The organism is Pontibacter aydingkolensis (assembly GCF_019443125.1).
Classification (GTDB): Bacteria; Bacteroidota; Bacteroidia; order Cytophagales; family Hymenobacteraceae; genus Pontibacter; species Pontibacter aydingkolensis.
The window spans coordinates 1-57671 of the sequence record NZ_JAHYXK010000019.1 but is presented as its reverse complement, the minus strand read 5'-3'; the positions used below and the strand labels follow the sequence as shown (position 1 = coordinate 57671).

Below are 57671 nucleotides of genomic sequence, written 5' to 3'. Positions count from 1 at the left end.
AACACTGATCCAGTCATCCAGACAAAAGGGGCTGTTAATTACCTCAAAAACCACTCAGCAAACTTACCCGTTACACTGCACCCCATTGCGGCAGCAACTGTGGATACAGCAGGTAAGGATCTTACGGAGATGATAGATCTTCACCAGGCTGGCGCAGTAGCTTTCTCGGATGGTATAAAACCGATACAGGGAGCTGATGTTATACTTAAAGCCTTACAGTATGTACAGCTGTTTAACGGTTTGCTGATGAACAAGCCTGAAAATGTACGCTTATCAGAGCATGGGCAAATGCACGAAGGAATTACCAGCACCCAACTTGGTATGAAAGGTATACCATCGTTGTCAGAAGAGGTTGCCGTAACCCGCGATCTGCAGTTGCTTGGCTATGCAGGCGGTAAAATGCATTTCTCTTTGGTTTCTACTGCTGCAGCCATAGAGGCCATTAGAAATGCCAAGGCGCAAGGGCTGCAGGTTACTTGTGATGTGGCCAGCTATCAGATTAGTTTTATAGACGAGACCATCGGCCTGTTCGATACAAACTACAAAGTGGCACCACCTTTCAGGAGCCAATCCGATGTAGAAGCTATAAAGCAGGGACTGGCAGATGGCACTATAGATGCACTGGTATCGGCGCACCTGCCACACGATACAGAAGCAAAAAAGCTGGAGTTTGATTTGGCAGACTTCGGTATCATAAACCTTGAAACAGCTTTTGCAGCAGCCAATACTGCCTTGGCAGGGGTGCTGGCAACAGAGCAGCTGATAGACAAGTTTGTAACAGGCCCACGCGCCATACTCGGCCATAATACACCAAAAGTAGAAGAAGGAGAGGTGGCTAATTTAACGTTGTTCCAGCCAAATGCGACCTGGGTACCAACGGAAACCGATACTTTATCTAAAAGTAAAAATTCACCTTTCTATGGCAAAGAGTTAAAAGGTAGGGTAGTAGGCATAGTTCATAAGGGGCAGATAGTGCTCCATTAGTCATTTTTAATATATTTATACTTATATTTAAATGCTGTTAGAGTAAAGCAGCAGAAAGCCATTATGTTCAATCAGACTATAATAAGAGTAGGTGTGCGCTATGGCGTGTTGTGTGGGGTAGTGTGTTTTGTGCTGGTAATGGTTTTATATTTTGCCGGAACAAACCCATTTGGCGATATGGGCCGCATCACATACCTGCCTATACCTATCTTTATTTTTCTAGCAATACGTTATTTCAAGCTTTTCCATGAAGGTGAGATTGGTTTTGGGCGTGGTTTTAGAGTTGGGCTTTCAGTATCTTTTTACACAGCTTTAAGTGCTGCTATGCTAGTGTTTTTGTTTGTAAGCTTTGCCGGGCCAGAAATTCTGCAGAACCACATTGCCGAAATGAAGATGCTACTGGAAGAAACAAGAGAAGAGCAGATTAAGCTGATAGGTAAGGAGAATTTTGAGACAGGGTATAAGGCAATCGATACGTTAACACCAAGTATGTTAGCTGCTGATGATTTTTTGAGGAGGATTCTGGTGGGTGGGGTATTCTCGTTAGTAGCGGCAGTTTTCTTCCGTAAATAATTTATACATAACTAACACTAACCTTTATGATCGAAACTCAACCACAAGCCTCTGTTACCTCTGTAGCCGTAAAATATGGCTTTCTTACTGCTTTAGTAGGAGTAGTGTACTCTCTTATTATTATGGTTACAGACTTAGGTGACAACCGCATTCTGAGCAGTCTGGCATACCTTATACTTATCGCAGGTATCGTACTTGCTATGAAGCAGTACAAGTCTGAAAACCACGGCTACATGTCTTATGGGCAAGGGCTGGGTATAGGTTCAATCGTATCTATTCTTTTTGGTCTGTTGTCAGGATTATTTACCTGGATCTATACTGAGTTTGTAGATACAGAGTATATGAGCCGTATGATGGAGAAACAGCGTGAGCAGATGATACAACAAGGCTTATCAGACGAGCAGATTGATGCAGGCATGAAAATGGCAGAGAACTTTCAGGGACCCGTTACTATGATTCTTGGTGCAGCCGTTATAACTTTGATCTTAGGATTTATACTGTCGCTGATTATTTCTGCCATTATGAAAAACAGCAGACCGGAGTTTGAATAAAAATGCAATACCCTTATGATATCTCGGTAGTAGTTCCTCTTTTTAACGAAGAGGAATCGTTACCTGAACTCGTGCGCTGGATCAAACGTGTGATGCATGCGCACGAGTTTTCTTATGAAGTTATACTTGTTGACGATGGTAGCACCGACCACTCCTGGGAGGTGATCAACCAGTTGGGTGCGGAGGATAATGCTGTAAAAGGCATTAGCTTTAATCGCAACTATGGTAAGTCTGCTGCCTTGAACGAGGGCTTTAAGCGCTGCTCCGGCGAAGTGGTTATTACTATGGATGCCGACCTGCAGGATAGTCCCGAGGAAATACCGGCCCTGTACGACATGATCAAAAACCAGAAGTATGACCTGGTTAGCGGTTGGAAAAAGAAACGCTTCGACCCACTCAGTAAAACAATACCTACCAAGTTATTTAATGCCGCTACCCGAAAGCTTTCTGGGATACAGCTGCACGATTTTAACTGCGGCCTTAAAGCCTACAGGCAACTGGTTGTTAAAACCATAGAAGTACATGGCGAGATGCACCGCTACATTCCTGTTATTGCCAAATGGAATGGCTTTACCAAAATAGCAGAGAAGCCTGTACAGCACCAGGAACGTAAGTATGGTGTAACTAAGTTTGGCCTGGAGCGCTTTGTATACGGTTTCCTGGACCTGCTTTCTATTACATTTGTCAGCCGCTTTAAAAAACGCCCAATGCACTTCTTCGGTACCATGGGTACTTTAATGTTTGTAGTTGGTTTAGGCATTACAGTATGGCTGATTGCCCAGAAACTTTTCGGGTTATATACTAACGGACGTGCACGCGACATAGTGGACCAGCCGCTATTCTTTCTGGCATTGGTGGCTGTTATACTTGGTGTACAGCTGTTTCTGGCTGGTTTCCTTGCTGAGATGATATCCCTTGGTTCTAACAAGCGGAATGAGTACCTGATCCGGGATAAAGTAGGAGCCTTAAAGAAATAATGGCCAGTAAGGTAGTTATCGTTGGCCCGGCGCACCCGTTGCGCGGCGGAGGTATGGCTACCTTTAACGAACGCCTGGCACTTGCCTTTCAAGAGGCTGGTGATGATGTAGAGATTGTTACGTTTAGTTTACAATACCCCACTTTCCTGTTTCCGGGCAAAAGCCAGTATTCTGACGAGCCTGCACCGGAGGGTTTAAGTATAAAAGTACTTATTAACTCTATTAACCCTATCAGCTGGTGGAAAACCGGCCAATACATACAAAAGCAAAAGCCTGATCTTGTTGTTTTCCGGTATTGGTTGCCGTTTATGGGGCCATGCTTGGGTACCATTGCCCGCATTATCCGCAGAAACAAGTATAGCCGCATATTGGCCATTACCGATAATGTAGTGCCCCATGAAAAACGTCCCGGCGATATTCCTTTCACAAAGTATTTCCTGAAAGCTTGCCACGGGTTCATAACCATGTCGCGTTCGGTGCAGCAGGATTTGGAGCAATTCGAACCAAAGAAGCCGAGTGTATACTTGCCGCACCCGCTCTATGATAATTTTGGAGCCGCAGAGACTAAAGAAGAAGCCTGTGAAGCGCTTGGCTTAGACTCTAAGTACAATTACATTCTTTTCTTCGGTTTTATCAGGGCTTATAAAGGCTTGGACATACTACTGAAGGCGCTGGACGATGGACAGTTAAAATTTCTCCCGAACCTAAGGTTGATTGTAGCAGGAGAGTTCTACGAGGATGCCACTCCTTACCAACAACTGATTGCGGAACTGAACCTGCAGGAAAAGCTAGTGCTCAGAACGGATTTTATCCCTAACTCCGAAGTACGCCATTACTTCTGTGCTGCCGACCTGGTGGTGCAGCCCTACAAGCACGCCACACAGAGTGGTGTTACGCAAGTAGCCTACCATTTTGATAAGCCAATGGTGGTAACCAAGGTTGGAGGATTAGCAGAACTTGTCCCTGATAGAGAAGTAGGATACGTAACCGCGCCTGAGCCTAAAGCCATTGCCGATGCCATATTTCGGTTTTATACTTCCGGAGATGCGCCTGTACTTATCCAAAACATCACAAAGTATAAAAAGCGCTTTAGCTGGCAGCGATTTGTGCAAGCTATCTGGGAACTTGCCGAGAAAGTATAGTTTATACTTAGTGGCCAAAGTATAAACTATACCGGGACAGCCTTCATATAATAACAACTCATTCAGCCTGTATATAAAGATGGTGAGGACGCACTGTAAATAATTAAGAAGCATTGCTTGTTATAACATTAAACTCTCTTATATTAGGCTTTTAATACAGCCGCTTTAACTACTATCTACTTTCTATCATCTGCTTATGCGACAGGGTTTACTACTCTATCTATACCTTTTTATTGCCTTTTTTCTCCCTTCTGCTCTCATAGCTCAGGTTGCAACTCCTGATACAAGCTTTGTGCAGCATAGCGTGGCAAATGCTGTTCAAACTTACAGAAGCACCATAGGCGCACATGCACTTCTTTATAATGGTACTGAATATTATGTACCTGCCAAGTCATACGCAGAAGGACATCAATTCTTTCAGGAGAAAACATTTCAGAATGGCAGTGTGCTCTATGATGGAGCCTGGTTTGAAGAGATACCTATACTCTACGATATTCTGATTGATGAACTTGTTACTTTGCATCCGGGTAGTAGCTACTCTCAGAAACTGGTAAAGCAGAAAGTAAATTCCTTTAAGTTAAGAGGCCATACTTTTGTACGTTTTGATGCAGATAGTGCTGCCGGTACTCAAATGCAACCCGGCTTTTACGACATGCTCTACAACGGCAGCATAAAAGTTTTTGCCCGCCGTGAGAAGAACTATCAGGAACGGCTTTCTGCTGACGGCAGGGAAGGAAAGTATACTATAGAAGATAAATTCTATTTATGGAAGGATGGTACTTATCAGCAGGTTGGCTCTAAAAGCTCTGTTTTAAAAGTACTAAACGACGAGAAAAAGAACCTGAGCAAATTTGCCAGAGCGAACAAACTCAAATTCAGGAGCCGGCGCGAAGAAGCTATTCTGAAAATTGCCCAACAGTACGATGCTCTAAAGAATTAATGTACTGCGGATATCAGCTACTTTCAATTCCATTATTTTCCAGTCTGCCGCTTAATCAACCATATGGCCAACCTTTACCGAAATCTTATTCTTCTCATCCTGCTGCTTTCCTGCTCTGTAGCCGCCAGCTCTGCGCAGATTGCCAATGATCCCCTCGTTACAGGGAATTATAACAATATGCCGTTTCAGAGCTTCGTTCAGGAGCTGGAAACTAAAGTGCCCTATACTTTTTACTTTGATCCAGCTTCCGTAGACACTGTGCTCATAAACCTGCAGGCCGAAGCAAAGCCATTGAGCCAGGTGCTTACGCAGGCACTGCAAGGTACCGGGCTGCATTTTGCCATTTACGGGGAGCAGAAACAGGTATTTATTACAAAAAAGCGTCCTATCTTAACGAGTTTGCCTGCTGGATTCTACAAAGGGAACAGTACAAACCCTAGTCCGGATCAGTTTACTGCAGAGCCATTTATAACCCGTGAAGAACCACAAAAAAAAGCTGCTTCAGAGATCAAGTTATATGAAATTGGTACACAGGGCAGTAGCAAAACAGGTAAGGCAAACCTGGCAGGTACGCTGCGCGATGCCAGAACAGGGGAGGCTATTATAGGTGCCTATATTTATATCGACTCTCCAACTGTAGGAACAGCATCTGACCAATACGGGTATTATTCTCTTACCTTACCTACCGGGAGGCACGAGTTAAAGATACGTGGTGTAGGTTTAAAGAACTCCAGGCGCCAGATCATACTTAACGGAGACGGTAAGCTTGATATTGAAGTAAAAGAAGATGTTAGATCGCTGAAAGAGGTACTGGTAGAAGCAGAGAAAGACCGTAATGTTTCCGGGTTGCAGATGGGCATGGAACGCCTCGACATCAGAACTATAAAGCAGGTGCCAACTGCCTTCGGCGAAACCGACATTCTGAGAGTGGTGCTAACATTGCCGGGTGTAAAATCAGTGGGAGAGGGTAGTACAGGCATGAACGTGCGCGGCGGCTCTACAGACCAGAACCTTATCCTGCTTAACGATGCCACCATCTATAACCCATCGCACTTATTTGGCTTTTTCTCTGCTTTTAACCCTGATGTTTTAAAGTCGGTAGAGTTGTATAAAAGTGCTATACCTGCCCGATATGGCGGACGCTTGTCGTCGGTATTAGAAGTATCGACTCGGGAAGGTAACAAGAAGCAGTTTGCCGGTTCTGGCGGCATAGGCCTGCTTACCAGCAGACTCACCCTCGAAGGCCCCATTGTAAAAGATAAAACCTCTTTTCTGATCGGTGGCCGAACCACTTACTCGGACTGGGTACTAAAGCAGTTGCCAAACGATTCGTTTAAAAACAGCGAGGCATCATTTTATGATGTAAATGCCCACATCAGCCACGAAGTAAACGAGAAAAACAGTTTATACTTTACTGGTTACCTGAGCAAGGATAGATTCAAACTGGCCGCAGATACGCTGTACAGATTTAAAAACCAGAACGCCAGCCTAAAATGGAAACATGTTTTCCATAACAAATTATACGGTGTTCTTACGGGCACTCACAGCCATTACAGTTACGATATATCTAACGAAGGAAATGCTGTAAATGCCGCAACGTTGGCTTTTGGCATTGATCAAACAGGCATACAGGCAGATTTTAACTACTTTCCAAACTCAAAGCATACAGTAGATTTCGGGGCCAGTTCTATACTTTATAACGTATCGCCTGGAAGTTTAACACCCCATAGCAGTGAGTCATTGATAACTGAGGATAAGTTGCAGCAGGAGCGAGCAGTTGAAAGTGCCGTGTTTATCTCAGACCGTATAGATTTGAGTCCGCGGCTCTCAGTATCTGCAGGCCTTCGTTACTCGGTATTTAATGCTTTAGGTGCACGAGATGTGTTTACCTATTTGCCTGGTGTGCCTAAAACGGAAAGCACCATCATGGATACCGTGTCTTTCGGTGCCGGCAAAACAATTGCTACATACCATGGCCCTGAGTTCAGGCTTTCGGCAAGGTATGGCTTAGGCGATAATTCATCTGTCAAAATCAGCTACAACAGGCTGCGCCAGTACGTGCACATGCTCTCTAACACAGCGTCTATGTCGCCTACCGATACCTGGAAACTTAGCGACAGCAATATAAAGCCGCAGGTAGGAGACCAGGTGGCACTAGGGTATTACAGAAACTTCAGGGCCAACACCATCGAGTTCTCGGGAGAGATTTACTATAAATGGATGCAGGATTTCCTGGATTATAGAAGCGGTGCCTCTATCATTATGAACCACCACATTGAAACCGATGTGGCCAATGCTGAAGGAAAGGCATATGGTGTGGAGCTGATGCTGAAGAAAGCAACCGGTAAGCTTAACGGCTGGGTAAGCTATACTTACTCCCGCACGCTGGTTAGGGTAAACGACCCAACCACGTCTGAGATCATAAACAGGGGCGAATACTATCCGGGCAATTTTGATAAGCCTCATGATTTTACACTTATCAGTAACTACCGCTTTAGCCAGCGCTTTAGCACCTCCCTTAACTTTACATACAATACCGGACGGCCAATTACCCTGCCGCTGGCCAAGTACTATGACGGAGGCACCCAGCGTATTCTGTACTCAGACAGAAACCAGTACCGCATACCCGATTATTACCGCGTAGATTTTGCCATGAATATTGAAGGCAACCACAAGATCAAAAAGCTTGCACACAGTTCCTGGACCCTGGCAGTGTATAACCTGACAGGGCGAAAGAATCCTTATTCCATTTATTTTAAATCAGAGCACGGTAGAATCAGAGGATATAAGATGTCGATATTCGGGCAGCCTATACCTACTGTAACCTATAATTTTAAGTTTTAAGCATATGAAGATCAAGAATTGGAGAGTTACCCTTGGTTGGTTTTTGATGCTGTTGGTTAGCAGCTGTGTAGAGCCTTATTCTCCTAAAGTGATGGAGGCTCCAAACAGCTTTCTGGTAGTAAATGGCTTTATTAATAGCAATGGCCCTACAACCATACAGTTACTCCGCACGCAGAACCTGTCCGATGAAAGTACGCCCCCTGCAGAGACAGGTGCAGTAGTTAAAATTGAGGCAGAAAACGGAGAAAACTACAGGCTGCAGGATATTGGTGGTGGAAATTATACCATCGGCAGTTTAACTCTTAACCCAGCAGTTAAATACAGGCTGTTTATCAAAACCAGGGATAACAAAGAGTATGTATCTGACTTTATCGAAGTAAAACAGACACCTGCCATCGACGAAGTTACCTGGAAGGCGGTAGACAATGAAGTACAGTTTTTTGTAAGTACCCATGATCCGAAAAATGATACCCGCTATTACAGATGGGAGTTTGAAGATACCTGGCACTTCAGACCTGCATTTCCAACCATATTTAAGTATGAGAACGGTGCTATACGTATCCGCGATGACCGGGATGAGGAGATCAGTAATTGCTGGAGAACAGAACGGTCTACTACCATAGAGCTCAGTAACTCTGCGAGGTTGAGCAAAGATGTGATCAGCAACTATAAATTACTTGCTTTGCCCTATAACTCAGAAAGAGTAGCCATAAAGTATAGCCTGCTGGTAAAGCAGTATGCGCTTTCCCGTCAGGCTTATGAGTACTGGGAAATACTAAAGAAGAACACAGAGAGCATTGGTACACTGTTCGACCCGTTACCTTCACAACTAACAAGTAACATACGCTGTACCACCAACCCGGAGGAGCCAGTTATAGGATTTTTATCAGCCTCTACGATGCAGGAAAAACGGATTTTCCTGGAAAGCAAAGATCTTCCGAGAGAATGGCGTCTGTTTAACCCTACCTGTATCGCTGATACGATGCTCCTGTCGCAGGGTAATATTGTTGACTACTTTAAGGGTGGATACAACATGCCTGTAAGCGAAGTATATCCTCCTAGTGGCGGTATGTTCCCGATAGGGTATGTGTACGCCTCCAGGGCGTGTGTAGACTGCACTGTAAGGGGCACAAATGTAAAGCCTGATTACTGGGAATAATGCGGAATATAAACTATCAAACCAAAGTGTTAAAGAACCAATATACTTTCTTACGATCTTTAAACATGGCTAAAGCTTATCTGCAGGCTATACTTTGTTTTATACTTTGTATCGGCAGTGCAGGGCAGGCCACTGCTCAAACCGATGCTTTTAAAAGTATAGAACAGAATTTTGACCTGCACAGGAAGAATACATTACAGGAAAAAATGTTTCTTCACCTCGACAGGCCGGTTTATGCCTGCGGAGAAACCATGTGGTTTAAACTATACAATGTAGATGCAACGCTTCACCAACTTCTGGACATCAGTAAAATAGCCTATATCGAAGTGTTAGATGTAGCCCAAAAGCCAGTATTGCAAACAAAATTTGCCTTGAAAGGAGGTACAGGCAATGGCTCTTTTGCAATACCCGCTACACTTAATTCAGGTAATTATACGGTAAGGGCTTATACTAACTTAATGAAGAACTATGGCCCTGAGCTTTTCTTCGAACAGCCGGTAACTATCGTTAACACTTTTAAAAGCCTGGACCAGGAAGCAGCACCTAAACCAACTACTTATGCTATTCAGTTTTTCCCGGAAGGCGGAAACATGGTGGCCGGAGTTACTAACACAGTAGCCTTCAAAACTGTAGATCAAACTACAGGTAAGGGCGTAGATTTTTCGGGTGAACTACATGACCAGCATGGTAATAAAGTTGCTGCTTTTAAACCGTATAAGTTTGGTGCGGGGCATTTTACCTTTGTTCCGGCCCAGGGGGAGAAATATACAGCTACCCTTAAACTGGCAGATAACCGAAGCGTTGTACAACCACTTCCAAAAGTCTACGATCAGGGCTATGCATTACACTTAGAGCACACAGGTAACGGGCAAATAAAGATAACTGTTAACCAGCCCGGAAAACAGGCCGAGCAACTATACCTGCTTGGCCACACCAGGCGTATGATAGCAGTGTCGGAAGCAGCAACTCTAAATCAGGGAGCGGCTGTTTTTCTGGTTGATGAGAAAGTGCTGGCAGATGGCATTACTCATTTTACAGTTTTTAACGCTCAAAAGCAGCCAATCTGTGAAAGATTATACTTTAAGCGCCCGAGCCAGCCTTTACAGTTCGAAATTAAAGCAGACAAGCAACAGTATGGCACCCGTGAAAAAATTAACCTCGAAATAGTGGGTAAGACTAAAACAGGGGATGTTGCACCTGCATTTTTATCCATGGCGGTATACCAACTGGATTCGCTGCAGACAGGCCTTACCAATAATATAGAAAGCTACCTGAGGCTTACATCAGATCTTAAAGGAGAGATTGAGAACCCCGACTACTATTTTACCGGAGTGGGTGCCGCAGATACCCAAGCCATGGATAACCTGATGCTCACACATGGCTGGAGCCGCTTTAAGTGGGAGGATATCTTAGACAAAGAACCTGTTGCCTACCAATATGTGCCTGAGTATAATGGGCATTTAATAAACGGTAAGGTTACTCATGTTTCCAATGGTGCACCAGCTCCGGGTATTACTACCTATCTGTCTTCGCCGGGCAAACATATTCGCTTACAAAATGGTGTAAGCGATGCAAATGGTTTGGTGCGGTTTGAATTAAAGGACTTTTTTGGGCAGAAGGATATAATAGTGCAGAGCAACTTTGCAAAGGACAGCACCTACCACTTCGAGATATTTAACCCTTTCTCAGATAAGTATAGCACAAACACACTTCCTGCTTTCGGGCTTTCTGAAAAGCTGCACCAGGATGTTACCCTGCGCCACGTGCAGACCCAAGTGCAACATGCCTACTTTGGTAATTACCATAACAGGTTCAGGCCGGCAGGCATAGACAGCACAGCCTTTTACGGCCTTCCATCAGACCAGTACCTGCTTGATGACTACAAGCGCTTTAAGGTAATGGAGGAAGTAATGCGTGAGTATGTGCCGGGGGTTCATGTGCGGAAGCGAAGAGGCAAGTTTCACTTTATGGTACTAGACAGGCCAAACAAGTCTATTTTTCAGGATAACCCGATGGTGCTGTTAGACGGAGTGCCAGTTTTTGATATTGATAAGATAATGGCATTTGACCCGCTTAAGGTAAATAAGTTGGATGTAACTACCAGCAGGTTTTTTAACGGCCCGCTGGTATTCGATGGCCTTGTGAGTTATACAACCTACCAGGGAGACCTGGCAGGGTTTGAACTGGACCCCCGCTCTCTGTTACAGTCTTATGAAGGTTTACAACGGGAAAGGGAATTTTACGCGCCCACTTATGAAACAGAAGAACAAAAACGAAGCCGCCTTGCCGACTTCCGCAATCTGCTATACTGGGCACCGAATGTGAACACCACTGCAAAGGGTAAAGCCGGGTTACAGTTTTATACTTCTGACATAGCAGGTAAGTATATAATCATACTACAAGGCATCTCTAAAAAAGGAATACCAATATACAGCACGCATACTTTTGAAGTAAATTAGCTTTAACTTTAGTACGTCATAGCTTTGGCTTGAGAAGCAAACTTCAAATAAAACTGTGATCAAAAGTATAAAATACAGCAACCTTAGCCCTGCTGATGCTGATGAGTTGCAACAGTGCATTCATGCCGCATTTGGCCACGTACCTTTTGTGCAGAACCATACCTGGGCACAACCCGACTGGACTTTTATAAAGTATGAAAACGGTAGGGTGGCAACTTTCTATAATGTAGTGCTGCGCGATGTAAGTATAGATGGCAAAAAGTATAAAGTTGCCGGAGTAAACAATGTAATCACACCAGAAGAGTTCAGGGGGAGGGGCTTTGCATCTGAGATACTTAGAGCAACAGAGCAGTATCTTTTTAACGACTTAGGCTGCAAGTATGGCTTATTACTTTGTGCAGATGCCTTGTTGCCTTTCTATACCCGGCTTGGCTGGTACAAAGTACACCCCACGCTTTACTACGACCAACCTACTGGCAGACAACTATACGATTCTAATGTAATGCTGCTCTCATCAGAAGAGCAGCCATTTATAAAGCCTGAGTCTATAGACCTGAACGGCTTGCCCTGGTAGCTATCTTTACTTTAAAATCGGTTATATGTCGGTTTAATGCAGCGTTATGTCTGCTATCATATTAGCTTTTAGTAGAATTGTTTTCTTTTGTTGCCTGATACACATTAGCTACAAAATAAACCTATGAAGAAAGATAGTATACTTGTGCTGGGCGCGGCTGGCAATATCGGGGGTAAAATAGCCAACGAGTTACTGGCAACCGGCGCCACAGTGGCAGTAGCAGGCCGGAGCCGCGCGCGATTGCAACAGTTTGAAGGTAGGGCCACCATACTGGAAGGCGACTTCGGAGACGATACTTTTCTGCAGCAGGCCTTTGCTAACACTACCAGCCTCTTCTTAACCGTGCCTGACGAGCACCTGGCAAACCCAGTGGCTACTGCAGCACGTTTGGGTAAATTGTTAAAAGACAGCCCGGTTACACACATTGTAAATATCAGCAATAGTGTAGTATGTAAATCGGGGGTACCCACAAGGCTGGTTGCTTTGGAACAGGAACTGAACAAATTGGAAGGAGTGCACATCAAGCACCTGCGCTGCGCAAACTTTTTCGAGAACCTGAACTGGGGGCTGCACACACCTTATGCACCTGATTTGTTACTGCCCTATATCTCGTCTTACGAAGTGGCGGGTGTGGCTGCCCAGCACCTGTTACACCAGTCGTTTAATGGTAAATCTATTGAAGTTTTATTGGGTCCACGGGATTATACGATGACGGAAATGGCCGCAGCAGCCGGTGAAAAGTATGAGCAGCTGCCATATACTTTAGGGAATGAGTTTTTCTTTAAGCCCTTTAACGAAGGAGATTTTGAAGTAGAGAAACGCACTGTGGCAAATACATCCAAGCTTACAGAAGCACGATTTACACTGGAGTACTTTTTACAGAACGACCTGGTAAGGCAAGCAGTAGAGCAGCATTAGTAAGGGCGGTAAACTGTTTTCTTCTTAATGCCATGCGGTGTCCATCTGTATATCGGGATGCAGGCGAGTAAAAAGCTTGCTGCCATACCTACCAATACGGATGCATCGAGAGGTGCTTTTATACCATAAGCGATAGACATGGCCACTGCAAAAAGGAAAAAAAGCATGCCAGTGCCAATAGCAGCCCAGCGTATTTTAATCCCGAACAAAAGCATCAGAGCAAAAGCTATCTGAAACACGGTTACTACCATCGCAAATTTGTCTGCCGTTTCCCGGGAGCCAAATGGCACAAGTGTTTGCATGTGCTCCACAAACCGGAGCCAGCTGCCCCAGGCTACATTCTTATCGCCGGGGTCGCCCCAGAATCCAAATCGGTCAGCCACTGCTGATAGTAGCGTTACAGCCAGTGCCAACCTCAAAAGCAAACTGGCATAGGGCAGATATTTGTCTTCGTTCATTTGCCGGTGTTTCGTTTTAGTTTCTTTACTTGCCAGGCACACCTAACGATAGGTATTGAACGATAAACTGAGAAATAAATATACTTTGGAGTGATTTTTCTAAGCTACAAGGTTTCTGAATTGCATTTTGCTGCAGCTATCGTTCATTTTACTGTTACAAAATATACCGCTAAAACATAGCAAAAGTATAATATTATAGAAGGTTGCAGCGTTTTGAATTTTGTTAACGAACTTAAACCAAAACAAAGCCATGAAAACAAAACCAGTGATTGCCGCCCTGTTATCCTGTTGCTGTATACTTGCCCTTAGCAGTTGCGATAAAGAAGATGTAAAGCTAACCAGAGAGCTGTACTTTGAGGCCGATATGGACGGAAAGTCTATGCTGCTACCTGAAGGAAAGGACGGCTATGAAAGCAAGGCGACTGTATACACCACAGCCAATACGCTAGGCTGCGTAGAATCCCAGAACATGCTGCTTACCAAGACTAATGACACCAAAAAGTCGCTGGAGATTTCTTTTGTAAAACAGCAAACTTCCTGCGCTTCCAGTTGCACGCAAAGCAAAGCCATGCTGCAGGAGGGAGCTTATGCTTACAGAAAAGAAACAACGTCATCTGACCAGATAACAGTAGATGGGGTAATAATCAGGTATACTGATATCTATGGTAAAGTATGGCGTACCGATCTTAGGTCAGCGGACCATAGCAACAATAGTTTTACAGTAACCAGCATAGAGGAGAACAAAATGGATAATAGATCGGAGATGCTGGTAACGGCTGAGTTTAACTGTACTTTGTATGATGCTGACGGTAACGAGATGACGATTACAAACGGGAAAATTGTAAGCCGAAGTATAGTTTGTAATTAAATCCTGTTTTAAATACAGAGGCCCTGCAGATCGTTACACTGCAGGGCCTCTGTATTTATACTACTTTATACTTACTACAGTAAATCTACTCCAGTGTAGTTAAATGGCGTAATCTGCTTAAGTTCGGCTTTAATCGCATCAGTTACATCCAGGGTATCTATAAAACTGTGGATAGACTGTTCTGTCATTTTTTCATTTTTGCGAGTCAAAGCTTTAAGGGCTTCATAGGGCTGTGGGTAAGCCTCGCGGCGCAGCACAGTTTGGATGCCTTCTGCCACAACGGCCCAGTTCTCTTCCAGGTGTTGGTTAAGGGCAGCGTGGTTAAGCTCCAGTTTGCCAATGCCACGCTCCAGCGACTTCAGGGCAATAATTATATGCGCCAGCGGAACGCCAACACTGCGCAGTACGGTAGAGTCGGTTAGGTCGCGCTGTAAACGGGAAACAGGCAATTTGGCCGACAGGTGCTCCAGAATGGCGTTGGCAATGCCCAGGTTACCCTCAGCGTTCTCAAAATCAATAGGGTTTACCTTGTGCGGCATAGCCGATGAGCCTACTTCTCCGGCCTTGATCTTCTGTTTAAAGTAGCCCATGGATACATATTGCCAGATGTCTCTTGAGAAGTCCAGCAGAATAGTGTTCAGGCGCTTTAATCCGTCAAAGTATGCTGCCAGGTTATCGTAGTGCTCTATCTGGGTAGTATACTGGCTACGCTTCAACCCCAGCGACTCCTGCACAAACCGGTTTCCGAACTCAGGCCAGTTTATACTTGGGTAAGCTATGTGGTGTGCGTTAAAATTACCGGTTGCGCCACCAAACTTAGCCGAGAACGGCACCTGGCGCAGTAAGTCCATCTGTGCCTCCAGACGCTCGGCAAATACCATAAACTCTTTTCCTAAACGGGTAGGAGAGGCTGGTTGGCCATGCGTGTGTGCCAGCATGGGTACGTCTTTCCAATCCTGGGCCAGTTCGCTCAGGCGCTGGTGCAACTGCTGGTAAGCCGGCTGCAGTATGCGCTCATCAGCCTCGCGCATCGATAGCGGAATAGCTGTATTGTTGATGTCCTGAGAGGTTAAGCCGAAATGTATGAACTCTTTATAGTCACCCAGGCTAAGTGCGTCAAACTTATTTTTTATGAAGTACTCAACTGCCTTTACGTCGTGGTTCGTGATTTTCTCCGTGTCCTTTATCTCCAGGGCGTCGGCTTCTGTAAAATTGTTGTAAATTTCGCGCAAAGCTGGGTAAAGGCCTTTGTCTATGCCCTGTAATTGGGGTAATGGCAGTTCACATAGCGCAATAAAGTACTCTATCTCTACAAGCACACGGTAACGTATCAGGCCAAACTCAGAAAAAAAGCCGGAAAGCTCAAAGGTGTTGCGGCGGTAGCGGCCGTCTACCGGCGATATAGCAGTAAGTGTTGTTAAGTTCATGATAGCGTAGGTTATCAGGCAAAGATAAACAGGTTTGCTAAAGTAAGCCAATAATGCAGCAGCGTAGTTTTAGTAGGATTACTTTTGTTAAAGTCTGGTGTTGTACGTATTTGTAAGTATAACTTGTTGATATACTGTGTGTTTGATATGTGTAGTTGCTGGGAATATTGTTTGCTGGCACAATGATTGCGCTTTAACCCCGGGTAATATAATCTTAACCTGTAAACTGCCGTATGATGCTTTAAAATAACAAGTGCAATATATAGTTACGTATAAGTGTTTATGAAGTAATTATTATTGCCCACTCATTTTTTTAGATACAAATCTTATTAGTTAATTCGCACCTGAATATTTTGGACCGACGATTGAAAAATAAAATACTCATTTGGGGTGGCAGCCTGCTGGCCTTTTTACTGGTGGTAATTGTAGTGCTGTTTATCTTCCGGAGCAGAGTTTTACAATATACCATTGAGCGTGTTATCACCAAAGTAGAAAACAAGTATCCTGCAGACCTGAATATAGGCAACGCCGAGTTTGTAGACTGGAATTCAGTTGTTTTAAACGACATCTCGTTTGTACCCCACGGCCTAGATACGCTTTTTACCACCGACAGCGTATATGCAACCGTTAGTTTCCGTTCTATTTTTAAAGGCCGCATTGTGTTTAAGCGCCTGGAGGTAAGCGACGGCTACCTGACCGCCCGCAAAAACGGGGATGTAAACAACTTTGATTTCCTGTTTAAAAAAAGTGAGACTGCCCAGCCTGTAGATACTACCAAAGGTCGCAACTATGGCACCTTGCTAAACAGGGTAATTGAGACCGCTTTCGATAACGTGCCCGACCAGGTAGACTTTAAAAACCTGAATGCTTCTTATAAGTCTCCTAACCGGATGATAGATGTACGGATGCCGTTTCTACGTATTGACGATGGGTATGTAGAATCGCAGGTGTCAATTCTGGCCGATTCTATCCAGAACAATTTGCGTGTTCGCGGCACCATAGATCCCGGAGATTATAACATTAATGCCAGCCTGTATGCCTTTGATGAAAAAGGTATTCGCCTGCCTTACGTGAAAAAGAAATTTGAAGGCGAGGTAGCCTTCGACACCCTGCACCTGAGCCTGACCAATAAGCGGTACAGGAATGAAAAGCTGACAGTAAGAGGCCGGGCCATGGTAAATAACCTTATACTTAACCATGCCAAGCTTAACGACGAGGATATACTAGTAAAGGAAAGCGCGATTGATTATGTAGTTACGCTGGGGCAAAATCTGTTTGAGGTAGATAGTGCCACAGAAGTACGCGTAAACAGTGCTAAGGCCAATATATATGCCGCTTACCAGAATAAACCGTCTAAGATTTATGACCTTGGAGTAAAAACAGAGTGGATGCCTGCCAATGATTTCTTCGGTTCACTGCCAGCCGGCCTTTTCGAAAACCTGGACGGTATAAAGGCATCTGGTGAGCTAAAGTATAAAATGAAGTTCCACGTGAACATGGATAGCCTGGATTATCTTGTTTTTAACTCAGACCTGGACGCTTCAAAAGACTTTAAAATACAACAGTGGGGTAACACCAACTTACAGAAGATAAACGGTTCGTTTGTACACACTGTTTATGAGTATGGCAAGCCTGTGCGTACATTTACTGTTGGCCCTTCTAACGCATTTTATGCACCTATCAACCAGATATCACGGCACCTGCGCAATGCTATACTTACAGCTGAGGATGCTGGTTATTATAGCCATAAAGGGTTCCATGAAGAAGCATTCAGGCAGGCGATTATCAAAAACCTGGAAGAAGGGGAGTTTGCCCGTGGCGGTAGCACCATTTCAATGCAGCTGGTAAAGAACGTGTTTCTGTCGCGTAAAAAAACAGTGGCCCGTAAAGTGGAGGAGGCAATCATTGTATGGATGATCGAGAACCTGGACCTGGTGTCGAAAAACCGTATGTTTGAAGTATACCTTAACATTATTGAGTGGGGGCCGGATGTTTATGGTGCCAAAGATGCCTCCAGGTTTTACTTTGGTAAAGAACCATCAGAGCTTAACCTGAATGAAGCCATCTTCCTGACCAGTATAATACCTAGCCCAAAACGTTACCGGTCTTCTTTTGACAGTTACGGCAACCTGCGCAGCCACAAAGGCTACTATTATAGGTTGATTGGCGGCATTATGCGGCGCAGAGGGTTAATAACACAGGAAGAATTTGAAAACCTTTACCCGAACGTGAAACTGTACGGGCGTGCCCGCGACCTGATCGTTACCGCCCCGGATGCAGCTGAGGAAGACACCACCGAATTTGAACTGGAAACAATTGATTTACTGGACTTCTAAAGTATAAAAATGCATTTGCAGCGACCCTGAAGTATATTCTGGAGCCGCTGCTTTATACTTTCAGCTATACTTATCGTCTGTGACTAAGCCCCAGGATACACCTAAAGGAATTGCCCTGATGCCAAGACCAGGTGCAAAAGCTTCGCGCTTTGGCTTAGACTGGTTTTTGCTGGCGCTGATCCTTGTAATTGTGCTGGCGTACCTGTGGCCACAACTGGGTGTGGATCGGGAGCCGGTGTCGCTGGGAGATTTGGCTGCTTATGGTGTGTCGGTTATCTTCTTTTTTTATGGTTTACGCCTGAGTCCAGAAAAGCTAAGAATTGGGCTGAGCAGCTGGCGCTTGCACATAGTAGTGCAACTCTGCACCTTTATACTTTTCCCGTTACTAGTGCTGCCATTCCATACTTTATTTGAGGGCAGCAGAAATGAACTGCTCTGGCTGGGCACTTTTTATTTGGCGGCTCTTCCATCAACAGTCTCCTCGTCGGTAGTGATGGTGTCTATTGCAGGGGGCAACATTCCGGCAGCTATCTTTAACGCCAGCATCTCGAGTCTTATCGGCATCTTTATCACCCCGCTCTGGATGGGTTTGTTTTTGCAGGCCAGCACCGAAAGCTTCGATATCTGGAGCATTATGGGCAAACTGGTGCTGCAAGTGCTGTTGCCGGTTATACTTGGCGTTGTACTGCACCGCTTCTGGGGCAACTTTGCCGAAAACAACAAAAGCAAAATGCGCCTTTTTGACCAGGTAATTATTCTGTTAATCGTTTATACTTCTTTCTGCGAGTCGTTTGCCCGCGATATGTTTAGTGGCTATAGTATAAGTACTCTGCTTATACTTGGCGTTACTATGCTGGCGCTTTTCTTTTTGGTGTACGGGCTTATATACTTTTTAAGCAAGCTGCTGGGCTTTAACCGCGACGACAGTGTAACTGCTATCTTCTGCGGCTCCAAAAAATCGCTGGTACATGGTACGGTTATGTCCAAGGTGCTTTTCCCGGACGCGAACGTAGTAGGCATTATACTTCTCCCCATCATGATTTACCACGCCCTGCAATTGCTGGCAGCCAGTATCATCTCGCAGCAAATGGCCCGAAAAGATGAGGAGAAGTCGGTATCTGTTAATGCGCGGTAAACCTATATCCTGAGCTTGGGCTGAGTCTCAAATTAGCCCTCCTTCGCTGGCGCGGGCTTGCAGCCCGTGCCCTATCTAAAGTATCTTTTTTGGCGGAATTGTCCCAAGGGAGGGGTTGTTTCATTCTCTTATTTTGCCCTCGCTCACGTCCCGCGAGCGAGGGCACTAAATATTTATGGCATGCAGAGCTTTAAGTAATTTATATTTCCTGTCCTAACACAGTATCAAGCAACTCAACTCCTGCAAATACCGCGGTAGCTTCCGCTTTATCTTCCACTTCTATATTTCGCAGCACTACAGATACAGTAGGCTCTTTGATAAGCAGTTTCAGGCTGCTCAACGTAAGGGTGCCTATTACATAGCTGCCATCCCTTCTGGTACAGGTTTCTTCTATACTTTTAAACAGGTCGAAGTATAACGACAGGTCATGACTGCCTGTGAGAAGTATACTTAACAACCTGTCCTCATTGGAAGCAACAGCATCTACTTGGTGCAGTTTTTTATATTCATATCGATAGTCATAGGTAAGCGCTGATAAGTCTGAGAGTACCGCAGAAGCCGTTGGGTAGGCACCTGCGCCTTTGCCAACAAAGAATTGCGTTTCGGCAAAGCTGGTGTGGGTAATAACGCCATTAAAAGCATCATCAACAGCGTAAAGCCTTGAGTCCGGACTCACAAACTTTGGAATCACAAAAAAGCTGATGGAATTGTCTGCATTCTTGATAGCCTGTGCTACCAGTTTTATCTTGTATCCTTTTTCACGGGCATACTGTAGTTCCGTATTCCCAATCCTGTCTATGCCAAGGGTAAATATATCCTCTGGGTTAAGCACTAGTCCGAAAGCGTGTGCGATCAACAGCAATAGTTTATACTTTGCGTCTGAGCCGCCTGTATCCAGGCTTGGATCGCTTTCGGCGTAGCCCTGCGCCTGGGCTTCTGCCAGGGCAATAGTATAGTCTAGGTTATCTGAGAAGATCCTGGAGAGTATGTAATTGCAGGAACCATTTACAATTCCTTCGACAGATGTCAGCAAGTCGGTGTCGTAATACTCTTCCAGGTTGCGTATAATGGGGATACTGGCACAACAGGCTGCTTCGTAAAGCAGGGGAGCATTGTATAAACGCTGTAACTCAAGTAGCTCATTAAAGTGCTCCGCGATCATCTTTTTGTTAGCAGATACCACAGCCTTTCCTTTCTTCAGCGCTTCAGACACAATCTCAAAAGCAGCATCTGCATCGTCAATCAGTTCTACCACCACATTTATACTTGGGTCATCCAGAATGTCGTATTTGTTTAAGGTAAAGTTTTCAGCGGGTATAGGTCTGGCTTTGCCTGCCTGCTTTACACATATTTTTTTTATCGTGGTTTTCAGACCAGGCGTTTTGTGCAGCACCTCAAACAAACCATACCCTACGCAGCCGAAGCCAAATAAACCTATGTTCAGTTCTTTTCTTTTCATCTGTATACTTTCTAAAATTAGGCGGATACTTTTTGTTTTTGGGTGCGCTGCAGTACTGCTGTGATGCCTATTTGCAGGTCTTCCAGAATTTTTTGGGTGGGATTGTTGGAGCGGGTATAATCAAATCCTTTGTTAACGCCTGGTGCCTCCTGCACAAAGGTGGAGGTCTGGAAAATAGGCACGGCAATGGCGCCTGTCTGCGGGTCTACCGGAATGCTGTGGAGAATGCTGGTTGCTTCTTTCATTTTACGCTGGATATTAATGGTTAAAAAATACACGAAACCACTTATCCAGAGTTTTTACCGGAAGCGCATAAAAAAGCTCTTCCGATAAGTCAGAAGAGCTAGAATATGTTACGTAAAGTAATTGCTCAGTCTTGCTTATCTTTCCCCGCATTGCTGCAGAGCAGGAGTTAGCACCTTTATCAAATTGATAGGTTGCCAAGGTATCATAGGGCCTGTCCCTCCACCTTTCTGGATAAGAAATTATTGATACAAATCTACGGCAGTAATTTCATAAAGGTCAAGCTTTTTTCTGCTTTTTATTTTTTAGTGCGTTTTTGCTATTGTAAAGCCAGTTTTAGGTTATACTATAACTTGTTCAACGCCTGTACAATATCATTAAGGACATCCTTTACATGTTCCAACCCGACAGAGATCCGGATGAGGCCAGGGGTAATGTTTACAGCTTGCCTTTCTTCTTCAGTTAGTTTGGCGTGGGTGGTACTGGCCGGGTGCGAGGCTATACTTCTGGTGTCTCCCAGGTTTGCCGTTAGCGACAGCATCTGCAGGCTGTTCAGAAAAGCGCGTCCGGCATCCAACCCACCCTTTAGTTCGAAGCAAACAATGCCGCCGCCATTCTTCATCTGCTTTTTAGCGATTTCGTACTGCGGGTGGCTTGGCAGGTAGGGGTACTTTAACCAGGTAATGGCCGGATGGTCTTCCAGTGCTTTTGCTACGGTAAGGGCGTTTGAGGCATGGCGCTCCATGCGCACATCCAGCGTTTCCAGGCTTTTGCTCAGCACCCACGCATTAAACGGCGACAGGGCAGGGCCTGTGCTTCTGCTAAAAAGGTAAATCTCTTTTATCAGCTCTTTTTTGCCTACCACCACACCGCCCAGCACTCTTCCCTGACCGTCTATCCACTTGGTGGCCGAATGCACAGAGAGGTGTGCGCCAAACTCCAGTGGCTTCTGGTTAACCGGTGTGGCAAAGCAATTGTCTACGTTAAGTATAAGGTTATACTTCTGCGCTAATCCCGACGCAAATTCCAGATCGATGATATCCAGTCCCGGGTTGGTAGGCGTTTCCAGGTAAAGCATTTTGGTATTTGGCTGGATAGCAGCTTCCCACTCTTCCGGCTTTTCTGCGCTTACATAAGTATAGGTTATGCCGTAGCGGGGCAAGTATTTTGTAATTACGGTGTGCGTGCTGCCAAATATTGAGTTGCATACCAGCAAATGGTCTCCGCCTTTCAGCAAAGCCATAAAGCTGGCAAACACTGCGCTCATACCTGATGCCGTGGCAAAGCCTGCCTCTGCACTTTCCAGGGCACACATTTTATCTACAAACTCCTGCACACTCGGGTTGCTAAAACGGCTGTAAATGTTGTCGTCCGACTCATCGGCAAACGCGGCACGCATTTCTTCAGCATCGTCAAAACAAAAGCTGCTTGTAAGGAACAGCGGTGTGGAGTGCTCCATTTGGTTGGTGCGTTCTGTCTGGATACGGATTGCCTGCGTTATAGGATCAAAAGCCATTTTATACTTTTTTAGAGCGTTAAGGAGTTGGTTTACCTGTTAATCTGGAGTCCGGTTTATAGGTTGTTTACACTTCAGAAACGTTGGCTTCCCAGGTAATAGTGCAGCCGGCACGGCGAAGTGTTTCTGCTACAGAGCAATATTTTTCTACAGACAGCTGGCAGGCTCTTTTTGCTTTGTCGGCATCAATGTTCCCGGTCAGGTTAAAGGTTACGTGCACCGTTTTCCACAGCGAAAAGTCTTCTTGTTTCTCTCTTTCGCCTTCAATTTTCATACTATAGCCTTGCAGGTCCTGGCGCTGTTTTTTAAGGATAGAGATCACATCTATGCCACTGCATGCACCCATGGCTATCAGCAGCGACTGCATGGGCCGCACACCAAAATTATTGCCGCCAGAGCTCAGGCTATTGTCTAACCGGGCAATGTTTCCCTGTTCATCTGTAGCCTCGAAACCATATTCTCCGCTTACTCTTTTTAGTTCTATTGCTTCCATTGTGTTTGTTAGTTGTGAATGTAAATAAAACATGTGCTTTCTTTGCATACAAATGAAAAGCACAGGAATTAACTATTTTACCTCTAAGCAGGCATTTGGGCTGGAAAGCGGAGAGGCGCTGCCAGAAATTACCATTGCCTACCATGCTTACGGTAAACTAAATGCCAGCAAAGATAATGTAGTATGGGTTTGCCATGCACTTACCGCCAATGCTGATGCCACTGACTGGTGGAACGGTTTGGTAGGCGCGGGGTTGGCCCTTGACCCTGAAAAGTATTTTATTGTTTGTGCCAATATCCTGGGTTCGTGCTATGGCTCTTCGGGGCCGCTAAGTATAAACCCGCTTACGCAGGAGCCATACTTCAGTAATTTTCCGCTGGTAACTATACGCGATATGGTACATGCGCATATACTTTTGCGAAAGCACCTGAAGCTGGAAAATATTCATCTGCTTGTAGGCGGAAGTATGGGTGGTTACCAGGCATTGGAGTGGTGTGTGATGGAACACGGGATAATTGAAAACCTTTTCCTATTGGCCACCTCAGCGGCAGAGAGTGCTTGGGGTATAGCTATTCATACTTCGCAGCGCCTTGCCATAGAAGCGGACTGCAGTTGGTTAGATAAATCTGAAAAAGCCGGAAGTGCAGGGCTGAAAGCAGCGCGTGCAATCGGTATGCTTACCTACCGAAACTACGAAATAATGGTAGAACGCCAGTCGGACCCTGATACTGAGAAAACAGATAACTACAGAGCAGAATCTTACATCCGCTATCAGGGCGATAAGCTGGTGAACCGGTTTAATGCTTATACTTACTGGCTACTTACCAAAGCCATGGATAGTCATAACCTGAGCAGAGGGCGCGGCGGCAACCTGGCGCTGGTGCTGCAAAGTATAAAACAACGTGCACTTATCATTGGCATCAGCAGCGACATACTTTGCCCGGTTCAGGAGCAGGTTTTTATCAGCCAGCATATTCCCAATGCCACTTATGTAGAAATCGGATCTTCCTACGGCCACGACGGCTTTTTAATAGAATCAGAAAGGATTGCTTCGCATCTTGTGCCGTGGCTTGAGGTAAAGTAGCTGAGGCAGTAGCTTTCTATCCTTAACATACCGCCAGTTTGAGCGCAGCGGTAACTGGTGGTTGCCTATGATAGCCAGTTTGTAGCTGGCGTAAGTATAGTTTATGGTTTTCGCCAGTTACAAACTGGCATCAGTATAAGCCACAAGTTGCGCTAACGCTAAACTTGTGGCATGTGCAATAAAATCATTTCTGATTACCTTTCCTCATTTCCAGAAAAGCCTGGAGGCTTGCGCCATAGAATCAAATACCCTCCTATAAATCGTGATACCTGATACATGCGTTGTGATACGCATCCTCAAACTTTAACTTTTCTTTAACTTCTTGTTAACAGATCTTAACTATAAGCAATAGGTTAAGCTGCTACATTTACAGAAAAAAAGAAACGTTATGAAAAACACACTTACCATACTTGGAGCTTTGGTGATGATGCTGGTATCGCAGTTCGCATTGGCTCAAACACAGGGTGCAATTACCTATGAAACACGGATCAACATGCACCGCAACATTCCGGCAGAGCGTGCCCAGATGAAAGACATGATACCGGAGTTTAGAACAACCCGCAACATCCTTACATTCAACGCAACAGAATCGTTGTACAAGCCTCTGGTGGATGAGCAGGACGATATGGCGGCGGCAACCGGCGGTGGCGGCCAGTTTGTGATGAGAATGGCACAGAACCAAACCTACATCAATACGTCGCAGGATAAACGTGTGCTTTTACGTGAGTTCATAGGCAAGAACTACATTACCCAGGATTCGCTGAGCATTATGCCATGGAAGTTCGGCGACGAAACCAAAACCATACAAGGCTATACTTGCAAACAAGCATTCTTTACAGACGAAAAATCAGGCAAAACAACCATTGCCTGGTATACCGATAAGCTGCGCCCGAACCTGGGACCGGATAACTACACCTCGCTGCCGGGTGCCGTGCTGGAGATTGATTTCGACAATGGTCTGCGCGTAACAAGAGCCACTAAAGTAGATTTCAAAGCGCTGAAGAAGAACGATCTGGTAGAGCCAACAAAAGGCGAAAAAGTAACCAATGCACAATACCAGGCCATGATGGAAGAGCAGATGAAGCAGCGAGGCGGCAACGGTAACAGTTTTATCATCAGGAACTAAGCAGGTCTACTTAAAAAAACTAAAACTATGAAAAAGCTATTACTGCTGGTTTTCCTGATCATCAGCCACGTTTCCTTTGCGCAGAAATACTCCGTAAAGGGACGTGTGCTGGATAACACAGACGCAGCCCTTCCATCTGCCACGGTGCTGGTGCTGCAGGCAAAAGACTCTACGCTGGTAAACTTTGGAGCCACCGATCTGCAGGGTGCCTTTGAGGTAAAAGGTGTGAGCAAAGGAGACTATCTTTTCAAAGTATCGTTCCTGGGCTTTGATCCATTCTTCCAGAAAATTTTGTTTCCAAATGGGGCTACCGTTGTGGATATGGGTGCTATTAAGCTGCAACCGCAAAGCAAACAACTAAAAGAAGTACAGGTGCAGGGGGAAAAGAGCCCGGTAGTAATCAAAAAAGACACCATCGAATTTAATGCCGGCTCCTTTAAAACCCAGCCTAACGCTGCCGTAGAAGAGCTTCTTAAAAAGCTGCCCGGTGTGGAGGTAGACGCAGAGGGCAACGTATCGATGCAGGGCGAAAAGGTGCAGCGTGTAACCGTAGACGGCAAAGAGTTTTTTGGCCGTGACCCGAAAATGGCAACGAAAAACCTGCCTGCCGATGCCATTGACAAAGTGCAGGTGTTCGACAAAAAATCTGACCAGGCCACTTTTTCCGGGATAGACGACGGGCAACGTGAAAAAACCATTAACCTGCAGCTTAAAGAAGAAAAACGCAACAACGCCTTTGGCAGTGTAATGGCCGGTGGCGGTACCGACGAGCGTTACCAGGCCAAGGCAAGTATAAACCGCTTTAAAAAAGGGCAGCAACTATCCTTTTTGGGTATGGCCAATAACATTAACAGCCAGGGCTTCGGCTTTGATGAGTATGCTAACTTCAACGGGGGCATGTCCAGAATGGGCGGAGGTATGATCGTTATTAACAACGGCAGCGGAGGCACAGCTAACGGAATTCCTATAAACACCGGAGGCCGCATGAACGGTTTGATGAACACGCAGGCAGGCGGCCTCAACTTTAACAACCAGGTAACTAAAAAGCTGGAAGCTAACGGCAGCTATTTTTTCAACAACCTGAACCAGACCATCAGCAAAGATGTAGAACGTGATAACCTCTTAAATGCAGGTAACCCACGAACTACAGAGCGAACAACGCAGGATGGAGGTAACCTGAACCATCGGGGCAATGTTACGCTAGACTATAAAATAGATTCGCTTAACTCATTAAAAGTAACCGGAGCCCTATCCTATAACGAGATAGCACAGAACCAGAGCAGCCGGATAAATAACTTCGGCACAAATGACCAGGTATTGAATGCCAGTGATACCCGTTCTAACTCAGAAGGCAATATCTTTAACCTTAACTCAAGTATACTTTTCCGCCACCGTTTTACAAAGCCGGGCAGGTTTATGTCTGTAAATGCTGATATGTCGGCAAACCAGAACGACACTGATGGTACTTATGACAGTGACCTGACCTTTGCGAACAGAGAAGACAGCCAGATTAGGCAGCGCAACGAACAGGCAAGCGATACCAGGAACCTAACGCTTGGCGTATCTCACACCGAGCCGCTTGGCAACAGGCAGTACCTGGAATCGAACTATACTTACCGGGCAAACCTAAGCGAATCTAACCGCGAAGTATACGATATTGAAGGCAACAGCAATACACTGAACGCAAGCCTGAGCAACATGTATGAGAGTTTGTACTTATACCACAGGCTTGGGCTGAACTACAAACTTAACCGCCAAAAGTATAACCTTACGCTGGGTACCAGCCTGCAGCAAAGCGACCTGAACGGAGAAGTATGGCTGCGTAACATGGACGGCAAACAAAACATTGACCGTGACTTTTATAATCTGCTGCCAACCGCACGTTTTAACTACGATTTTGCCAACAACCGCCGGCTAAGCTTTAACTACGAAACCATAGTGCAAGAGCCAAGTATACGCCAGTTGCAGCCAGTAGCCGATATCAGTAACCCGCTAAACATCTACGTGGGTAACGAAAACCTGATCCCATCTTATATGCACCAGGTTAGGCTGAATTATAACAGCTTTGATGCCGGCACGCTGCGTAGTTTCTTTGGTATGCTAAGCGTAATGCACACCACAAACGCCATAGTTTCTTCGCAAAGTATAGATGAGAACTCTATCAGAACTACAACACCGGTAAACGTGGATTATAATACGATGGTCTCAACTTTTGCAAACTATTCTTACCCTATAAAAAAGCTGAACAGCAGGTTGCATTTTGGTGCCAACGTGCGCGACCAGAACACGATAAGTGTGCTGAATGATGTGGAGAATGACGTAAACGTGCGAAGCGCTTCCGGTAACATCCGTTACTCTTACCAAAAAGAGAATCTGAACTTTGGCCTAAGAGCTGATATAACGGCACAGCGTACAAAGTATGAGGATACGAACCAGAACGACCAGCTCTTCCTGAACAAAACGTACGCAGCCGACGCAAACTACCGTTTCCTGAAGCATTACAACATAAATGCCACGTTCGATTACCTTGTTTACGATAACAACGCCACCAATTTTAATCAGGCAATTCCGTTACTCAATGCTTCTATCTCAAGGCAGTTTTTGAAGAACAATGCAGGTGAGTTAAAGCTATCGGCCACCAACCTGCTCGATAGGAATACCGGTATAAACCAGACAACCAACGCGCTGTACATTGAGCGCGAAACGCTGAACTCGCTGGGCCAATACTACATGCTTAGCTTTATCTACAACATTAACAAGCACCTTAACCCGATGGGGAACAACTCCGGCGAGGTAATCAGGATTATGAGGTAAGTATGGGGGAAGTATAAAACAAGAAGTGGCTGCTCCGAATAGGACAGCCGCTTCTTGCTTTGAGTATAATCTAACCGATTAGTTAACGGTGTAGCTCAATTCATTAAAACCAACTCTAACTGTATTACCTTCAGCGTCTTTGCCTTCTACAGACCAGTCTCCGGTAATGGTGTGTACACCGGCGTCTTTCAGTTGCTTAGAAAAAGTAACATAATAAGCCTGGTTATAGCCATTGGTCAGGTCCCCTAATTGCCAGTTTATAACATAATTAGGCTTGTCAACTTTTCCTGTAGTATTTACGCCGCTGGCCATCGGGCTCGTTCCTGTAGACTCATCAAATATTACTCCGGCAGTTAAACCGCCCTGAAGTTTAGCACCATTTAAAATCATGCACGAGTTTACAGTATAAGCTATAGTGAAAGTATAAAGGTCGCCGTTACTGCTAGTTGAAACAATAGCGCCATCCAGTGATACTCCGGTGCAGTTATTCATCACCTGTATATCGCCGGTTACGTCCCTTGCCAGAAAGCCACTACCTCCTTAAGGCTCATACTTAGCTTTAAATCCGTACATACCCGCTCTTGTTGAGGTAAAGTTATAGCTTATCTGGCCGGATGCAGGTACCGTTTGTTTAACAACTGCTACCCAGTCTGTGGCTAGTGCAGCAGTTGTATGGTTACCTAACTCATCCACTGCTTTCAAAATCTGCATTTCGCCTTCATCGGGTATTCCGCTGATGGATACATTAACGGCTGCCATCTCGTTAATATATACCGGACTCGGGTTAAAAGTAAGTGTAAGTGTAGATTGTGTTGGCCCACCGCTGGCAGGACCGATGTTATTTTTTTTTGCATCAGCCGAGGCTGAATTTCCCAGATTAGGATTTACCTCATCTATATCTTTTGTACAGGATGAGAAGATGCCTATTGCAAGCACCAGGGTTAGGGAGACTAAACTTCTAATTTTCATGTAAGTATTGTTAAGGGTTAGACAAATATACATTGCGCAAAATTGCCTGACTTATGCTTAAAGCCAATAATCAGGTAAATCAAAACGGTAAATTAAACATGCTTATAAAGTGTTTGTGTTAGAATAGTTATATATTCTGGGAATGGCTTAACAAGGCGTATTTAAAATAGTTGTGTTTTAATATAAAAATATATAAATATAAATAGAGTTGTAACACCGACAAAATAAAAGCCCCGTTAGTATATAACTAACGGGGCTTTTACCAACTTGAGATTTAGAATGCTACGCTGACTGCTTCGCTTTTTGTTCTGGTTCATTAACTCTTTCTTCTTTCTGAAGAAGTTTTTTATCGAGTATAAACGGGCCGAAGGGCAGGAGAGAGGCTACTGCACCAAGAGCAATCTTACCCACAGACCACCTGTGCACCAATGCTACCTGCAACAGGGCATACATGTAAAGTATAAACAACACGCCGTGTGCCCAGCCTGTGTACTTTACAAGTTCCGGATAGCCCAGTATGTATTTAACCGGCATGGCTATACCCAGTAGCAACAGGAACGACAGGCCTTCATAAAATCCGATAAGGCGAAAACGGGAAATAGGGGTTTTCATAAAATATAGTTAGAAGATTTTACTGATACTTTCTGCTTAACAGAGCAAAGGTAAAAATTGTGCCCGGCATTACGGCAAAGTATAAATATAAAGCAGCGCCACTACTTCAATTAAAAGCGCTGCTTTATATTTAAGCTACTGCAGAGTTGCTTATGTTAAATGACTGAGATACCGAAGTATGCTGCAATGTTTTAACCACAGTTTGTACCAGACCCGCATCCATACCTGTTAACTGATCTTGCTGTAACAAACGCTCCAGCTGCTGTTGTAGTTTACTGGCTTGTTCAAGGGGTGAGCTGCTCAACCCTCCCTGGCTGCTCAACTTTTTAGTGACAGCGGTGCGGCGCAGTAGCAATTCCATCAGTTCATTGTCAAGAGAACCTATCTGCTTGCTCAGTTCATCCATCTCGTCCACCATTTTTGTGGTTTCAGAGAGTTTAACTTTTGTTACTACGGCATTTACTAAAAGCTCGAGCTCCTGTGGCATCAGCTGCTGTTGTGGGCTGCTTAGTGCCTCTGCCGGGTTTACATGCGACTCAAACAGCATGCCGTCGGCACCCAGTTCTGCGGCACGTTGGCTTACCGGGTAAAGCAGGCTACGCTTACCGGCAATATGGCTGGCATCGCAAAGTATAGGCAAGTCCGGCAGCAGGCTTTTAAGCTCCAACAAGTGCTCCCACTTCGGGTGGTTACGGTAAGGGTGCTGCTCGTCGGTGGCAAAGCCCCTGTGTACAGCGCCCAAATCGGTGATGCCTGCCTGTTGTAAACGCTCCAACGCACCCAGCCACAAACGCAGATCCGGGTAAACAGGGTTGTTTACAAGCACTGGTACATGCGTGCCCGCTAAGGCCGAGGCAATTTCCTGCATAGCAAACGGGTTTACCGTGGCGCGGCCACTAATGCAAAGTATATCTACCCCATATTTCAGGGCCTCCTGTGCCTGCTGTGTATTTACTATATCGCAGGTAGTTTTAAGGCCTGTTTCCTGTTTTACCTGTTGCAGCCACTGCAAGCCAACCGTGCCAACCCCCTCAAAGCTGTTAGGCCGTGTGCGCGACTTCCATATACCTGCCTTAAAGACCGAAATGCCATTTACATTTTTTAACAGTCTGGCTGTTTTCAGCATTAGTTCTTCAGATTCGGCGCTGCATGGCCCAGCAATTAACACAAGCTTTCCGTCAGCCTGTCTGAAGCTGCTTTGTGGTGTTACATTGATGGTAGTTGTACGTGCTCTCATGGCATTTTTAATGTTAATAATTTGTACTGTTATTACAGACATTGTAAAACAAAAAGGGGCCCCGCTGCTGCGGGGCCCCTTTGGTATAGTTGTGTACTTTGTCAGTATATACAATATGCTACCACAGGAGCCCCGTGCGAGGAACCTTTAGTGAATTGGCAAACATAATGCAATAAGATAAATACATGATTTCGTCTTTAAGCTACAATTAAAAGTATAAAAATATTATAAAACAAACTTTTAGATATTTATTTTATTTTTTGATCCGGCTTTTTTTCCTCAACAGGCAGTGCCGGCAGCTCGTCTTTTGGTTTTGGGAAAAGCAGCGAAGCAATAACCGAAACAGCCAGTATAGCGCCTACTACCAGCAGTGCAATACGCATATCCAAATGGTAGTATTCACTTATCAGCAGCTTAACACCTATAAAGGTAAGTATAAGCGATAGACCGTAGTGCAGGTAGTGAAACAATTGCATGATGCCTGCCAAAGCAAAGTATAAAGCACGCAGACCCAGCAAAGCAAATACGTTGGAAGTATAAACGATAAAAGGATCTTTGGAAATGGCAAGTATGGCCGGGATTGAGTCGGCTGCAAAAACCACATCGGTACTTTCGATCATGACCAGCACCAGGAACAGCGGAGTGGCAAACAGCCTGCCATTTTGCTTTACAAAGAACTTGCCTCCCACGGCCGTTTTGGTTACCCGCATATGCTTGCTTACCCAGTTTACAAGCGGGTTGTGCTCCGGGTCTATGTCCTGATCTTTAGTAAAGGCCATTTTAATACCCGTATAAACCAGAAAAGCACCCAGTATGTAAATAATAAAGTGAAACTTGGCTATCAGAGCCACACCAACTACTATAAAAATGGCACGCAGCACCAATGCCCCCAATACCCCCCAGAACAAAAGGTTGTGCTGGTACTTAAGTGGTACTTTAAAGTAGTTGAAGATGAGGATGAAAACGAATAGATTGTCTACGCTAAGGGATTTCTCGATCAGGTAGCCAGTTAAAAACTCCAGGGCCGAGTCCTGTCCTTTCCAGAAGTAGATAAGCACATTAAAGCCAAGGGCCAGCACAATCCAGAACAAGCTGGTTAAAAGCGCCTCCTTTATTTTTACCTCATGCTCTTTTCTGTGGAACACGAACAGGTCAAGGCCCAGGAGGAGGAGCACAAAAACATTAAATATGATCCAGAAGAAAATCTCATTCATAATAACAGAGCGCAAAAGGGCAATTAAGCTCAAGTATACCTATACCCAAACAGACAAATTTAGTTGAAAAGCCAACCGCTTGTATACAAACACGACAGAATGATTTGCTGCAGAGATGGAAAACTGTTAAAGCATGACAAAGGTCTGTACTGAAGCTAAATCTATACTTTAAAAAGCCTTTGTAATAGAATACACAATGGTTAGCAGCGCGCTTTTATACTTCGTATCTGTCGAAGTGTCGGAATATGCTGCTTACCTTCATTTTAAGCACTCCCAGTACGGCTTCCTTAAATATGCCACTCGACATTTTAGACTCGCCTTTGGTCCTGTCTGTAAAAATAATAGGCACCTCTTTTATCTTAAAGCCATACTTGTAAGCCAGAAACTTCATTTCAATCTGGAAGGCATAACCCACGAACCGGATCTTGTTGAGTTGAATGGTTTTAAGCACTTTACTGCGGTAACATTTAAAGCCGGCAGTGGTATCGTGTATGGGCATTCCGGTAATAAGCCTTACGTAAGAGCTCGCAAAGTATGACATCAGAACCCGACTCATGGGCCAGTTTACCACGTTTACGCCTTGCACATAGCGGCTGCCTATGGCCATATCGTAGCCTTCTACAGCGCAGGCATTGTACAAACGGATAAGGTCGGCGGGGTTGTGCGAGAAATCACAGTCCATCTCGAATATGTACTCATACTTGTGGCGCAGCGCATACTTAAAACCGTGTATATAAGCGGTGCCAAGGCCAAGTTTGCCTTTGCGGGTTTCAAGGTGCAGCCTGCCGGGGTATTCGAGTTGTAAGTCGCGCACAATGTCAGCAGTACCGTCAGGAGAGCCATCGTCTATGATCAGAAGATCAAACGAATGGCTCAGGGACATTACCTTCCTAACCATTGCCTCTATGTTTTCCCGCTCGTTGTAGGTTGGGATGATGACCAGCGCGTCTTTCATTCCACAAATATAGGCAATCAGCTATTCACGAATAAGGGCCTTTTTAAATTAATTTTATGCGCCAGTTCTTTGGCGTGTTTTATGCAGCCTGGTACCGAAACACCTGCCTGCCAGTTTGCTGCTATAAACAGCCCATCCTGTTCCAGTGTTTTGGCGATATCGTGTGCATCCTCAATGTAAAGGTCGTATTGCGGAATAGAATGCTCCCATAAGTGGGCGTACTGGAAAATAGGCTTGTCGGTGTTGATGTTATACAGCCTGCGCAGCTCCTCGTGCACACGCCGCATCTGCTGCGAGCGTTCTACCAAAGCGTTGGGCGCGTATTGACTACCGCCCACAAAAGTAGTAAACATAACCTCATGCGGACGGCAGCGGCCATCAAACACAGAGCTCGTCCAGATAGATCCGGCTGCAAAAGTATCTTCTACTTTAGGGTGCAATGCGCCAAAGCCTTTGAGGTGGTGCCCCACATCGTGGCGGTTATACACCGAGTACACCATAGCCATAGGCGGATAATTGATGTTTTGCAGCGCAGCGGCCATGCCTGGAAAAGTAAAGTGCAGTAACTCAGCGGCCTGGTAAGCGGGCAGGGCCAGCACCAGTATGTCATACTCTTCAGTGTCGTAATCGCCGGAGTAACCACAGGATATAACATACTTGCCACCGGCACGGGTAATCATCTCTACGCGGTGTTCGGTGTGCAGCGATACCAGTTTGCCGGCAATGGCGTTTGGCATGGTACTCATACCTTCCACAAAACTAAAGACCTCCTGCCTCGAGTATGAATCCCGGTGGTGTACCAGGCCACGTAATACAGACCCGAACTTTTTTTCCATGGCCTTTAGATGCGGCATTGCCTTGTGCACCAACAGTTGGTTAGGGTCGCCGGCATACATGCCGTTTATTACAGGGTTTACGCCATACGCAACCACATCTTTTCCAAAGCGGCGCTCAAAAAACTGCGAAACGGTCTCGTAGTCTATATCGGCGGGTGGTATGTTTTTTTCCTGTAGTATGCGGTATTTTGTCTTCCAGGAGAAGAAGTTGTTAGACAGGAGTGAGAACGGAGAAGTAGGCAACTGGTGATAATCTCCGTCGCGCAGCACGTAACGCTGGTGCTCAAGCGGCGCGGCTGGCAGCACTTCATGGTCCAGTTTAAGCTCTCGGATAAGTTCTTTAAGCTCGGGGGAGGTTTGCAGCGAGTTAGGACCAAGTTCCAAAATGTATCCGCTGGTTTTAACGGTACGCATAGCGCCGCCCACCTGCGAGCTTGCCTCAAACAGGTCGTAGGCTACGCCCAGTTTCTGAAGGTAATAAGCCAGTGCCAACCCCGAAATGCCTGCTCCAATAATAGCAACTCTCATACAAAATTCTCTCAATAATCATCAATCCCTCCTGGCCTAGGTTTGTACTATAATAGACAGGTTTTTTAGGGAGTCTGTTGCCTATATTCAATTAAATTTTAATGTATTTGAAACGAAGAAATTCTAATTTTAGCATATCAAAACAAAATAGAGGCATGCAGCAGCAAAAATGCGTTTTCCTGGACCGCGACGGAGTACTAAACAGGGAGCGCGGAGAGTATACTTATAAATTGGATGAATTTGAAGTGCTGCCAGGCGTGCCCGAAGCGCTGCGCCTGCTCAAGCAGAACGGGTACTTGCTTATTGTGGTTACAAACCAGGGCGGTATCGCTAAAAAAATGTACCAAAAAGCGGATGTAATGGCCTGCCATAACAAGCTGCAGGATAGCTGTAACTCTTTGATAGATGCTATTTACTATGCGCCTGGGCATCCGAAATATTCTGAATCGCTATCACGCAAACCCGACAGCCTGATGCTGGAACGCGCCATGGCAAAGTATAGCATAGACCCTTCCCAAAGTTGGATGGTTGGCGACTCGTTACGTGACATTGAGGCTGCCGATAAAGTAGGCGTAAAGTCTATTCTGGTGGGGGATAAGTATGACGCAGGCACCTATACTTTACAAGTAAATGATTTGTGGGAGGCGGCGCAGGTTATACTTGAAGGGGCAAATTAAGACATATCCCTAAAAGCAACAGGGCGCCGTGCAAATACTTGCACGGCGCCCTGTTATTTATTTATAAACTTTATCCTAGTTACTGCTCGTCGGGTTTATCTCTGAATAAGCTTTAACTACCATAATTGGAGTAGCCTCTACTTTTCGGCGGTACTCTGCCCATTGTGTAGTAAAGAACTGGTTTACTTTTGCCAATGCCTCCCGCGTCATTACATCTGCCTGTGCTACCAGCTGGTCTTCTGTTTGTGTTGGAGCATCCATGCGTCCGTTTACATAGGAGCTGGCTTCGCGCAGCTTCGATACCACTGTCAGTTGGTATGGTCGGCCGTAGCCCTGCTTCTCCAGTCTCTTGCCTAAGATTTCCTCTCTAACCGTTTTGAGAGAATCCTGCACCGCTTTGGTGGCTTTACGCAGATCTGCGAATTCTTTTCCGTTTTTATCCTTCAGCTGAGCCATCAATAATTCCGTTGCAGCATTTGCTTCCTGAAGCCGGTCAGTTGCTTCAGTCAGTTGACTGATATTCTGGTTTAGTCTGTCCTGAAGGGCACGGCGGGCTATCAGTACTTCTTTGTTGAAAGGTATGCGCGGATCTGCGTTCACGTTGATGAAGGTGGAGTCTTTAGCACCTGCATACTGGAACACCAGCTTATAACGGCCCGGCAGTACCTGGCTTCCGGATGGCTCTGCATCCGTTTTCTTCGGCTTGTTGCTGCCCGGCTGGCGCAGTCCCTTCTCGGTCAGGTTCCAGGTCATGCGCTGCACGCCGAGAGTACTATCCGGTACCTGCTGCAGCGTACGGATGTGCTGGTTCGCTTCGTTGTAAACACGCACATACAGTGTATCAGTTTTGGCTGTTTTCTTAGCCTCTACTGCTGACTTAGCCGGTAAAGATGTGGCCATTTTATCGCCTGTCTCTTTGTTGACTGTTGCCTTCTTCTCTTGCTTTTTAGCAGGCTTTGAAGATGGCTTGGCAGCTAAATCAGCAGGTTTCTGCTTCGGCTGTATATAGTACGTCAGGTTGGCTCCGGCCCGACGGTTGTCGGCCTGGTACAGGTTGTCTGTATCATTCATATAGCCAACCGGATTGCGGTAGTTAACTAAGTATGCATCCGAAGCCTCAAAGGCAACCAGTGGCTGCTCCAGCACCTTACCGCCTGTTGCGGCCAGCTTGCGAAGCGGGCGAACGTTATCCAGTACATAAATAGAACGGCCAAAGGTACCAATTACCAGATCGGCCTCGCGCTCCTGCATAGCAAGGTCCATTACTGGTGCAGCAGGTATACCCTGGTCCCATTGCTTCCAGGTTTTGCCAGCGTTTATACTTACCCAAAGGCCGTGCTCTGTGCCGGCAAACATCAGGTTCGGCTCTGTAGGGTCCTGCAGAAAGCTGAGGGCATAGCCTTTCACCTTTTTATCATCTACCAGGCGAACCCAGGTCTTGCCATAGTCGGTGGTACGGTAAATGTATGGGGCAAGATCAGAACCAGCACGGTAATGGTTGGCTACCACAAATGCTTCTCCGGCATTGTGGCGGGAAGCCGTGATCTGTGCAATCCAGGCCTCTTTTGGCAGGCCAGGTATACGGCTGCTTACATTGGCCCACGTTTTGCCGCCGTCGCGGGTTACCTGCACATTGCCGTCATCGGTGCCTGCCCAAAGAACACCCTGCTGTAATGCACTTGGGGCAATGGTTAGGATGGTATTGTGGTTTTCGGCGCTGGTTACATCCAGTGTTAATCCACCACTTTCATTCTGCTTTTGCTGCTCCGGATTATTTAGTGTAAGGTCCGGAGAGATGGTTTCCCAACTCATACCCTTGTCGTTGGACTTGTGCACGAACTGGCTGCCGTAGTAGATTGTGCTCTTGTTAAACGGATCCTGGGCAATGGCCGCATTCCAGTTAAAGCGAAGCTTGGTTTTATAGTCGGCTATGGTTGGCTTCAGGAACTGCGTACGTCCGGTTTCTTTATCGTAGCGAGCAAGGTTACCGCCCTGCGACATCGCATAGCCATAGCGGGCATCTTCCGGGTCGGGCATCACATCAAAACCATCGCCATAAAGTACAACCTGCCAGGCATAATTGCGGATACCACCTTGTGTGAAAGTATAAGCCGGACCAGTCCAGGAGCCGTTGTCCTGCAGACCACCGTAGATATTGTAAGGCACCTCGTTATCTACATTGATGTGGTAGAACTGTCCGATCGGAATCGTTTCGGGAAAGTCCCAGGTTTTGCCACGGTCACGGCTGATGGCCACTCCTCCGTCGTTACCGTCTATGATCAGGTTCGGGTTCTCCGGGTGTATCCAGAAGGCATGGTGGTCGGCGTGCACCTTTGACAGATCTGCAATTACCTTGAATGATTTACCTGCGTCTTCGCTCACGGCAATCGGCTGGTAGATCATATACACGCGGTTCTCGTTCTTCGGGTCTACAAAGATCTCGTTGAAGTAGAACGGACGGTTTGTCACGATAGAAGCATCATCTGTTACCTTGGTCCATTTCTCTCCACCATCATCGGAGCGGTACAGGCCGTTTTTGCTGGCTTCTACCAGAGCATAAATACGGCTAGGCATGCTACGACTCATAGCGATACCGATGCGTCCGAAATCTCCTTTGGGCAATCCGTCAACTTCGGTTTTCTTCTTCCAGGTTTTGCCGCCATCGTAGGTAATGTACAAACCGGAGCCAGCTCCGCCCGAGGTAAAGTCCCAGGCTGTGCGGCGGTGCTGCCACATGGCTACCACCAGTTTGTTAGGGTTGCTAGGGTCCATCACCATATCGGCCACACCCGATTTCTCATTGGTATAAAGTACCTGATCCCAGGTTTTACCGCCATCGGTTGTTTTGTACACGCCCCTTTCCTTATGTTCGCCAAAAGGCATACCAATTGCACCGGCATATACTACGTCCGGATTGGTCGGGTCGATAAGAATACGGTGGATGTTAAAAGTCTTATCGAGGCCCATGTGCTTCCAGGTGCGGCCGCCATCTATACTTTTGTAAATGCCGTTGCCCATATTTACAGAGTTACGCGGGTTTCCCTCGCCAGTACCTACCCAAAGCACGCTTGGGTTGCTCTGCTGTATGGCAATAGAACCGATATTGATATTAGGCTGGCTGTCGAAGATCGGGTCCCAGGAAACGCCGCCGTTCTCGCTTTTCCAGACGCCTCCGGAAGCGGCGCCCACATACATGATATCGGGGTTGCTAACGACGGCATCTATTGCGGTTATACGGCCGCTCATTACGGCAGGACCGATGCTGCGGGCCTTCATCTGCTTGAACACAGCCGTGGGCAACTCCTGCGCTTGCGCCCCTGCCATACCCAGCATGGCAGCCAGGAGAAGATGGGGTAATTTTTTGAACATAAAATTTAAGGTTAGTTTAGTTGATTTGTATAGGTAAATGTAATTAAGTTTTAATATAGTGTTTAATGAATGAATGGATTTTTGTTATAAAAAGCATCCTTCTTTGGAAGTGAAGCGGCTTGCCTATACTTGTGTTTTTTTGTAGATCAGATTTTATACTTGGGATTGGCTAAAAGATATAAGTTGGTGTTTCTTGAAAGAAAAGATTGGATTGTTGAGTTAGTATTTTGTCGCTATACTTGGTAATATGAAGTAAGCTTTATACTTTACATATAGTGCAGATTGTAGGAGTAAGTATTCTTGCTAGCAGGTAGTTATGTGTAATTTTAGGAAAAAAGTAATAATTAAGAATGGGACAGTATTTAATATATATTTTAGACTCTGAGATGTTTTTTATGTTCTCAGTAATCTGCTTTTTTTGGATGCCATTCTATATTTATGCGAAACTGTATTTTATGATAGCTCTAAAGAATTATAAACTAAAAGATATAGTTATTCTGATTGGTTTCTTTGGAGCCCTGCTTTCGATTTTTTTCGGAGTATTCGATGAAACTCAGCGTTTATTCATGTTTAGCTTCATAGTATTGCTGCTGATAGGATTATCCGTCTACTTGATAGTTAGAAGATTCATGCTTGGTAAGTGGCGATGAAAGAGAATTACTAACTAAAGAGATATTAATATAACTTCACCCAATAAAGCTTATAAATGAGCTATGCCGCCTTATAGCAAAGACGTTGTCGTTAATTTTAAATAGGAAAAATGGACAAGAAACTATCAAACCTGAAAGATAAGTTATATTGGAAATGGTTCTTTGGCGCGACCATTTTCACAGGGATGATTTTAATGGTTCTCCAAATTGATATTTACAGAAGCACTATTATTGACTCTGCCATTCCGCTTTCAATCGTACTTGGTATTGGAGTTATAACTTATTCACTTTTACATAGAAAATACAAAGAGGTCTATAATGTAAGAGGGTTCTTTTACCCATTTATGCAGAGCCTCCTCTCTTTCGGATTTATAGCTTGCTATGTCTTCATGGCAGGAAACTTCTATTTGGCTGACAGGGACTCAAATCAATTTACCTTTCCTATAAAAGAAAAGTCCTCGATGCCAGGAACATCTAACAAAAGTAAAAGAACGCCATTAGTGAGATTTGATTACTTCGGGAAAGAGAAAGAGTTGGTTTTTGACTACAGCAGTACCGTGAAAGTGAAAGAATCGGATTTTGTAACTTTGACTATAAAGAAAGGGGCATTTGGCTTTATGGTGGTTGAAAGTTATGATGTGAAATAAAAAACTAACTACAACACTGTATAAACCCAAGCTACGGCTACGCATTACCCACACTTTGCACGAGTAACGTTGAAAACCCCCACCAAAACAAAAAACCGGCCCTAAAGCCGGTTTTTAATATTTTAAAGCAGTAGCTTATACTTAGCCGTTTGCTCGGGTATCTGTAGCAACTTTAGCAGTTACTGTGGTCTTAGAGGCTTTTTCAACTGTTGCGTAGTTGTAGGCCGGGCAATACGTTTTGCAAGACGCCATGCCTAGCGCTAAACATAGAGAACCTACTGCTAATACTCTTTTCATATTACAATCGTTTTGGGGATTAGAAATCAAAATTAAACTTTTTAAGTTAAATGCAAAAGCTGTTCGCTAAAAAGTTCGTCTTCATGGATTTATACTTCGTAGCCAAGTATGTTTAGCATACTTTCGTAAGTCTGTTCTGGTGCAAACTGCCAGGTTTTCAGGTTCCCCTCTTCGTCACGGTCTACGAGTATGTGCTGCGGCGATGGTATCAAACAATGCTTTATACCGCCATAACCACTTAATTGTTCCTGATAAGCCCCGGTATGGAAGAAACCGATGTACAAAGGATCTTCTTTTGGCGTTTTTGGCAGGAAAACCTGGAACGAGTGCATCTCAGAATTATAATAGTCCTGGCTGTCGCAGGTCATGCCGCCTAACTGTATCTTACGGTATTCCTTGTCCCAATGGTTTATGGCAAGCAGCGGCCAGCGCTGGTTAAGAGCCCATGCATCCGGCAGGTTTGTAATAAACGAGCCATCAATCATATACCATAACTCCTTATCATTCTGTAGTTTCTCGTCTAGTATAGAGTAAATGTTAGCCGCGCTTTCGCCTACGGTAAAAATACCAAACTCGGTGAAAATATTTGGCTCCGGCACCCCTTCTTCGTTACAGATACGCTTAATGGTGCGCAGGATCTCCTGCGTCATATACTGGTAATCGTAGTCTGCCTGTATCGAGGTCTTGATCGGGAAACCACCGCCAATATCAATGGTATCCAGCTCCGGACATACTTTCTTAACCTCGGCATACTTATGTACAAAACGGCTAAGCTCCGACCAATAGTATGAAGTATCCTTAATGCCTGTGTTGATAAAGTAGTGCAGCATCTTCAGTTCAAACCTGTCGTCGGGCTTAATCTGCTGCTCATACAGGTCTATCACATCGTTGTAGCGCACGCCCAGTCGCGAAGTATAAAACTCGAACTTAGGCTCCTCGTCCGAGGCCAGGCGAATGCCCACTTTAGTCTTGTTTTTAACGTGCTCTTTGTAGTGCTCTATCTCGCCGAGGTGGTCGAGTATAGGCATACAGTTCACGAAGCCTTCGTTTATCAGGTCGGTTATCCACTCGCGGTAGCGCTTGCGCTTAAACCCGTTGCAGATAATGTACGTGTTCTTATCGATCTTGCCTTTTTTGTATAGCGAACGCACGATCTGCATGTCGTAACCCGACGAGGTTTCGATGTGTATATCGTTCTTAAGCGCCTCCTCCAGCACAAAAGAAAAATGAGACGCTTTGGTGCAGTAGCAGTACGTATAGGTGCCGTTGTAATCCAGCTTTTCGATGGCCTCGTTAAACAGGCGCTTGGCACGCTGTATCTGCGAACTTATCTTAGGTAAGTATGTTAACTTTAAAGGAGTGCCGTATTGCTTGATAATGTCCATCAGCGGAATGCCATTGAACAAAAGCTCGTTATTTTCTACCTGGAATTCGTCTGTCGGGAAGTCGAAAGTTTGGTGAATCAGGTCGGTGTATTTATCCATTCTGTGGTGCGTGGGTTAAGAAAACATGCAATATTGATTGTATTTTACCATCTTTGCAAAAACTTTGTTCAGATTATGTGAAACGTTCATCAATTTATTTTAATCACACCTTTTAAAGGGCGATAAATAAACAGATGAGCAGTTGTATGTGGGCGGATAAAATCTAAGGACTAACACATGAAAAAAATAAAACTGATAGAAGTAAAGTCTGAGTTGGGTGCTGGCACACGCGGCGCAAGTATGGGTGTGGATGCCCTGCGCGTGGCCTGCTGGGACAAAGGCTCTGACTATTTTAAGCGCTTTAACTCTGTTAGCGTACCCGACCTTAACTATACTTTGTTTGACAAGGATGTTTTCCCGAATGCCCACCGCATCGACAGCATCCTGACAGTTCAAAAGAACATAGCCAACGCCGTAGAGCAAACCATAGACATGGGTATGTTTCCGCTGGTGCTTGCCGGAGATCATTCCAATGCGCACGGCACTATTGCCGGTATAAAAGCCGCATATCCCGATGCCACGCTGGGTGTGGTTTGGATAGACGCCCACGCCGATATCCACTCACCGTATACTTCGCCCTCGGGTAACGTGCATGGCATGCCGCTGGCCATGGCCCTGAACGTAGATAACCTGGACCGCCAGATAAACGATCCGGAGCCAGAAACGATCTTCTTCTGGAACTCGCTTAAAAAACTGGGCTATAACGGACCAAAACTGAAGCCGGAGCACCTGGTATACATTGTAGTGCGCGACACCGAAGAGCCTGAAGATTATTTTATGCAGAAGTATGGCATCAAGAATTACACCTATGCCGAGTTTTTGCAGAAAGGCGCTGAAAACGTAGCAAACGAGACACTGGAACGCCTTCGTGACTGTGATATAATTTATGTTTCGTTTGACGTGGACAGCCTGGACTCCAAGTTCTCTAAGGGAACAGGCACACCGGTAGCGGTTGGCTTAACGGTACAGGAGGCAAAAGACCTGAATTACCACCTGCTGCAAGACCCGCGCGTAGTATGCTACGAGATGACGGAGATCAACCCTACACTGGACACAGAAAACACGATGGCTGAGAATGCCTTCGATATATTGGAGACAGCCACAGAGGCTATCTTACACCGAGAATCTAAAAGTACAGCCATACATTAATGCAATTACAATACGCCATTAGCCAAAGTATAAGCCAGGCGCTTAAAGCTTTGTTCGATATTTCTGTTGATGCCTCACAAATTGCCCTGCAGCCAACCCGCAAGGAGTTTGCCGGCTCTTTTACGTTTGTTACTTTCCCGTACACCAAGCAGGTGGGCAAAAACCCTGAGCAGATTGGCCAGGCCTTAGGCGAGTACCTTAAGGAGGATGCCAAAGAGATCAGGGACTTTAACGTGGTAAAAGGCTTCCTGAACCTGGAAGTAGAGGATGCAGAATGGCTGGCGTTATTCCGTGACCTGATGCAGAACCCAGACTTTGGGAAGGCAGAGGCAAGCGGACGCAATGTAATGGTAGAGTACTCCTCGCCAAACACGAACAAACCATTGCACCTGGGCCACCTTCGCAATAACTTCCTGGGTTACTCTGTAGCCGAGATCATGAAGGCAAACGGCCATAACGTGATGAAGGTAAACCTGGTGAACGATCGTGGTATACATATCTGTAAGTCGATGCTGGCTTATGGGAAGCAGGGCAACGGCGAAACACCGGAAAGCAGCGGCATAAAAGGCGACCACCTGGTAGGTAAGTACTACGTGCTGTTTGATAAAGCTTACAAAGAGCAGGTAGATGAACTTGTAGCACAAGGTATGGAAAAAGAGGAAGCCAAGAAAAAGGCACCGCTTATGCTGGAGGCGCAGGACATGCTGCTGAAGTGGGAGCAGGGCGACGAGCACGTGGTAAATCTCTGGAAGATGATGAACAGCTGGGTATACGCCGGCTTCGACCAGACTTATCGCAACATCGGTGTTGACTTTGACAAGTTTTATTATGAGTCTGAAACTTATACTTTAGGTAAAGAGCGTGTAGAGGAAGGTCTGCAGAAAGAGGTGTTCTTTAAAAAAGATAACGGTTCTGTGTGGGTTGATCTGACGGACGAAGGCCTGGATGAGAAACTTTTGCTGAGAGCCGACGGAACATCCGTTTATATTACTCAGGACCTGGGCACTGCCGAATTAAAGTATAACGATTTCCCATACGACCAGTCGGTATACGTGGTGGCCGATGAGCAGAATTACCATTTCCAGGTACTGAAGGCGACGCTAAAAAAACTAGGCAAACCTTATGCTGAGGGCATTTACCACCTGTCTTACGGCATGGTAGATTTACCTTCGGGTAAAATGAAATCCAGGGAAGGTACTGTAGTGGATGCTGACGAACTGGTGCAGGAGATGATTGACACGGCACGTCAGCAGACAGAGGAACTTGGCAAGATAGAAGGCTTTACGCCGGAGCAGGCCAAAGAGCTTTATCATACATTGGCGCTAGGCGCACTTAAGTACTTCCTGCTAAAAGTAGACCCGAAAAAACGCATGCTGTTCAACCCGCAGGAGTCTATTGATTTCCGTGGTAATACAGGCCCGTTTGTTCAGTATACCCATGCCCGTATCTCCGCCATACTTCGCAAAGCCGGTGAGCTGGGAATCGGCGTTGATGTGGCCTCTTTTGATAGCATTGTAAAGCTCCACGATGCAGAACAGGAAGTGATCATGCAATTGGTAAATTACCCTGCTGTGGTAAAAGAAGCGGGCAACCTGTACGCACCGTCTGTTATTGCTAACTATGCTTACGAGCTGGCTAAAGCCTATAACCGTTTCTATCAGGAGATTTCCATCTTTAACGAGACGGATGAACAGGCACGTAGCTTCCGAATTGCTTTATCTGCTATGGTGGCGCGCCAGATTAGGCAAAGTATGGCGCTGCTGGGTATTGAAGTGCCGGAGCGTATGTAAGACCGGTGATCAAGAGGATTTAATTGATTTATAGGATTTCTGCTCATGCCGTAAGTTTAGCATAAGCGCAACTCGTGGCTGTTAAGAGGCCAGTTTGCAACTGGTTTTCTACGGAGTAGAAAAATTACTATTGCGGAAGATTCCCCTCTTGGGAGGGGTAGGTTAATATAAAGTAGCCAAAGTATAAAGCATAGCCAAAGCATTAAAGTCTCATTTTCAAAACAAAAAGTATAACCTGCTGTTTCTGCATAAGTATAAACCAACTCAAATGAACAAAAGTATTGCTTACTTGACAATGGCTGTTGCAATGGCATTCACCGGCTGCAACGAGCCGAATCAGGCAACTAAATCATCAGAAACTATGGCAACAGAAACAGCATCAAACACAACTACTACAACAGATTTCTATACTTTTAAGATGGAAACGCTGGAGGGCAAAGAGATTGACTTCTCAAAGTATAAAGGTAAAAAGGTATTGCTGGTAAATACGGCATCGGAATGCGGGTTTACGCCACAGTACGAAGACCTGCAGAAGCTAAACGAACAGCATGGGGACAAGGTAGTTATACTTGGTTTTCCGGCAAACAACTTTGGAGGCCAGGAGCCGGGCAGCAACGAAGAGATCGCCAGTTTCTGCCAGAAGAACTATGGCGTAACGTTCCAGATGTTCGATAAAATATCTGTAGCTGGCGAAGATAAGCATCCGCTTTATACCTGGCTGGCCCAAAACGCGCCAAACAACGAAGAGCCTAACTGGAATTTCTGCAAATATCTGGTAAATGAGAATGGCGAAGTAGTGGCCTTTTTCCCTTCTAAGGCGAAACCAATGGGAGAGGAAATACTTGCTGCCATCCAAAAGTAGTTTTATACTTGTAGCGTAAATACACACAATCGCTGCGACCCATATTTTATACTTTGAATAACACTTCACAAAACATATCCCAGAATCCAGGCCTGCTAAAAGCCTGGATTTCGGCTTTTAGGCCACGCACGTTGCCGCTAGCGCTTTCATGTATTGGCATGGGGGGCTTTATGGCTGCTGCAAATGGCTTTTTTAATGCCACTATCGCAGGCCTTTGTGTGCTCACTACGCTCTTTCTGCAGATACTTTCTAACCTGGCCAACGATTATGGTGATACCAAACACGGTGCAGATAGTGTACATCGCGAAGGGCCCATGCGTGCTGTACAGGCAGGTCACATAAAGGCCGCGCACATGAAAACAGGCATGGTAGTGTTTAGCCTGCTGTCGTTGGTGTCGGGTCTTTTGCTGCTGTGGGTAGCATTTGGTACCGAAGGAATGCTGCTGTTTATACTTTTTCTTGTTTCGGGGCTGGCATCTATCTGGGCTGCTATTAACTACACTGCCGGTGATAAACCATATGGCTATGCAGGCTTGGGTGATATATTCGTGTTTGTGTTTTTTGGCTTGGTGGGCGTGTTAGGTACATATTACCTGCAGGCGCAGCAACTGGAGCTATTGGTTATCCTTCCGGCCTTAGTCTGTGGCTTCTTTTCCACGGCTGTGCTAAATGTAAATAACATACGCGACATTAAGTCTGATTCACTGGCTGGAAAACAATCGATTCCAGTGCGCCTTGGTCCGGCAAAAGCACGAATTTACCATATCATGCTTTTGGCTGGCGGTGTGCTAAGTGCTGTGCTATATGTAGCACTTAACTTCTATAGCTACTGGCAATTGCTGTTTATACTTGCACTCCCACTCGTTTTTGTAAATGGCGTAAATGTATGGCGCAAACAAACATCTAAAGAACTAGACCCATACTTAAAGCAAATGGCCATCACAACACTTCTCTTTGTGTTATTATTTGGTATAGGGCAGATAGTATAAAGTATAAAATAAAGACAATTATCCTATGGCCTGCTCTCTAAGAGCAGGCTTTTTATTTTCATTGTTACAACATTGTATTATTTCATTAATAAAGCGATAAATATTGAACTTTTACAAGAGGTCATAAGTTGGAACAATAATCTGATCAGCCAGCATTTTTTATGCTCAGTTACTGCTGGTTTATTTTTATCCCGCTTTCCAAGGTATGAAGTACAAATTTACGCTGCTTAAAAATATTGTTGGTAGTATTATACTGTTGGGCCTGTTCTCAGGCTCTACTGTTCTGGCACAGGTTAGCATGGGAAAGTATAACACCTATTATAGCCAGAATTTCGATGGTTTGCCTAACCAGACAAACGGGACCTGGGTGAGCGGGACAGAGTATTTTACTGGCTGGAGGTTGCATCGGACCAAACCGGATAATACCTCATTAGTTGTTAACACAGGATCCAACAATGCAGGTAACCTCTATAGTTATGGAAGTTCTGGATCAACAGATAGGGCTCTTGGTGCTTTAGGGTCTGCAACTGCCGGCGAGTTTGCTTATGGCTTATTGTTGCAGAATAATACAGGTACTAACATTATGTCGCTGGATGTTAATTATGTAGGCGAACAGTGGAGAAGTGCCAACAGTACCACTGGTATTCATAAGATAACTTTTTGGTATGCCATCAGCAGTAATAAAGATGGTTTTAACTTGTGGCCTTCCGGCGATGCAAGCTGGACGCAGGTAAATGAGCTTACCTTTTTCTCTCCGGTTTATCATACAGCAGGGATGGCGCTTAATGGTAATGCAGCCGAGAACAGGAGAATGCTTTTCCATACTTTAGCAGTAAACATACCAGCAGGGCACTATATTATGCTGCGCTGGAAAGATGCCGATGAGCCAGAGGCAGATCACGGTTTGGCCATTGACGATTTCAGCCTTACCTGGAGAGCAGAAGCTGATTCAGGTCCCTCTATTATGCCTGTTGAGCTAAAGAATTTTAAAGCCAAACTAATAAGTAACGAGGTAGAGCTAAACTGGGAAACAGCCTCTGAAGAAAACAATGACCATTTTGTAGTAGAGCGTAGCTCCGACGGACATTTGTTTGAAGGCATTGGTTTAGTAAATGGCGCCGGAACGTCTAATCAGGTTACAAGCTATACTTTTACAGATGAGCATCCGCTTAATGGCACTTCCTATTACAGGTTAAGGCAGGTTGATACAGATGGCAGCCATACTTATTCTCATACTATAAGTGTTCAAAAGACATTGTCAAAATCAGAGGTACAGGTTTACCCAACAGTTACGGCACATACGTTAAGTATATTTACTCCGGCATCTCAAAAGTATAACTATGCCACTGTAGTTGATGTGATGGGCAAACAGGTGCTACAGTTACCACTTAGTATAGCAAAAGAGCAAAGTATAAACGTGAGCAGTTTAAGTAGTGGCACCTATGTGCTGGTACTGCAGGATGCAAAGGGTAACCGCACAACCAAACGCTTTAAGAAAGTATAGAACACCTGCTAAAGTATAAAAACAGAAAGGGCTGCTAAATCAATAGCAGCCCTTTCTGTTTTTATACTTTGATAAAATTACTTACACTGAGAAGCTGTCGCCGCAGCCGCAGGTACGGGAAGCGTTAGGGTTGTTAAAGTAGAAGCCTTTACCGTTCAGTCCGTCCGAGAAGTCAAGTTCGGTGCCGGCTAAGTATAAAAAACTCTTCATGTCCACTACTACTTTCACGCCTTTGTCCTCAAACTCCTGATCCATGGGTTTTACCTCATCATCAAAGTCGAGTTTATACGAAAGGCCAGAGCAGCCGCCACCCGCAACAGAAGCGCGCAAACGGAAGGTGTCGTCCAGCTGAGCATCCTGCTTCAGCTTTATAACTTTCTCTTTTGCTTTGTCTGATACTGTGATCATAATCTTTTAATTTTAAGATACCGGATTAAGCACAACACTAAAAACAGTGATCGTGTTCATATCGCGGCCATAGTATAACTTATCAAGCGCCTCATACATATTATGTGCCCTGAAATAGGACGTCTGCAACTCTTTATCGCCGCGGGCCATCCATTGCACGGTGTATGAACTCTCCTTATCGCGGTAATTCTGCACATAGTCCAGCATTTTTTGCAGCACATCCACTTTATCGTAACCTGTTTCGGAGTGAAACAGGAACGACTGCTGGTGGCGCGGGTTTACCGTAATCAGGTCGAGGCGCAGCTTGTTGTCTATCTGCCTGAATTCAAAAAGCAGACTGTTGCCGCTTATACCTAAGTGGTTCTCAATCTGCTTCTGAATACGTGCACTTTCTACGTGCACATCCGTGTTTGACTCCATTGAGTCTCGTTCTTAGTGGTGAGACTTAGGCAGCTCTAAAGCTGGTAAACCGTTCTTTACTCTGTAGTCGTTGATGGCAGTTTTGATAGCATCTTCGGCCAGTACAGAGCAGTGGATTTTAACCGGAGGCAATGCCAGCTCTTCCACGATGTCCATGTTGTCGATAGACAAAGCCTCGTCTACTGTTTTGCCTTTCAGCCACTCTGTTGCCAGAGAAGAAGAAGCAATAGCAGAACCGCAACCAAATGTTTTAAACTTAGCGTCGGTAATTACCTGGTTCTCGTCTACCTCAATCTGCAGGCGCATTACGTCGCCGCACTCAGGGGCACCTACAAGGCCAGTACCAACGTTATTTTTTGATTTATCAAGCGTACCTACGTTACGTGGGTTGCTGTAATGATCGATTACTTTATCTGAATAAGCCATAGCTCTATTTAATTACGAATTATTAATTATTAATTATGAATTGAATTAAGAATGACGAAAATTAGTAATCCGTAATTCTTAATTCGTCATTTTTAATGTTCTGCCCACTCAATCGTGTCCAGGTCTATACCTTCTTTAAACATTTCCCAAAGCGGAGACATCTCACGAAGCTTACTTACTGCTTCTTTTACGTGATCAATGGCGAAGTCGATCTCCTCATCCGTAGTGAAACGGCTTAAGCCGAAACGTAACGAAGAGTGTGCCAGGTCATCGCTCAAGCCTAAGGCCTTCAGTACATAAGATGGCTCCAGGGAAGCAGAAGTACAGGCAGAACCAGAAGAAACTGCCAGGTCTTTCACACCCATCATCAAGCCTTCGCCTTCAACATACTTAAAGGAGATGTTAGATACGTGTGGTAATCTATGCTCAACAGAACCGTTTACATAAGACTCCTCAATTGTAAGAAGCTCTTTCTCTAAACGGTCACGCATGGCAGCAATACGCTTGGTATCAGATTCCATATCCTGCTTAGCAATTTCAGCAGCCTTGCCTAAACCCACGATGCCCGGTACGTTAAGTGTACCCGAACGCATGCCTCGCTCATGGCCACCACCGTCCATCTGGGCAGTTACCTTAACACGTGGATTCTTACGACGCACGTAAAGCGCGCCAACACCCTTAGGACCATACATTTTGTGGCCAGAGAATGCCATCAGATCAATGCCGTCAGCCTCTACGTCTACAGGAATTTTTCCTACTGCCTGCGTACCATCTGTAAAGAACAGCACACCGTGCTTCTTGGCAATAGCAGAGATCTCACGCATTGGCTGAATAACACCAATCTCATTATTAGCATACATCACAGAGATAAGGATTGTCTTGTCTGTAATGGCTTCTTCCAGTTGCTTCAGGTCAACAAGGCCTTCTGCGTTTACAGGAAGGTAAGTTACTTTGCCGCCTAGCTTCTCGATGTGCTTACACGTATCAAGTACAGCTTTGTGCTCTGTGGTAAGTGTAATTACATGGTTGCCCTTAGAAGCATACATTTCGAACACACCTTTTATAGCAAGGTTGTCCGACTCTGTAGCTCCAGACGTAAAGATGATTTCTTTTGGAGAACAATTGATCAGCGAAGCAATTTGCTCACGTGCATAATCAACGGCCTCTTCGGCCTGCCAGCCAAAAGCGTGGTTACGAGATGCGGCGTTACCAAACATGTTAGTCATGTAAGGCAGCATGGCATCCAACACGCGTGGGTCTAATGGCGTTGTGGCGTTGTTATCCAGGTATATCGGTAATGTTAGCATATAAATCGATTTTCTCTACTTTTTGTCCTGTTATCTAAACAGTTTAAAGAAATTATTAGTTTTGAATCGGATGCAAAATTAACAAAAAAACCTTACTTAGACTAATTACAAACTGAAAATGAAAAACGTAGAACATATAGGGATCGCAGTTAAAAATTTTAGCGAGGCAAACGGATTATACTTTAAACTTTTAGGGGTAGAGCCTTATAAAACTGAGTTTGTAGAATCGGAGAATGTAAATACCTCTTTTTTTAGAGTAGGCGGCACTAAAATAGAATTGCTGGAGGGCACAACCCCGGATAGCGCCATCAGTAAGTTTATAGAAAAGCGCGGAGAGGGCATACACCACATTGCTTTTGAAGTTGAAGATATCTATAAAGAGATGGAACGCTTGAAAAGCGAGGGCTTTACATTGTTGAACGAGCAACCCAAAAAAGGAGCTGACAACAAGCTTGTTTGTTTCGTACACCCAAAGAGCGCCAACGGTGTGCTGGTAGAACTAACGCAGGAAATACGTTAGGTCGTTTTTAGTTAATAGTTATTCGTTATTCGGGAAATCCAGAAGAGTTTTATTTTTCTAATAACTAACAACAATCAACCAATAACAAAAATAAAACTATGAGCCAGTTAGTAAAAGAGATACAGGCCGCTGAGGAAGAAGTTATACTTGGCAACGTTATACTTTACCCCACCGATACAGTCTGGGGAATTGGCTGCGATGCCGAAAATGCGGAGGCTGTTAAAAAGATATACAAGATAAAGGAACGCGAAGAATCCAAGTCGATGATACTACTGGTGGCCGACCTGGATATGCTGAAGCATTATGTAGAAAAGGTGCCTGCGGACTTGGAGAAATTAATTGAGGAGCAGGAGAGGCCTACTACGTATGTGCTTTCCGGTGCCACCAACCTGCCCAAAGAGGTACAGTCTGAAGACGGCAGTATAGCCGTGCGTATTACAAAAGACGAGTTCAGCCACCGGTTGGTGCGGCAAATTGGCAGGCCGTTGGTCTCAACATCAGCCAATATAAGCGGCGAGGGTACTGCGGCGTCTTTTAAGGATATATCAGAAAAAATTAAGGATCGGGTAGACCATGTAGTGCGTTGGCGGCAGGAAGAAGAAATAGAAGCAAAGCCTTCTCGCATAGTAAAAATTGAGCCGGACGGTACCCAGAAAGTGCTACGCGATTAACATGCAAAATCGTTTTGCGAGCAACCATGATTCGTAATTCGTAATTCATAATTCGTAATTGCCATGGCATTACCTTATTTTTGCACCTCAGGCCGCCAAACCGCTGCCTGAGGTGTTTGCTTTTTACTGATGGATAAAATAAAATTACCGGAACATTCCATATTTGAAGTAGTAGCAGAGGCTGCTGCAGAATTAGGCATAGATGCCTATGTAATTGGAGGTTTCGTGCGCGACCTGGTGCTTAAAAGGCCTTCTAAAGATATTGATGTAGTATGCGTGGGCGATGGCATTGCCTTAGCAACCACTGTAGCCCTAAAGCTCCCGCACAAGCCCAAGGTATCCATCTTCAAAAACTTTGGCACTGCCATGCTGCGCGACCATGATTGGGAAGTAGAGTTTGTTGGGGCCAGAAAAGAGTCGTACAGAGAGCACTCACGCAAACCGGAGGTGGAAACAGGTACCCTGGATGATGACCTGAAGCGCCGCGACTTTACCATCAATGCTTTAGGTATAAGCCTGAACAAGCAAAACTATGGTGAGTTGATAGATGAATTTGGCGGTCTGAAGGATATGAAACGGCAGATCATTCGTACTCCTTTGGAACCGGGCATTACTTTTTCCGATGATCCGTTGCGTATGATGCGTGCTATCCGTTTTGCTTCCCAATTAGGATTTGATATCGACCCGGATACGTTTGATGCCATTATCGATTATAAAGAGCGCATTAAGATCGTATCGCAGGAGCGTATTATTGATGAGCTCAACAAGATCATACTTTCGCCTAAGCCTAGCTATGGCTTTAAGCTGCTGTTTGCCTCAGGCCTGTTACATCTGATCTTTCCGAAAATGGTAGAGTTGCAGGGCGTTGAAACTATAAACGGCAATACACACAAAGACAACTTCTACCATACGTTGCAGGTGCTGGATAATGTGGCCGAGGTTTCTGATGACCTTTGGCTGCGCTGGGCTGCTATCATGCACGATATTGCCAAGCCTGATACTAAGCGTTATCATCCAAAGGCCGGCTGGACTTTTCATGGGCATGAGGATAGAGGTGCGCGTATGCTCCCAAAGCTTTTCCGTGACCTAAAGCTGCCTCTTAACGAGCACATGAAATTTGTGCAGAAACTGGTACGCCTGCACCTGCGGCCTATTGCCCTGGTTAAGGAAACTGTAACAGACTCTGCCATTCGCAGGCTGTTGTTTGAGGCCGGAGATGATATTGATGCCCTGATGAAGCTGTGCCGCGCCGATATCACCTCAAAAAACGATACCAAGGTAAAACGTTACCTGCAGAACTTTGATAAAGTAGAGAAGCGGCTGGTAGAGGTAGAAGAAAGCGATAAAATGCGCAACTTCCAGCCTGTTATCACCGGTGAGATCATTATGGAGACCTTCAACCTGATGCCATCCAAAACAGTAGGCGAGTTAAAAGAGGTACTGACAGAAGCGATACTTGAAGGGAAGGTGAAAAATGAATTTAATGCTGCTTATGCTTTTTTGCTTAAAGAAGGTGAGAAGAGAGGCCTTTCCGTAGCAAGTTTAGTTTCTCCATCTGAGCCAGACGAGGAGGAAAGCAAAGAATAAAGTATAAACTCCGTAAAAAAAGCGAGGCTAAAACCTATGTAAAGATCTTAGCCTCGTCAGTACTCATCAAACAACTAAACAAACACTATCTTTAAAACGGCCTGTACTTCTGGTTTAGTATAAAGTATACATAGCAGTTTGTTAATATTTTTATCGGCGCTTCACGCTGCTTGGTCCGGAGCTGTCAATCGTGGTGTTTTTAGGATTGCCAGCGTAAACAATGCGGCTTGCACCAGAGGCATCGGCGCGCAGGGTTCTGGCTGCGTATACTTCAGCCAGGCTGGCACCTGTTACATCTACATCTACTGTGTTGGCTCTTAAACCTGCTGCATTTACTTTGCCAGCACCAGTTGCGTCAAGTTTAAAGTTATCGGCACGGCCAGAAAATTTGCTCACGGCTGCTCCTGAAATCTCTACCCGAAGGTCACGCACATTTACGTCTGCATTTGACTGAATGGCACCTGAAAAGTTCATTCGCAAGTTATCTGCTCTGATTCCGGAAATTTCAGCCTTGATAGCACCACTCAGGTCGATATCATTAAAATCAGGGGCTGTAATCTGCACTAACACCGGATCGCGGTCGCTGAACAGATTAATGTTCTTCTCTGTATAACCGATGCGAAGCTCGTCGCCTACTTTATCGATCTCCATGCGTCTCAGGTCGTCGCGTTCGCCCCTAACCCGTACGCTGTAATTGCTGCCCTGGCGTAATTCTACATGGTAAGGGCCACTGATCTCCACTGAGTTAAAGTCTCTGTAATTGTAAGTTTTGCTGTTGCTACTGTACTCACGCTCGTTCAGTAACACGCTGCCGCTTATGTTGGTGTCGTCGCTACCCTCGTTAAAAGATCCTTCTTCAAAGTTATACTCTTCAGTATCCAGGGTATCAGCAGCGCAGGTCAGGCACTCCAGCATATCGCCTTTTACTTGCCAGGTATTACGCACAATCTTGTCGCGGCTGTAGTCCTGATCGAAGGTGGCGGTTGGTAACAGGTAAGTAAATTCACGCGTTAGGCGTAATGGCTTGTTTCGCGGCAACCTTAGTACAAGGTCGAGTTCCTGATCGCGGAAAACGGCGCCTTCTTTAAACTCATAACTATTGTCGAAACGAAGCACAGAGTCTTTCTGCACCACCTGATAGGTTATCATGCGGGCATTTTGCTGTGCTTCGGCCTCTGTTCTGCCTTTTGCCTCTGCGCGCTGTATCACTTCTATGTCGGTGCCGTTATGCTCCTGTACGTCAATATAAATTCTGTCGTAATCAAGGTTGGTGTCATAGGCATCGAGCACAAGCGTACTGTAACCGGAGACAGGAATTGTTTTGGTGGTAAGTACTTCGCCGCTTCTGCGGAAATTGTTGCTGTAGATGATGATGGTAGCAATAAGAGTGAACAATGCCACCAGCCATACGCCAAACATAGACCAGCCAACGATAGGCCGCATAAATGTGCGCTTAGCCAATAAGCTGATGGCAAGTGTGATCAGGAGTAAAAGCGGGATAAGCCCTACAAAAAAGCCTGCCACTAATCCGAGACTGGGAAAGCCCCCGAGCAGTACGGAGGCTGGAAAATCACCCAGGTTTACGAATTCAGACTCATTAATAACACCAAGCGACACGAATAAGGCAGAAAACAACCCAATGGTAAGGCCTATAGATACTACTAAAAGTATAATACCGGCAGCCACGCGTATTAGTGTTATCAGTACAGCAAGTACAGGCCCCAAAGATTTGCCCAGCCAGCTAAAGATCTGTGAGATCAGCCTGATCGGAAGCAGGATTATGCGGGCCAGTGTTGATTCATGCCCGTCGTTATCGCGCATGTTCAGGTTATCTTTCAAAGATCGCTCAATGCCTGCCAGTGTAACCGGGTCGCCCTGCATTTGCATGCGCTCAGTAAGGGTAACAGCTTCTGGCACAGCAATCCAAAGTATAATATAAGCAAGTATACCAAAGCCACCCGCAAAGATAAGTACCAGAAACATGATACGTACCACCGCCACATCAACACCAAAGTATTTGGCTATACCGCTTGCAACACCCGCCAGTTTCTTGTCTTCAGGGTCGCGGAACAGTTTCTTTACATTGGTTTCGGGCAACACATCACTTGCTGGCATGGCTATCCAGAGCACAATGTACAGGATAATACCAAAGCTGGTGATGCCATCGGAGAAAGGAATACCTATCACAAGAAGCACGAACAACAGTCTTATCCAGACTACATCTATACTCAGGTAATTGGCTATACCAGCGCAAACGCCTGCTATTACTTTGCGGTTAATATCGCGGTAAAGCTTTTTAGGGCCTGCTGTAGTATAAGCGCCTTCCGATGCATAAGCACTGCCAGTTGCGGGTCCTGTGTGAGGTATTCCTTCTTCCAAAGGTTCTGCTACTTCAAAGTCGGTTACGTTACCCATTCTGGTGATCAGGTATTCCACATCTTCCAGCGAGATAACCTGCTTGCCCGGGTTTAGCCTGGCAGAGAAGATTTCGGCAATACGTGACTCGATATCAGCCACAATCTCTTCGTGCCCCTCATAGTTAGAGAAGTACGTCCTGATAGAAGTCAGGTATCTGCTTAGCTGCTCGTAACCGTCTTCCTCAATGTGGAAGATGATGCCTTGTAAGTTGATACTTATATTCTTTTTCATGATTGCTGCGCTTTCTTGTTTTGGATAATGTATTCTGTGGAGTCAACTAGTTCGTACCAGGTGGCGCGAAGATCTTCTAAGAACTTAGTCCCGGTTTCAGTGAGCTTGTAATATTTTCGTGGCGGCCCCGAGGTAGATTCTACCCAGTTATATTCCAGAAGCGACGCGTTCTTCAGGCGGGTGAGGAGCGGGTAGAGCGTACCCTCCACAACGATCATTTTAGCCGCTGTGAGCTCTTCTAACATGTCGGACGCATATACTTCACCACGAGAGATAATCTCCAGTATGCAGAATTCGAGAATTCCCTTCCTCATCTGCACTTGCGTGTTTTCTACTTTCATGATGATACCGTTATAATGTTGGATCAAAGATAATAAAAGGTACTATGTAAAACAAGGTACTGTTTAAAAATAATTACGCAGTATTTTTTAATTGGTTTTCGTTAAGGCAGAATTATAATTTTAATTCAGTATTTTTGGACTAAAATATTATGAGGCAAAAGTCAACTTTAATGCACTAATTAATGTTAGAGCATCTTAACAGGCAAGATTTAGCTTGTTGACTCCCTTAGAGAATTAAGTAGCCTGATAGTAGATTTGAGAGAACATTTACTGCTGAAGTATGTATAAAATCACCCTTCGCTTTTTTTTAGTAGCGGCACTATTTACCTGCTGGTCTGCTGCAATGGCTCAGGTATCCACCCCAAAGTATAGCAACGAATTTCTGAATATTGGCGTGGGGGCACGTGCGCTGGGCATGGGAAATGTGCAGGCCGCCATTGTTGACGACGCCACTGCCGGTTACTGGAACCCCGCCGGACTGCTTAACCTGAAGTATAAGTATAACATTGCTTTGATGCATTCTGAGCTTTTTGCCGGCATTGCTAAAAACGACTTTGGCAGCTTTGCCATGCCTTTGGATTCTAATAGCGTGCTGGGAGTTTCTGTTATCCGCCTGGGTGTGGATGATATTGCCGATACGCGCCGCCTGCAAAATGAGTATGGCTACATACAGTACGATAGTATCAGGTTCTTTTCTGTTGCCGATTATGCTATGCTGGTTTCGTATGCACGCCGCAGCAACCTGATTGAGGGATTGCAGCTGGGTGCAAGCGCCAAGCTTATTTACCGTAATGTAGGCGAGTTTGCCAACGCGTACGGCTTTGGCATAGACGCAGGAGCCCAGTTACAGCGTGGCACCTGGCAATTCGGCGCTATGGCAAAAGACATCACCACCACCTTTACCGCCTGGACGCACAACGTAGAAGCATTAGAAGACGCTTACCAGCAAACAGGCAATGACTTGCCCGAAAGCTCTGCCGAGCTAACCTTGCCGCGCCTGGTGCTTGGTGTTGGAAAAAACTTTACAATTAATGATAAACTATCAGCCCTTGTCGCCACTGATATTGATTTTACTTTTGATGGTAAGCGCAATGTTCTCTTAAAGTCGGATGTGGTATCTGTAGACCCGCATGTTGGCGTGGAGTTAGTATATGCTGATGCGGTTTTTGTAAGAGGTGGTTTTAATAATTACCAGCAAACCAGAAACTTCGACGGAAGTATGAATAACCGTATGCAGCCGAACTTTGGCGTCGGTTTCAGAACCAATGGCCTTAACCTCGACCTGGCTTTGTCGCGTGTGAACGGAAAAGAGGCTGGCGCTATCTCTAGTGGTGGCATCTCGTCTGTTATTATCTCGTTTGGTTACGCCTTTAATTAACTCAAGTTGCGAGCTACTCAATTACTTGAGCTAGCGTGTAGGCGAAGATAAAGAGGATTAGCTTTAGGATGAATCCTTCGGCTGTGACGGCATGGATCTTCCTGGGGAAGAAGCC

At 45.3% G+C, this 57671-nt stretch carries 50 protein-coding genes, 1 pseudogene and 1 riboswitch (1 of these 52 running past the window's edge); of the genes and pseudogenes, 28 read left to right on the top strand and 23 right to left on the bottom strand.

All coding sequences use genetic code 11. The annotated features are described in order from the left end of the window. The 11 genes from K0O23_RS17190 to K0O23_RS17140 form a co-directional block, all read left to right on the top strand. Positions 1 to 984, top strand: partial view of a dihydroorotase gene (locus K0O23_RS17190; RefSeq protein WP_219878683.1) — the 3' portion only. Its footprint begins 279 nt before the window's first position; the window shows 984 of its 1263 coding nt (coding positions 280-1263); its start codon lies off the left edge, out of view; it ends in the stop codon at positions 982 to 984. A 63-nt stretch (positions 985 to 1047) separates the two neighbouring features. Beyond that, positions 1048 to 1557, top strand: coding sequence for a DUF4199 domain-containing protein (locus K0O23_RS17185; RefSeq protein ID WP_219878682.1), 510 nt, complete (start codon positions 1048 to 1050; stop codon positions 1555 to 1557). A gap of 26 nt (positions 1558 to 1583) precedes the next feature. After that, entirely contained in the window at positions 1584 to 2108 is a 525-nt protein-coding gene (locus tag K0O23_RS17180; protein WP_219878681.1) for a DUF4199 domain-containing protein, read from the top strand. A 2-nt stretch (positions 2109 to 2110) separates the two neighbouring features. Then, a complete protein-coding gene (locus K0O23_RS17175; protein WP_219878680.1) occupies positions 2111 to 3085 on the top strand; it encodes a glycosyltransferase family 2 protein in 975 nt (324 codons plus the stop codon). Beyond that, a complete protein-coding gene (locus tag K0O23_RS17170; protein WP_219878679.1) occupies positions 3085 to 4227 on the top strand; it encodes a glycosyltransferase in 1143 nt (380 codons plus the stop codon). The genes K0O23_RS17175 and K0O23_RS17170 overlap by 1 nt, the downstream gene beginning before the upstream one ends. Before the next feature lie 304 nt (positions 4228 to 4531). After that, positions 4532 to 5167: a hypothetical protein gene (locus K0O23_RS17165; protein ID WP_219878678.1), complete on the top strand. Its 636-nt coding sequence runs from the start codon at positions 4532 to 4534 to the stop codon at positions 5165 to 5167. 63 nt (positions 5168 to 5230) lie between these two features. Then, the gene (locus K0O23_RS17160) at positions 5231 to 8011 is read left to right on the top strand and encodes a TonB-dependent receptor (protein ID WP_219878677.1); all 2781 of its coding nucleotides are present in this window, start codon (positions 5231 to 5233) and stop codon (positions 8009 to 8011) included. A 4-nt stretch (positions 8012 to 8015) separates the two neighbouring features. Continuing rightward, positions 8016 to 9170 (top strand): DUF4249 domain-containing protein, encoded by a 1155-nt coding sequence (locus K0O23_RS17155; protein ID WP_219878676.1) that lies wholly within the window; start codon positions 8016 to 8018, stop codon positions 9168 to 9170. A 65-nt stretch (positions 9171 to 9235) separates the two neighbouring features. Then, positions 9236 to 11629 (top strand): hypothetical protein, encoded by a 2394-nt coding sequence (locus K0O23_RS17150; protein ID WP_219878675.1) that lies wholly within the window; start codon positions 9236 to 9238, stop codon positions 11627 to 11629. Positions 11630 to 11684: 55 nt separating this feature from the next. Then, positions 11685 to 12203, top strand: a complete 519-nt coding sequence (locus K0O23_RS17145) for a GNAT family N-acetyltransferase (protein WP_219878674.1) — start codon at positions 11685 to 11687, stop codon at positions 12201 to 12203. Positions 12204 to 12326: 123 nt separating this feature from the next. Beyond that, entirely contained in the window at positions 12327 to 13121 is a 795-nt protein-coding gene (locus K0O23_RS17140) for an NmrA family NAD(P)-binding protein (protein WP_219878673.1), read from the top strand. Here K0O23_RS17140 and K0O23_RS17135 read toward each other — a convergent pair. Next, positions 13118 to 13579, bottom strand: coding sequence for a MauE/DoxX family redox-associated membrane protein (locus tag K0O23_RS17135; RefSeq protein ID WP_219878672.1), 462 nt, complete (start codon positions 13577 to 13579; stop codon positions 13118 to 13120). The two genes, K0O23_RS17140 and K0O23_RS17135, sit on opposite strands and share 4 nt — an antisense overlap. 250 nt (positions 13580 to 13829) lie before the next feature. Here K0O23_RS17135 and K0O23_RS17130 point away from each other — a divergent pair, with 250 nt between their 5' ends. Next, on the top strand, positions 13830 to 14447 hold the full coding sequence (locus K0O23_RS17130) for a hypothetical protein (RefSeq protein ID WP_219878671.1): 618 nt from the start codon (positions 13830 to 13832) through the stop codon (positions 14445 to 14447). A gap of 74 nt (positions 14448 to 14521) precedes the next feature. Here K0O23_RS17130 and purB read toward each other — a convergent pair whose 3' ends face one another. Beyond that, positions 14522 to 15874 carry an adenylosuccinate lyase gene (gene purB, locus K0O23_RS17125; RefSeq protein ID WP_219878670.1) on the bottom strand — a complete coding sequence of 451 codons (1353 nt, stop codon included), beginning with the start codon at positions 15872 to 15874 and terminating at the stop codon, positions 14522 to 14524. 365 nt (positions 15875 to 16239) lie between these two features. On the opposite strand from purB, the gene K0O23_RS17120 reads away from it, so the two are divergent. Both K0O23_RS17120 and K0O23_RS17115 read left to right on the top strand, forming a co-directional pair. Beyond that, positions 16240 to 18210 carry a transglycosylase domain-containing protein gene (locus K0O23_RS17120; protein ID WP_219878669.1) on the top strand — a complete coding sequence of 657 codons (1971 nt, stop codon included), beginning with the start codon at positions 16240 to 16242 and terminating at the stop codon, positions 18208 to 18210. 118 nt (positions 18211 to 18328) lie between these two features. Further along, positions 18329 to 19345, top strand: coding sequence for a bile acid:sodium symporter family protein (locus K0O23_RS17115; protein WP_219878689.1), 1017 nt, complete (start codon positions 18329 to 18331; stop codon positions 19343 to 19345). A gap of 199 nt (positions 19346 to 19544) precedes the next feature. On the opposite strand, the gene K0O23_RS17110 is transcribed toward K0O23_RS17115, so the two are convergent. From K0O23_RS17110 to K0O23_RS17095, 4 genes are all read right to left on the bottom strand, one after another. Beyond that, positions 19545 to 20804, bottom strand: a complete 1260-nt coding sequence (locus K0O23_RS17110; protein WP_219878668.1) for a homoserine dehydrogenase — start codon at positions 20802 to 20804, stop codon at positions 19545 to 19547. Positions 20805 to 20821: 17 nt separating this feature from the next. Continuing rightward, complete coding sequence (locus K0O23_RS17105; RefSeq protein ID WP_219878667.1) at positions 20822 to 21049, bottom strand: PLP-dependent transferase; 228 nt, start codon at positions 21047 to 21049, stop codon at positions 20822 to 20824. Between the two features lie 132 nt (positions 21050 to 21181). Next, positions 21182 to 21288, bottom strand: a riboswitch (SAM riboswitch). 105 nt (positions 21289 to 21393) lie between these two features. Beyond that, the gene (locus K0O23_RS17100; protein ID WP_219878666.1) at positions 21394 to 22563 is read right to left on the bottom strand and encodes a trans-sulfuration enzyme family protein; all 1170 of its coding nucleotides are present in this window, start codon (positions 22561 to 22563) and stop codon (positions 21394 to 21396) included. A gap of 67 nt (positions 22564 to 22630) precedes the next feature. Beyond that, positions 22631 to 23056: an OsmC family protein gene (locus tag K0O23_RS17095; protein WP_219878665.1), complete on the bottom strand. Its 426-nt coding sequence runs from the start codon at positions 23054 to 23056 to the stop codon at positions 22631 to 22633. A 52-nt stretch (positions 23057 to 23108) separates the two neighbouring features. Here K0O23_RS17095 and metX point away from each other — a divergent pair, with 52 nt between their 5' ends. The 3 genes from metX (at position 23109) to K0O23_RS17080 (ending at position 28080) form a co-directional block, all read left to right on the top strand. Further along, a complete protein-coding gene (gene metX, locus K0O23_RS17090) occupies positions 23109 to 24140 on the top strand; it encodes a homoserine O-acetyltransferase MetX (protein ID WP_219878664.1) in 1032 nt (343 codons plus the stop codon). A 388-nt stretch (positions 24141 to 24528) separates the two neighbouring features. Further along, entirely contained in the window at positions 24529 to 25266 is a 738-nt protein-coding gene (locus K0O23_RS17085; protein ID WP_219878663.1) for a GLPGLI family protein, read from the top strand. 27 nt (positions 25267 to 25293) lie between these two features. After that, positions 25294 to 28080, top strand: coding sequence for an outer membrane beta-barrel family protein (locus K0O23_RS17080; RefSeq protein ID WP_219878662.1), 2787 nt, complete (start codon positions 25294 to 25296; stop codon positions 28078 to 28080). Between the two features lie 78 nt (positions 28081 to 28158). On the opposite strand, the gene K0O23_RS17075 is transcribed toward K0O23_RS17080, so the two are convergent. The 7 genes from K0O23_RS17075 to hemG form a co-directional block, all read right to left on the bottom strand. Next, positions 28159 to 28572 carry a hypothetical protein gene (locus tag K0O23_RS17075; protein ID WP_219878661.1) on the bottom strand — a complete coding sequence of 138 codons (414 nt, stop codon included), beginning with the start codon at positions 28570 to 28572 and terminating at the stop codon, positions 28159 to 28161. Between the two features lie 48 nt (positions 28573 to 28620). Continuing rightward, positions 28621 to 29049: a hypothetical protein gene (locus K0O23_RS17070; protein ID WP_219878660.1), complete on the bottom strand. Its 429-nt coding sequence runs from the start codon at positions 29047 to 29049 to the stop codon at positions 28621 to 28623. Between the two features lie 282 nt (positions 29050 to 29331). Then, entirely contained in the window at positions 29332 to 29661 is a 330-nt protein-coding gene (locus K0O23_RS17065) for a DUF3817 domain-containing protein (RefSeq protein ID WP_219878659.1), read from the bottom strand. A gap of 130 nt (positions 29662 to 29791) precedes the next feature. Continuing rightward, the gene (locus K0O23_RS17060) at positions 29792 to 30898 is read right to left on the bottom strand and encodes a 3-deoxy-7-phosphoheptulonate synthase (RefSeq protein WP_246597185.1); all 1107 of its coding nucleotides are present in this window, start codon (positions 30896 to 30898) and stop codon (positions 29792 to 29794) included. Positions 30899 to 31146: 248 nt separating this feature from the next. Then, on the bottom strand, positions 31147 to 32112 hold the full coding sequence (locus K0O23_RS17055) for a TerC family protein (RefSeq protein ID WP_219878658.1): 966 nt from the start codon (positions 32110 to 32112) through the stop codon (positions 31147 to 31149). Positions 32113 to 32326: 214 nt separating this feature from the next. Beyond that, positions 32327 to 33067: a polyprenol monophosphomannose synthase gene (locus tag K0O23_RS17050; RefSeq protein WP_219878657.1), complete on the bottom strand. Its 741-nt coding sequence runs from the start codon at positions 33065 to 33067 to the stop codon at positions 32327 to 32329. Positions 33068 to 33084: 17 nt separating this feature from the next. After that, entirely contained in the window at positions 33085 to 34431 is a 1347-nt protein-coding gene (gene hemG, locus K0O23_RS17045) for a protoporphyrinogen oxidase (protein WP_219878656.1), read from the bottom strand. A gap of 155 nt (positions 34432 to 34586) precedes the next feature. Between hemG and K0O23_RS17040 the strand changes: the two genes are divergently transcribed. Further along, entirely contained in the window at positions 34587 to 35108 is a 522-nt protein-coding gene (locus tag K0O23_RS17040) for a D-glycero-alpha-D-manno-heptose-1,7-bisphosphate 7-phosphatase (RefSeq protein WP_219878655.1), read from the top strand. 75 nt (positions 35109 to 35183) lie between these two features. On the opposite strand, the gene K0O23_RS17035 is transcribed toward K0O23_RS17040, so the two are convergent. Further along, complete coding sequence (locus K0O23_RS17035) at positions 35184 to 38477, bottom strand: VPS10 domain-containing protein (protein WP_219878654.1); 3294 nt, start codon at positions 38475 to 38477, stop codon at positions 35184 to 35186. A gap of 760 nt (positions 38478 to 39237) precedes the next feature. Between K0O23_RS17035 and K0O23_RS17030 the strand changes: the two genes are divergently transcribed. Beyond that, the gene (locus K0O23_RS17030) at positions 39238 to 39774 is read left to right on the top strand and encodes a hypothetical protein (RefSeq protein WP_219878653.1); all 537 of its coding nucleotides are present in this window, start codon (positions 39238 to 39240) and stop codon (positions 39772 to 39774) included. A gap of 141 nt (positions 39775 to 39915) precedes the next feature. Here K0O23_RS17030 and K0O23_RS17025 read toward each other — a convergent pair whose 3' ends face one another. Both K0O23_RS17025 and K0O23_RS17020 read right to left on the bottom strand, forming a co-directional pair. Next, positions 39916 to 40071 carry a hypothetical protein gene (locus K0O23_RS17025; RefSeq protein ID WP_219878652.1) on the bottom strand — a complete coding sequence of 52 codons (156 nt, stop codon included), beginning with the start codon at positions 40069 to 40071 and terminating at the stop codon, positions 39916 to 39918. 89 nt (positions 40072 to 40160) lie between these two features. After that, positions 40161 to 41555: a type III PLP-dependent enzyme domain-containing protein gene (locus tag K0O23_RS17020; protein ID WP_219878651.1), complete on the bottom strand. Its 1395-nt coding sequence runs from the start codon at positions 41553 to 41555 to the stop codon at positions 40161 to 40163. A 177-nt stretch (positions 41556 to 41732) separates the two neighbouring features. Here K0O23_RS17020 and rocF point away from each other — a divergent pair, with 177 nt between their 5' ends. From rocF to K0O23_RS16995, 5 genes are all read left to right on the top strand, one after another. Further along, positions 41733 to 42704, top strand: a complete 972-nt coding sequence (rocF, locus tag K0O23_RS17015; RefSeq protein WP_219878650.1) for an arginase — start codon at positions 41733 to 41735, stop codon at positions 42702 to 42704. Continuing rightward, complete coding sequence (argS, locus tag K0O23_RS17010; RefSeq protein WP_219878649.1) at positions 42704 to 44494, top strand: arginine--tRNA ligase; 1791 nt, start codon at positions 42704 to 42706, stop codon at positions 44492 to 44494. Before rocF ends, argS begins: the two co-directional genes overlap by 1 nt. Before the next feature lie 361 nt (positions 44495 to 44855). Continuing rightward, positions 44856 to 45356 carry a glutathione peroxidase gene (locus K0O23_RS17005; RefSeq protein WP_246597186.1) on the top strand — a complete coding sequence of 167 codons (501 nt, stop codon included), beginning with the start codon at positions 44856 to 44858 and terminating at the stop codon, positions 45354 to 45356. A gap of 53 nt (positions 45357 to 45409) precedes the next feature. Then, positions 45410 to 46345: a 1,4-dihydroxy-2-naphthoate polyprenyltransferase gene (locus K0O23_RS17000; RefSeq protein ID WP_246597184.1), complete on the top strand. Its 936-nt coding sequence runs from the start codon at positions 45410 to 45412 to the stop codon at positions 46343 to 46345. Between the two features lie 205 nt (positions 46346 to 46550). Next, positions 46551 to 47849 (top strand): T9SS type A sorting domain-containing protein, encoded by a 1299-nt coding sequence (locus K0O23_RS16995; protein WP_219878647.1) that lies wholly within the window; start codon positions 46551 to 46553, stop codon positions 47847 to 47849. Positions 47850 to 47930: 81 nt separating this feature from the next. Here K0O23_RS16995 and K0O23_RS16990 read toward each other — a convergent pair whose 3' ends face one another. From K0O23_RS16990 to K0O23_RS16975, 4 genes are all read right to left on the bottom strand, one after another. After that, entirely contained in the window at positions 47931 to 48257 is a 327-nt protein-coding gene (locus K0O23_RS16990; protein WP_219878646.1) for a HesB/IscA family protein, read from the bottom strand. Between the two features lie 12 nt (positions 48258 to 48269). Next, positions 48270 to 48677: a hypothetical protein gene (locus K0O23_RS16985; protein ID WP_219878645.1), complete on the bottom strand. Its 408-nt coding sequence runs from the start codon at positions 48675 to 48677 to the stop codon at positions 48270 to 48272. A gap of 12 nt (positions 48678 to 48689) precedes the next feature. Beyond that, positions 48690 to 49103, bottom strand: coding sequence for a Fe-S cluster assembly scaffold IscU (iscU, locus tag K0O23_RS16980; RefSeq protein ID WP_187068641.1), 414 nt, complete (start codon positions 49101 to 49103; stop codon positions 48690 to 48692). A gap of 92 nt (positions 49104 to 49195) precedes the next feature. Next, positions 49196 to 50410: an IscS subfamily cysteine desulfurase gene (locus K0O23_RS16975; protein WP_219878644.1), complete on the bottom strand. Its 1215-nt coding sequence runs from the start codon at positions 50408 to 50410 to the stop codon at positions 49196 to 49198. A 118-nt stretch (positions 50411 to 50528) separates the two neighbouring features. On the opposite strand from K0O23_RS16975, the gene mce reads away from it, so the two are divergent. From mce to K0O23_RS16960, 3 genes are all read left to right on the top strand, one after another. After that, a complete protein-coding gene (mce, locus tag K0O23_RS16970; RefSeq protein WP_219878643.1) occupies positions 50529 to 50930 on the top strand; it encodes a methylmalonyl-CoA epimerase in 402 nt (133 codons plus the stop codon). A gap of 98 nt (positions 50931 to 51028) precedes the next feature. Then, on the top strand, positions 51029 to 51601 hold the full coding sequence (locus K0O23_RS16965) for an L-threonylcarbamoyladenylate synthase (RefSeq protein WP_219878642.1): 573 nt from the start codon (positions 51029 to 51031) through the stop codon (positions 51599 to 51601). Positions 51602 to 51730: 129 nt separating this feature from the next. Further along, positions 51731 to 53188: a CCA tRNA nucleotidyltransferase gene (locus K0O23_RS16960; protein ID WP_219878641.1), complete on the top strand. Its 1458-nt coding sequence runs from the start codon at positions 51731 to 51733 to the stop codon at positions 53186 to 53188. A gap of 150 nt (positions 53189 to 53338) precedes the next feature. Here the strand turns inward: K0O23_RS16960 and K0O23_RS16955 are convergent, their stop codons facing one another. Both K0O23_RS16955 and K0O23_RS16950 read right to left on the bottom strand, forming a co-directional pair. Further along, on the bottom strand, positions 53339 to 55837 hold the full coding sequence (locus K0O23_RS16955) for a PspC domain-containing protein (RefSeq protein ID WP_219878640.1): 2499 nt from the start codon (positions 55835 to 55837) through the stop codon (positions 53339 to 53341). Next, entirely contained in the window at positions 55834 to 56178 is a 345-nt protein-coding gene (locus K0O23_RS16950; RefSeq protein ID WP_219878686.1) for a PadR family transcriptional regulator, read from the bottom strand. Before K0O23_RS16950 ends, K0O23_RS16955 begins: the two co-directional genes overlap by 4 nt. Before the next feature lie 280 nt (positions 56179 to 56458). On the opposite strand from K0O23_RS16950, the gene K0O23_RS16945 reads away from it, so the two are divergent. Then, the gene (locus K0O23_RS16945; protein ID WP_246597183.1) at positions 56459 to 57556 is read left to right on the top strand and encodes a putative type IX sorting system protein PorV2; all 1098 of its coding nucleotides are present in this window, start codon (positions 56459 to 56461) and stop codon (positions 57554 to 57556) included. Between the two features lie 13 nt (positions 57557 to 57569). Here the strand turns inward: K0O23_RS16945 and K0O23_RS20590 are convergent. Next, positions 57570 to 57671, bottom strand: a pseudogene (locus K0O23_RS20590) (IS982 family transposase); the annotation flags it as partial.

Excerpts from the sequence above, each read along its gene's own strand:
- K0O23_RS17160 (WP_219878677.1), top strand. The coding sequence starts at position 5,231 with ATGGCCAACCTTTACCGAAATCTTATTCTTCTCATCCTGCTGCTTTCC.
- K0O23_RS17150 (WP_219878675.1), top strand. The coding sequence starts at position 9,236 with ATGGCTAAAGCTTATCTGCAGGCTATACTTTGTTTTATACTTTGTATC.
- purB (WP_219878670.1), bottom strand. The coding sequence starts at position 15,874 with ATGAACTTAACAACACTTACTGCTATATCGCCGGTAGACGGCCGCTAC.
- K0O23_RS17110 (WP_219878668.1), bottom strand. The coding sequence starts at position 20,804 with ATGAAAAGAAAAGAACTGAACATAGGTTTATTTGGCTTCGGCTGCGTA.
- K0O23_RS17030 (WP_219878653.1), top strand. The coding sequence starts at position 39,238 with ATGGACAAGAAACTATCAAACCTGAAAGATAAGTTATATTGGAAATGG.
- K0O23_RS17130 (WP_219878671.1), top strand. The coding sequence starts at position 13,830 with ATGAAAACAAAACCAGTGATTGCCGCCCTGTTATCCTGTTGCTGTATA.
- K0O23_RS17135 (WP_219878672.1), bottom strand. The coding sequence starts at position 13,579 with ATGAACGAAGACAAATATCTGCCCTATGCCAGTTTGCTTTTGAGGTTG.
- K0O23_RS17100 (WP_219878666.1), bottom strand. The coding sequence starts at position 22,563 with ATGGCTTTTGATCCTATAACGCAGGCAATCCGTATCCAGACAGAACGC.
- K0O23_RS16965 (WP_219878642.1), top strand. The coding sequence starts at position 51,029 with ATGAGCCAGTTAGTAAAAGAGATACAGGCCGCTGAGGAAGAAGTTATA.
- K0O23_RS17170 (WP_219878679.1), top strand. The coding sequence starts at position 3,085 with ATGGCCAGTAAGGTAGTTATCGTTGGCCCGGCGCACCCGTTGCGCGGC.
- K0O23_RS16975 (WP_219878644.1), bottom strand. The coding sequence starts at position 50,410 with ATGCTAACATTACCGATATACCTGGATAACAACGCCACAACGCCATTA.
- K0O23_RS17095 (WP_219878665.1), bottom strand. The coding sequence starts at position 23,056 with ATGGAAGCAATAGAACTAAAAAGAGTAAGCGGAGAATATGGTTTCGAG.
- mce (WP_219878643.1), top strand. The coding sequence starts at position 50,529 with ATGAAAAACGTAGAACATATAGGGATCGCAGTTAAAAATTTTAGCGAG.
- K0O23_RS17005 (WP_246597186.1), top strand. The coding sequence starts at position 44,856 with ATGGCAACAGAAACAGCATCAAACACAACTACTACAACAGATTTCTAT.
- K0O23_RS17185 (WP_219878682.1), top strand. The coding sequence starts at position 1,048 with ATGTTCAATCAGACTATAATAAGAGTAGGTGTGCGCTATGGCGTGTTG.
- K0O23_RS17115 (WP_219878689.1), top strand. The coding sequence starts at position 18,329 with ATGCCAAGACCAGGTGCAAAAGCTTCGCGCTTTGGCTTAGACTGGTTT.
- K0O23_RS16950 (WP_219878686.1), bottom strand. The coding sequence starts at position 56,178 with ATGAAAGTAGAAAACACGCAAGTGCAGATGAGGAAGGGAATTCTCGAA.
- K0O23_RS17105 (WP_219878667.1), bottom strand. The coding sequence starts at position 21,049 with ATGAAAGAAGCAACCAGCATTCTCCACAGCATTCCGGTAGACCCGCAG.
- K0O23_RS16960 (WP_219878641.1), top strand. The coding sequence starts at position 51,731 with ATGGATAAAATAAAATTACCGGAACATTCCATATTTGAAGTAGTAGCA.
- K0O23_RS17140 (WP_219878673.1), top strand. The coding sequence starts at position 12,327 with ATGAAGAAAGATAGTATACTTGTGCTGGGCGCGGCTGGCAATATCGGG.
- K0O23_RS17035 (WP_219878654.1), bottom strand. The coding sequence starts at position 38,477 with ATGTTCAAAAAATTACCCCATCTTCTCCTGGCTGCCATGCTGGGTATG.
- K0O23_RS17085 (WP_219878663.1), top strand. The coding sequence starts at position 24,529 with ATGAAAAACACACTTACCATACTTGGAGCTTTGGTGATGATGCTGGTA.
- K0O23_RS16995 (WP_219878647.1), top strand. The coding sequence starts at position 46,551 with ATGAAGTACAAATTTACGCTGCTTAAAAATATTGTTGGTAGTATTATA.
- K0O23_RS17060 (WP_246597185.1), bottom strand. The coding sequence starts at position 30,898 with ATGAGAGCACGTACAACTACCATCAATGTAACACCACAAAGCAGCTTC.
- K0O23_RS17055 (WP_219878658.1), bottom strand. The coding sequence starts at position 32,112 with ATGAATGAGATTTTCTTCTGGATCATATTTAATGTTTTTGTGCTCCTC.
- K0O23_RS16985 (WP_219878645.1), bottom strand. The coding sequence starts at position 48,677 with ATGGAGTCAAACACGGATGTGCACGTAGAAAGTGCACGTATTCAGAAG.
- metX (WP_219878664.1), top strand. The coding sequence starts at position 23,109 with ATGAAAAGCACAGGAATTAACTATTTTACCTCTAAGCAGGCATTTGGG.
- hemG (WP_219878656.1), bottom strand. The coding sequence starts at position 34,431 with ATGAGAGTTGCTATTATTGGAGCAGGCATTTCGGGGTTGGCACTGGCT.
- K0O23_RS16955 (WP_219878640.1), bottom strand. The coding sequence starts at position 55,837 with ATGAAAAAGAATATAAGTATCAACTTACAAGGCATCATCTTCCACATT.
- K0O23_RS17075 (WP_219878661.1), bottom strand. The coding sequence starts at position 28,572 with ATGAATAACTGCACCGGAGTATCACTGGATGGCGCTATTGTTTCAACT.
- K0O23_RS16990 (WP_219878646.1), bottom strand. The coding sequence starts at position 48,257 with ATGATCACAGTATCAGACAAAGCAAAAGAGAAAGTTATAAAGCTGAAG.
- rocF (WP_219878650.1), top strand. The coding sequence starts at position 41,733 with ATGAAAAAAATAAAACTGATAGAAGTAAAGTCTGAGTTGGGTGCTGGC.
- K0O23_RS17020 (WP_219878651.1), bottom strand. The coding sequence starts at position 41,555 with ATGGATAAATACACCGACCTGATTCACCAAACTTTCGACTTCCCGACA.
- K0O23_RS17040 (WP_219878655.1), top strand. The coding sequence starts at position 34,587 with ATGCAGCAGCAAAAATGCGTTTTCCTGGACCGCGACGGAGTACTAAAC.
- iscU (WP_187068641.1), bottom strand. The coding sequence starts at position 49,103 with ATGGCTTATTCAGATAAAGTAATCGATCATTACAGCAACCCACGTAAC.
- K0O23_RS17025 (WP_219878652.1), bottom strand. The coding sequence starts at position 40,071 with ATGAAAAGAGTATTAGCAGTAGGTTCTCTATGTTTAGCGCTAGGCATG.
- argS (WP_219878649.1), top strand. The coding sequence starts at position 42,704 with ATGCAATTACAATACGCCATTAGCCAAAGTATAAGCCAGGCGCTTAAA.
- K0O23_RS17070 (WP_219878660.1), bottom strand. The coding sequence starts at position 29,049 with ATGAAAATTAGAAGTTTAGTCTCCCTAACCCTGGTGCTTGCAATAGGC.
- K0O23_RS17065 (WP_219878659.1), bottom strand. The coding sequence starts at position 29,661 with ATGAAAACCCCTATTTCCCGTTTTCGCCTTATCGGATTTTATGAAGGC.
- K0O23_RS17050 (WP_219878657.1), bottom strand. The coding sequence starts at position 33,067 with ATGAAAGACGCGCTGGTCATCATCCCAACCTACAACGAGCGGGAAAAC.
- K0O23_RS16945 (WP_246597183.1), top strand. The coding sequence starts at position 56,459 with ATGTATAAAATCACCCTTCGCTTTTTTTTAGTAGCGGCACTATTTACC.
- K0O23_RS17080 (WP_219878662.1), top strand. The coding sequence starts at position 25,294 with ATGAAAAAGCTATTACTGCTGGTTTTCCTGATCATCAGCCACGTTTCC.
- K0O23_RS17155 (WP_219878676.1), top strand. The coding sequence starts at position 8,016 with ATGAAGATCAAGAATTGGAGAGTTACCCTTGGTTGGTTTTTGATGCTG.
- K0O23_RS17180 (WP_219878681.1), top strand. The coding sequence starts at position 1,584 with ATGATCGAAACTCAACCACAAGCCTCTGTTACCTCTGTAGCCGTAAAA.
- K0O23_RS17175 (WP_219878680.1), top strand. The coding sequence starts at position 2,111 with ATGCAATACCCTTATGATATCTCGGTAGTAGTTCCTCTTTTTAACGAA.